Raw genomic sequence first — 57,671 nt, 5'->3', positions numbered from 1 at the left:
CTTTTAAGTTACAATAGATAAGGTTATTTCAATCGTAAAGCGTAGATGAAAAGTCGTAAACAAACAAGTAATTCCAATCATAAATTGTAAATCGTTAAATTGTAAATATGGCACAATGGAACCCACCCGTATCATTCTATTTTAAGATAGAGTTTAGTAAAGCCTCCGGTGTTTTTGATATGGCCTTTAAAGAAATCTCCGGTCTTTCGGAATCTATGGAGGTAGAGGAAGTGGAAGAAGGGGGAGAATCCCGGTTCAAGCATCAGCTTCCCAAACGGAGGAAACATGGGAACCTGGTTTGTAAGCGTGCGTTGTACTCGCTGAAAGAAAGCCCATTAGCCCGTTGGGTAAGAGATGTACTGGAAGGTGATTTTACAAAACCGATTGAAACCGCCAGCGCATTTGTTTCGCTTTTGGATCATAAGGGAGACAAGATCGCCGGGTGGTATCTGACAAATCTATATCCGGTGAAATGGGAATTGGAGAAGTTTGATTCCAAAAAAAATGAACTGGCTATTGAGAGTATTGAATTTGCTTTTAATACGATTGAACGAAAATTATAAATCCCCATGGCTATAGTCGTTAAAGAAATAATAGTAAAAACCACAGTGGAAAAAAGCGTTAAGCAAGTTCCTGTGGATGAAAATCTGATACGTCGGATAAAAGAGCAGGTGAAAGTAGAACTACAGGATGAAGAGTCCTGGCCTCGTGATGCTAAACGAGGTAAAAACAGGTGATAGCGTATGGGTGCGTTAGAGAAATTAACTATCATAGGTTATGAGGATGGCGAATGTACTATACCGACGAACAAGAAGTTTACCGCCATGATTAACCCTACGACATACGGAAGAAAACAGTCTGTAAGTTATCATAATGTAGAAGACATGAACGGAGTGAACGCTCCGACCTATCAAGGCTATAATGACGGAACGCTGAATCTGAAATTTGTGCTGGATACTACAGGTGTAGTGCCACGAACAGGAGGAAAGAACCTGCAAGGCATGATCAAACAACTTGAAGCTACAGTATACAAATATGTTGGGAAAGCTCATGAAACGCCTTATGTAAAAGTAACCTGGGGGGTATTGGACTTTCGGGGAAGGGTGAAGGACCTTGAAGTGGAATATAAACTGTTTTCACCTGCAGGAATGCCCTTACGTGCGGAGGTTACGCTCAATATCATAGCCTATAAAACTCCAAAAACCCAGAAGCGAGAGGAGAATAGTAATTCACCGGATTTATCGCACATTATAACCGTAAAGGCAGGAGATACGCTTCCCTGGCTATGCAAAGAAGTGTATAATAGTGCAGCCTACTGCATGGAGGTAGCCCGGATTAATGGATTGACCGGAATCAGAGATATAGCACCCGGTACCCGTTTGCTCTTCCCTCCATTGGCTAATGCATAATTTGAAATTATGAATTAACTATGCAGAACCATAATCGCAATCATAATTAGAAATTTTAAATTCAAAATTAATAAAGATGGCAGATAGTCCTAACACGAATACCGGAAAAGTAGTAACATTCGCGGTATTTAGTAATGGAAAGAAAGTATCTGATTTGCTTAAGTTCAAGTCGATAATAGTTCATCATGAAGTGAACCGGATAGGTAGTGCTATACTAAAGATCTTTGCAGGCGATATGCCGAAGGCTGATATACCTGAAAGTGCATCGGATGACTTCAAGCCCGGGCAGGAAATTAAAATAGAACTAGGATATGAAAGTCAGAATAAACAGGTATTTCAGGGGATAGTTGTTGCCCATAAAGTACAGATTTCGAAAACAGCCGATTCCTCTCCACTACTCATTGTTGAATGTAGAAATACCGCTATTCGTGCCACTGTTGGGCGGAAGAACCGGTTGTTCGAAAAGAAGACAGATAAACAAGCCATAACAACCGTGCTAAGTGAAGCCGGATTGTCGCCCACAGTAGGAGATACCCCGACAACGCATACCCAGCTTCTACAATATTACAGTACGGACTGGGACTTTGCATTGTCGCGTGCAGATGCTTGTGGATTGGTTGTTATTACCGATGGAAGCAAAGTAACAGTTAAAGCTCCTGAGATTTCGGCTAGCCCTGCTATGAAAATAAGCTATGGTACTGACCTGATATCATTTGATGGTGAACTTTATGCAGAAGATCAGTTTACTTCCGTAGAGAGTATTGGTTGGGACTCCACACAACAGAAAGTAGTGGTTGCAAGCTCTTCTCCGGCATCATTGAACCAGCAGGGTAACATGAGTGTATCGCAAATGTCCGATTCCGTCGGTACAGATAAGATTATTCTCCAGACGGATGCCTATTCGGATAGCGGTATGCTGAAATCGTGGGCAGATGCAACTTTATTGAAAGCCGGACTTGCACGCTATAAAGGAACATTCTCTTTCCGCGGCGATGCTAAAGCTGTAGCCGGCTGTATTATAGAACTGGCGGGACTGGGTACTCGCTTTAACGGAAAAGCATATGCGGGTTCGGTTACCCATACAATGAAAGAAGGTGTGTGGGTAACGGAAGTAGGGATGGGAATCTCTCCCATGCATATCACCCAACAGCCGGATGTGGTTGCACCTGCTGCTTCGGGCTTCCTGCCTGGTATCGAAGGATTACACATTGGCGTGGTTTCCAAACTGACAGAAGACCCTGATTCATTGGGACGTATTCAGGTGAAGATTCCTCTGTTAAATATTAGCAAGGATACGGTGTGGGCACGGTTAATACAATTCACTGCATCGAATAAAACGGGTGGTTTCTTTATGCCTTCCGTGGGCGATGAAGTGATCTTGGGGTTCCTGAATAATGATCCGAATCAGGCAATTATCCTAGGCAGCTTGTATAGTAGCAAACGTATGCCTCCATACACTTTAGATGATAATAACTATAAACGTGCCATTGTTACCCCTGAGAAATTAACCGTAGAATTGGATGATGAGAAGAAGATTATCACCATCACTACACCCGGAGAAAACTCTATCGTAATCAGTGACGATGGTAAAGGTATTACCCTGAAAGATCAGAATAACAATAAATTAGTCCTGAATGATAGTGGTATCAAACTGGAATCCGCAAAAGATATTGTGCTTACCGCCAAAGGTAACATTACCCTCGACGCAACGAGCAAAGCAACTATCAAAGCCAAACAAGATGTTGCCGTAGAAGGGTTGAACGTAAACCTCAAAGCTCAGATGGGAGCCTCGGTAAAAGGCAGTGCCACTGCTGAACTCTCTGCCTCCGGACAAACCACCGTTAAAGGTGCCATGGTTATGATTAATTGAGAATTGTAAATAGTAAATTGACTAATAGTAAATTGAATTTATGCCTCCAGCAGCAAGATTAACAGATATGCATACGTGTCCGATGCAGACACCGGCTTTTCCTTCCCCAATACCTCATGTAGGTGGGCCGATTGTGGGACCGGGTGCACCGACCGTACTAATAGGTAAAATGCCTGCCGCCGTAATGGGCGACAGTTGTGTTTGTGTAGGACCACTGGACTCAATCGTAAAGGGTTCTTCCACTGTTATGATCTGTGGAAAACCTGCCGCCCGGATGGGCGATACAACAGCGCACGGCGGATCAATCGTATTAGGGTGTCCAACGGTAATGATCGGAGGATAGTTCTTATGGATAAGGATAAAACATTTCTAGGGCAAGGCTGGGCTTTCCCTCCGGAATTCAATGGCGGGATTACCCCAACGGAAATGGTTTCGGCAGAGGAAGATATCCGGCAAAGCCTATATATCCTGTTATCCACCCGTACCGGCGAACGGATTATGCGTCCGGAATTTGGCTGTAATATCTATGAACTGGTATTCCATAATATGGATCTGACAGCCCGGACACAACTTATTGAAACCATTCGGAAAGCTGTGTTGTATTTTGAGCCACGAATTACTCTCGACGATGTATTGCTTGACACCAGTGAAGAACCAAACGGTATTTTACAGATTACGCTTGAATATACGATTCGGATGACCAATACGCGAAGTAATATGGTATATCCTTATTATTATGAAGAACATTTCTGAATATGATGGATTGAGCCGGGGAAAACGGTTGGAGAAAGCTTCTACTGTTATTCCGTTGCAAGTACTGGAAGATGATTTTCCGGTATTACTGGCTCGTATTCTTCATCGGTCAGATGAGTTTGCTTCTTATTACTGTTATCAACCGTTGGTTATTCTGTCGGAGATAGAGAATTTCAGCCTTTCAACATCTGAAGACACCTTCCATCACTTAAAGAACAAGCAACAAAAGGTAGGCTATGTTTGTAAACTGATTGTGCGTATAGAAGACTGGAGGAAGCGTTTGGAGTATGCATGTATAAACACCTCATCGCTTGTCATACTGAAAGACCTGAACGGACAGATACGCAACAACATTGCTCCTTTTTTTCCATTATTCCAGTCCCAGTATAATCCGGAATTGCCGGAAGGAGTAGGGAAGATATGGTATACAGGGAAAAAGAAAACATTATCGGATACAACGTCGCATGGACTGATGAGGCGGTTTTTCTCCCTGCTTCTTGCCTCAATAAAAATGATGCAGAGAAACAGTCAATTGTATCGGGAGGAAATTTGTTCATCCGGAATGATGGACCCCTCGCTTGCTGTAATTACGGCGTTTCTCAGAAATTATAAAATGATTGCCGGAAAGTTCAATGAGCATTGGCGGCAACTTCCTTATTTGTATTTGCAGGAGATACTGAAAGCAGTTCCTCGTCCAATGGTTCTGGGCACCGCATGGCTCTTTTTGGATAAGAATCCGGCTGTTGCAAATACCTTGATTCCTGCTGGAACCTACTTTCCTTCTGTTGATCAGCATGTAACTACGGGGTATAAACTTTTTTCGGATACATTTCTGTCTGATATGAAGGTGGAAATGCTGGATATGATTGTTTTGGAACGGAATAGAGAGCGTCATCCTGAAAATGTATTGAACTATGTTACCGCTTTGTCGCGAATTGATATAAAGTCTAACTTGTGTACCCCTGTCGCAGTTGGCTTTCAGATACAATCCAATGTTCTATTATTACGCGAAGGTGTCCGACGGGTTTCTATTACCTGCAAATTGACATCGAACGCTTATGATGAATTTAAGTTGTTGATTAACAGAGTTTCTTCTGCTGTTGATAACAGTGGAGATACCATAAGTGCAGCTGAGTCACTCTCTAAAATTCTACATGATTCCTTTTCACTGGAAGCTACTGTATCCTCCTGTTGGGGGGAGATTGAGAGTTTTCGCATACGTTTTTTGGATGAAGAGCGTTCTTTTCTCTTTCAATTCCATCTGGATGAAGATTTTCCGGCTTTGGAACCTCTTCATGGAGAAGAAAAGGTTACCATTCGATTATTGGTAAATAATACTGCCTGGTTATTTCCTTATTCGTGGGCCAGTAAGATCAGCTTTGAGTCTGTACACATTAAAGCTGAGGTACAGGGAGTACAGGATATTCGGCTTTACAATGAACTTGGTGAAGTGGATGCTAAACAGTCTTTTACCCCTTTCGGAGTAGAAGGCAAAAAAGGTAGCTGGTTGGTTTTCGGTAGTTATGAGATGGCGTGTAAGAGCATCACCCGCATTAATTTTTCTTTTAACTGGTTGCAGCTTCCCGCAGATCAGGGAGGATTGCATGCATATTATAGAACATATAATAAGAAAGGGGCAGACGAGATATCGAACCAGTCGTTCTGTGTACGGACGGAGTTCTTGCAGAATGACCGATGGAAACCAACCTCACCCGATAACACATATTATATGTTCCGGACTCAGAACATGCAGAATGGCAAACCCGAATTTGACGGACCATTAATAAATCAGGCTTCTATAGCGTTTGATGCTCCGGGAGTGCTTCCCTTGCGGTTATCCGATCCGGATAACTTCCGGTTTAAAATGGTTCATTCCGGGTTTTATCGTCTGGTATTTGATTCTCCCGAAATGGGATTTGGCAGTTCGCTTTACCGTCAACTCTTTGCCGATGTGATGATGCTCAATTCCCGCTCACGTAAAGAACGTCCTTTGCCCAATCCGCCTATTGCTCCGTTGATGGATGTTCCGTCGTTGAGTTATGTGGCCGAGGAGGAATGCTTCTTTACCATCGGGCAGTCTTGTCCCATAACGTTTTCCTATATCAATCCTTTATCGACAGAAGCGGATACGACTCCCAATACCACCCGCCCGCTTCCTTTATTGCAAGGACCTGTTGATGAGGGGAATTTTATTATTGCTTTTTCGGGTGCCGAGGGACAAAACATCATTCGAATGTATGTGGAAATGGAGCTGTTGCAGCGTGAAATAGACCACGACCATCTTCCGGTAACCGACTGGTATTTCAAAACAGAAAGCAAGTGGGTGCAGTTTCCTCCTGGCGGGGTGTTGCGTGATGATACCGGACATTTAATGCATAGCGGTGGAGTTGAATTGCAGCTTCCTCATCCTGTAGGGGAGGAAATGCTGGATGATGACGGGCTTTTCCGTATTTGTGTTTCTATACATCAAAATCTGGAGAACTGTTCGTCCGTGCGTAATATATATGTAAATGTAGCAGAAGCGGAAGTAACGCCTTTGCCCGGCGAGGAAACAATTATTCCTGCCATAGCTGCTGTCCGGCAGATTACCCCCGTACAAAATGCAGTTGCTACCGAAAGTCGCGTAGATATGAAAGCGCGGATCAGTGAACGGATGTCCCACCGTAACCGGGCATTACTACCGGAAGATTATGAGCAAATGGTGTTACAGGCATTCCCGGAAATAATCAAAGTGAAATGTGTTCCAGGGATAGATGCTAAAGAGCAGGGGCGTAGTGGCGTAGTAACCCTGGCTTTGGTTTGTGATACTCCTAATGAGCGGTTGCCATTGTGCGAAGACCGCTTGCTTTGTAAAGTCGAGGACTTCCTGCAATGTTACACATCGCCTTTTGTGATTGTTGATGCTATTAATCCCGTATACGAAGAAGTTACCGCTTTTTGTGGCATAACCATTCAGCCCGGATATTCGGCCGGGGTTGTTATCGCCGATATTCATCAAAGTATTGATGATTGTATTGCACCGTGGTTTGATAAGCATCAGGCGCCGGTATTTGGCTACTCTTTCTCCATGCGCGATTTATATAGCCAGATTCGAAAAAGCAAATACGTGGAGAAGCTTCACGGAATAAAGCTGGCTCATTTAACCAAAGATATTTATGGTGCAAACTACCTGAACCGGGAAATGCCGGAAAAGGTAGAAGAAATAACCATCAGTCCGTCTGCACCATGGGCTATACTGGTGCCTGCTGTACGGCAATATATCATTATATGTACAGAGAGTGAATGGCGTGAAAATACAGAGTATGGCGATCTTGAAGTGGGAAACACATTTGTAATCGGATAGTTTATTTGAATAAATAATTGATCAATATGGCAAAAACGAATCGAAAAACCCTGAAAGAATACTTTGGTAAGGGAAAGAAGCCCAGCAGTGAACAGTTTGCTGATCTGGTTGATTCAATGTTGAATATCGTTGACGACGGATTCGGCAAATCGCCCGAAAAAGGATTGCTGCTTTCTCCTTTGAACGAAGAGGGTGCTGTAATGGAAATACGCCGTAACATTCTGGGAGAAGATGCGTCGTGGATTTTCGGATTGGGAAAAGAAGAAGAACTCCATATTTACCGTGAGTCCAGAGATGTTCCTTATCTCACGCTTTACAAGGATGGTCGAGTGGTACTAGGAAATACCGATAATCCGGTGAGTGTGAAGGTCAACGGTACAGTACAGGCACATAGTTTCATTGGCGGATATATGCACGGAAAAATCCCTGCCGATGGTTTCTGGCATCCTATCGGTGAAATGGAATATGGCTGCCGTTCCTATCATATTGCAGCCGCCTGCGGACTGAAGAATACCGGAAAGTATGCTATTGCCAATGTAACGGCAATGCACTGTTTCGGGCAACGACGTCGTATACGAGGCAGTAATTCGTGGTTTGGAAACCGGTTTAACCGGATTCAATTTCGTTGGCATGTAGAAGGATTAAATTGTGGATTACAGATACGTACACGTTCCAATTATGGCAATGATGTTTGGATACACTACCGTATAAACACATTATTTGATATAGACTTTGTGACCAGATAAAGCCCGAATGAAAAAGCACATAACCATACCCCGGAAAGAGCCGTCGCAAGACCTATATACCCAATTACAGGAAGCGGCACTGAATGCAGTGCAACGCTATTCCGGTAATTTGTGGACGGACTATAACGAGCATGACCCCGGTGTGACGGTTATGGATGTGTTGAACTATACCTTACTCGAAACAGATTACCGTTTACAGTTTGACCTACAGGATTACCTGACTCCGGCGAAAGGAAAATGGCTACCTTCAGGCAATGCATTATTCTCGCCGTTGGAGATTTTCCCGGTGAATCCCGTAACGGAAGTTGATTACCGTAAACTGTTTGTTTCTTCTATAGATGATCTGAAAAATGTGTGGGTGGTACTCGACAAGAAAAAAGGCATTTACAATTTTATTGTTGACGCCCATCCGGACACCCTGCCATATCGTAGGAAAGAGATATTCGATGAAGTGCATGCGCTTTATTCCACCCACCGTAATTTATGCGAGGATATGGGTGGTATCCGCTTTTTGGAATACGACCAGGTCTTGTTGCATGCCGATATTGAGTTGGATGAGAAAACCAATGTCAATGCCATAATGGCTCGCATCTACCTTGAAACCCAGGAATTCCTGAACGCAGGAATGAGATTTAAACGTGTGGACGATCTGTTGAATGCCGGTAAAACACTGGATGAGATACTGGATGGCCCTTTACAAAGAAAAATGATCATTGACGATGAATCAATCATAGAGCGAAAAATGGAGTTTGATCTGTTCGTGCTGCATGGTCGTTTAAGGGAATTGCCGGGTATCCTTCGCGTAAACTCATTGGCTTTGGAGTGGAAAGGAGAACTTATCACTAGTACCCTGCGAGTAGAATCGCCCTTTCAGACCTTTGCGGTGTTTTATTCGCCGATGGAAGGAGAGCAAACTGTAATCCTGCGTAAGAAAGGAAAGAACGTTTTTGCCATTCCTGAGCGGGTGAACAGGATCTTATCCAATCTGCGCACCGAATTGTATGGGCATCAAAACATGGACACAGCCCAGGATTTGCTTGGAAATGACTTGCCGGGAACTTACCGGAATATATATTCTCATTTGCCGGTATGGAATGATCTGCCCGCTTGCTATAAAGGAGCAACACAACTGAAGGAGTATCTGGATGTATTTGATAAATTCATGATGGGAGTTCTAACCGAATTGGAGGAGTTACCCATATGGATGCGCACAGAAGCTCAACGCTTGTCGAATAAGAAAGAAATCTGGATGGATATGCTTGATTCACTTTATGACGTTGAAAGTAATCCTGAATATTTAAAGGAAAGCGAGGCAACTCAGGAGAATCGGATACGTCGTGCCACTTTTCTTGAGATGATTCCCAGATGGGGATACGAGCGTGGACGGGCAAGGGATTTGAGAGATTTTTCTCCTGAAAGTCTTTCAGGGGTGGAAGTTTACATGAAAGGGTTATTCAATTCGGATAAGTATGGGCTGAATATTGCGTTGATCGAACATCGTTTATTTTGTTTGGATGCAGATAGTTTACTAGGTGAAGCTTTCAACGCATCTGCCGTGCTTTCTGTAAATGATAACTATTTGACGGATAGTGAATTCAGGCATTGTTGTGAACAGGTACTTCGATCGCGTGTACCGGCACATATCCAGTTGCAGATTTATTGGCAGGACAAGCAGCGACTAAAGCTGTTTGATACGGATTATGCTTTCTGGAAGTACGCCCTGTCTACTACCGAAAAGGTCGGATTAAAAGAATTAACAGAACGATTAAAATACCGGTTGGCAGATGATAACTATTGGTACAGTAAAGTTTGATTTCCGGATGGATAATGAAGAGTTTCCCCAGCAGCTTTATGCACGTTGGGATAAATTCTTTGAGACTTCTTTCGAGGCTATTGTGGAAGAAGTTATGGCAAGTTATGACCATTCTAATGAGGTCTTGACTATTGATAGTTTGCCCATTGATCTTGGTACATTGCTTGAAGAGGAGTTTGATGAGCATTTTCCAATACGGCTCCGTGAAGCATTACATCAGTATTTTCAGGAATTGGCGTTAGCGGATAGCAGTGACACTCCTTTGAACGGTGTACAACGCATTTCTCTGGAGAAAAGCCTGTTGGATATTCTTTGTTTTTTCCTGATGCACGGATATTTGCCTGCCTATGCAGATAGTGAATGGAATGATATGGATAAACTGTTGCAGCTCGTCCTTCAAACTGCCCCAGACGGCTTAAGGGAGTTTTTGGAAAGCTATGCGCATTATGATTTTCTGTATAAGCGGTTGGTGTTTCAGTTTAGTGATGAACAGCTGGATGCTATTGTCGAAAAAGTGCATCCGTCGGAGGCTAAGTTTATTCATCTCTATACCCGTATTCAGATTCGTTCTTATAAGCTGAACCAGAATCCGGAGATTACATTTACCGACTATCGCAATGCTGTTTGGATACTGGTACTGGCGTATCTGTTCCATGAAAGCGGAAGCCGGTTTAGCCGGAAGCAACTAATTCTTCATACGCTCCGCGGATTATCGGCCAGGTTTAATCTGTCTTTTGTTGAACTGACCCGCATGCTTTCGGACAGACTGGACGAACTGGAAAAGAATACAATTAATCTGCCGGAGTTGTGGGCTATCCTGAAAGAGATAAGAAAGGATATTCATGGTGAACTCATGCAGTTGGATGGTAATTACCTGAAATATGCTTATCGGGAGATAACGGATGCTTTGCGAATGGTGAAAAAGGAGGATAATGCTTATTTATTAACTCCGGAAAATCTGGCGATTATCCTGTCTGATCCTGATTTGTGCAGGACATTATTAAAGCAACTCCGTGAGTCTGAGATTTATCGCCTGGTAGAGTGTGTTATTCCCCAGGAAAGTGAATTTGTTATTTCGTATGCCAAGTTACTCGATAAACACGAAGAGCGTGGGTATTTTACAGGGAAGGTAGGAGGAGAATTCCGGCTTATTAAATGGGAATTTATATTTGCTGTGATTTATCGTGCGCCTTTATCGTACTTTAATAGAACCAATTTTATACTGGGGGTTACACAGCGATTGGCTTCTCATTATAATCTGTCGGTAATTGAGGTTATACGCTTTTTGTTATCTGCAACGGAATTGCATGATATGTTTGTGTCAATGAATATTCTGCCGATATTGACTGGGTTGTCTGCATGGGTGGGTGACCAAAAAGCCAATCTTGTAGGGGCGGTTCGCGAACCGCCCAATGCACAGAATACACAGGAAATCATTTTTGGGCGGTTCGCGAACCGCCCCTACAGTAAATTATCAACTCTCAAGGGAGAAGAGAAATTGAACACATTGCTTGCTGTATTCGGTAGTGGCATGCTGCCACCATCCATCCCCGAGCAAGAAATTTATAAAATCATACAACACATCATCCCTACAGAAAGCGAGTTCATCATTTCTTATGCCCAACTATTAGATAAACATTCCGAAAAAGGAATGCTTGAAGGAAAAGCAGGCGGAGACTTCCGGATGCTAAAATGGAAATTCATCTTTTCCTGTTTACCGATTGGTGGTGCCGGTGGCGGTACGTTCTTCCATCGTAAATACTTCATTTACGATGTAATCAAGCAATTGGCAGCCCATTTTAACCAGAGTGTCGTTGATTTGCTAAGGTACTTCTACAAGGAATTTGCATCAAGCTCTCCATCTTCTCCTTATATGGAGTTGGCAAAGGTGCTAAATGAGTTATACCAGGAAACACTTTTATCTTTATCTAATGTTTCAACAATTGGAGCAATGAATAAAGAAACGGCAGAGGAGTGGATTCTATACTTATTTGGTACACATACTTCAGGTTCGCCACTCGGAAGACCTGGCAGCGGCACCTTGCCACACTTGCTGCACTTGTCGCCGCAGTGGTTGGTTTATTTATTGGATGAATATAACGACCTGTTCCGCACATTGTGGAAATCGGGTAAACTAGACGAATCTTTAATTTTTTCCATCCTTCAGCGTAGTGAAAAGTTGCAGCGCCTTTGGATACGCCGTATAGGCGATGCCCGTTTGTTGGAAGTTTACCAAATGTGGATGAAACGCTATCAGCAAATCAAAAGTCAATTATCTGGGTTTGCGTTCTTGCAAACTGTCAGTTTTTATTTATCTTTATGGATCACGCAACTTACAGCCCGGCGATATGCTGCCTGGTCTGCGGATGAAATTGAACGTTTCTTGATGGAAAGGGCGCGTAACAGTGTTCCCAGTGGTATAGTGGCAGTTTTTGATGTAATAAATAATAATCCCGATTATATTAATATTAAACTAATAACAAGAGCTATGAGTACAACTGATTTGAAAGAAATTAAAGAACCTGTTCATGTTGAAAACGCAGGAGTGGTATTGATGTATCCGTATTTAAGTATGTTGTTCAGGAGACTGGGAATGACCCCCTCAAATCCCTATGTATTAGCTGATAAAGAAGCACAGTTAAGAGCTATCTTCCTTTTGCAATATATAGTATATGGCGATGACAAAACCAAATTCAAGGAAGAAGAGCTGTTCCTGAACAAGATCATAGTGAATTGGGAGGGTGGACCTCTGCCCGCAGAGTATAAGTTGGAAGAAAGTGATAAAAAGTTAGTCAATGACATGTTGGAAGCAGCAAAGAATAGCTGGCAAAAAATGAGGGGAACGGCAGTTATGACTTTCCGGATAGCTTTTTTGCAACGTCCGGGACTGATCAAACCATCGGATGATGAGCACATTGTTAATCTTGATGTGGAGGAGAAGCCTTATGACCTGTTATTTGAAAGCCTGCCGTGGTCAATTGCTTATTCACGGATATTTAATTCGGAGAAACGGTTTAAAATCAAATGGAAAAACTTATGAACGCAGAAAGAACTCACAAAGAAGATTCCGGCTCACGCGTAGCGCAGCAGCGTAGTGCCGCGCTACAGATGCAGGACAATCGCGAAACGGCAGCTTTACAGTCTGGTTTGGTTGGTGCTATTCAACGTGCCGAAGACGAGGAAGAGCTTTTGCAGGGTAAATTTGAGGAAGGGAACCATACCGGAATGCCGGATGATGTGAAAACGCAGATGGAAGATTCCTTTAGTACGGATTTCTCGAGTGTGCGTATTCATGCCGACTCGGCCCGTGCACCCGAAGTTGGTGCTTTAGCTTACACACAGGGCACGGACATTCATTTCGCTCCGGGGCAGTTTAAACCCGAAACATCTGCCGGGCAACAGCTCCTGGGGCATGAGTTGACACATGTGATTCAGCAAGCCGAAGGACGCGTATCGCCTACAACAGAAGTCGGTGGAATGCCGGTGAATGACGATGTGAGCCTGGAAACCGAAGCGGATGTTATGGGGATGAAGGCTGCACGGTAATAGTTTGTGTTATGAAAGAATATATAAGCCACGGATTACACAGGATTGCACGGATTAAGATAGCATTAAATCCGTGTTGTTAAATCCGTGCAATCCAGTGTAATCCGTGGCTAAAGAAAAATATGGAGAAACGAGTTCAATGGTTCAATGAAGTATTGACGGTAGCTATACAAATCTATTTCAGGCAGGAGTGTAGCTACACCTCAATCTATGAGATTCCTGTTCCTGAGACGGAATGGCTTGACAGGCTACCTCAGCAACCCTCATTTGATGAGGCTGTGGTGTTAATGCTTGCGCTCATGCCACACCTGTCGCCCCAGGTGCTGGATATCTTCTTTGTTCATAACAAGAATTTCGATCGTCCTTATACCGAGTTTGGCGGATGGAAAGGGATGTCGCATGGTGGTTTCCTGCCAACCGGAGAAACTGCGGCTTTTATTCTGGCGGGCGATCATATCGAAAAACGTAAGGAGGTAATTCGTATGTTTCAGGCCGATCATTGGTTTTATATTCATAATGTGTTGCGGCTGGAAGGACACAGTGATGGCGAGCCTTTTCTGAGTGCCCAGCTCAGGGTATCCGAAGAAGTGCTTCATCGCTTATTATTAGACAGAGAGTATAAACCGGACTACAGCATCGGTTTTCCCGCAAAGCGAATCACCAGTCCGTTGGATTGGGAAGATATGGTATTGGATTATCAGACTGCGCGGCAACTGGAAGAGATCAACAACTGGATTAACCACCATGCCACCATTATGGAAGAATGGGGGTTGAAGCGTATCCTGAAGGCTGGTTACCGGGCGCTGTTTTATGGACCTCCGGGTACAGGGAAAACATTGGCCGCCACTTTGTTGGGTAAGCGGAATGAGATGGACGTGTACCGGATAGACCTTTCGATGGTAGTATCCAAGTATATTGGTGAGACGGAAAAGAATCTGGCACGCGTATTCGATCTGGCAGAGAATCGCAACTGGATACTCTTTTTTGATGAGGCCGATGCCCTGTTTGGCAAACGAACATCGACTCAGACATCGAACGACCGGCATGCCAATCAGGAAGTAGCCTACCTGTTGCAGCGCATTGAGGATTTTCCAGGCACGGTTATCCTGGCAACCAATTTGCGCTCTAATATTGATGAGGCTTTTTCCCGGCGTTTTCAATCTCTGGTTTATTTCGCTATGCCAAGTGAAGACATTCGCCGCGAACTTTGGGAAATGATGTTGCCCACAAATTGGGGAATAGAAAACCGGAATGAACTGATCGATAAAATTGCATCATACGAACTGGCTGGCGGAGCCATGACCAACGTTATCCGTAGTTGTGCTTTGCAAATGGTATCGGGCAGTAACCTTGACGAACGAATGATTGTAGCAGCTATAAAAGAAGAACTTTTAAAAAACCAATCTTCATGAAAGTTTTGAAACGCAGATTAACGCAGATTGGCGCAGATTATAATCTGTTTAAAACGATAATAGTTCTGCTTTTAGTCTTTACTGCGTGCATGGAAGTTTGGGCATTCCAATCCGGGAGCTTGGAATCCTTCGTAGCGGCACGTTACCGCTATCGCCCGTATCACTATCAGACACCGCAGGCATGGAACCGTATCCGTCTGGAAGTGGCCGATCCGGGTAAGGTAGTGTGGCCTTTGGTGGAACAGGAGCCAAGGTTTATGTACCTTACCGGCTATTGGAAGGGGCTTATTCCTTCTCCTGTACCGGGAAATACATATTTGTTTAAGGGACTGGAAGATGTGGGCGGCATCTACGAACTACTGGTTCGTCCCGATGCACATGGCTATATCGTTTATCCCATTTGGCTGGAAGAGCAAATCAAACTATCTAAGGATAAGAACTTCGAAAAGTACATTATCTCCAAGGGATTTATGAATACGCTGGTTACCGACCTGATCTACGATGTGGAAGAACACCTTGACTATATTGTCTACAACCCCGATTCTGTTCCCGAAAAAGCTACTCCCCCCGAGGTGTATGGCAATGACTATACCAGGTGGGCGTTGAGTGAGGATAATTACAATATGTATAACCTGAAAAACTACTACTGCTATTTCGATAACCGTTCCGATTCTGTACGTTATAAAGTAAAATATACCACCCAGGTAACTAAAGCTTTTGATACGGAGGTAGACCAACTTTCCGCGCGGTTGGCTAGTGCCGATCCACTCTATACCATCATTCCATATTGGATGACTGATGTTTACCTGGCTTTACCCAAAGAAAAGACGGCGCGCATGAAGCGTTTCGGCTACCTGGCCTATGTCATTAATCCGCTGAGTGGCGGGGTGGAACTGACCAATAACTGGTCGTCTCTCAATGTTATGGATTTTGCTCCTTATGTGCAGATGAACTATGACCTTGTGGCGTATTGCGGCGATTCCCATTCTACCAATACCTTCCTTTCCAATACCGATGCCCATTTGCAGTTTATCTATTCGGTGTTCGAACCTGCTACAGGAATGATCAACCGGAACGGGTTTGACCATAAACCTTCGGGACTGAATGTGTATATACCGGAGTTCGACTTTAAAGAAAAGCGGGGACTGACCCAGTTTATCAAATCACTAAGTCTGGTAATGGACAGTCTGGTTGTAGATAGTGGCAAGAAGTATGCTAAACTCGATTTATCAGTTACCCTTCCATACCAATCGGCTACCGGGGAGTCTAACTTTATTTCCGGCTTACAATGTTTTGTCGATACCGTTTATTTTGCCGATTTTGATGAATACGGATTGGCCTCAAAAATACGATATAGCGATGGATCGATAGATACCAGTTCGGTAATCTCCCGCTTCGTGAACCCTTTTTACTTGTTTAGAATACCTTACAAGACAATACATCCCGGAGAAAATGATACCGACCTCCTTGAACTCGCTTCCTGCGATTACGATACAGGCATGTGGGGGTTGTTCTTCTTTATAGATATCTTGCTTATCCTGTCGCTTTTAACTTTTGTTTTTTTAAGATATACTTCACCTTTAGTCTATCGGTATACAGAACTTTATCCAACAGGCGTTACCCTCTGTATGATTACTCTTGTTATGGAAATCTGCATATTCTTTTTCTTTACAATAGAAGCCCTTTCCCCTCAGGTCATTTTCTTCGATCTTCAGGTAAGTAGCCGCACCTATCTTTTTCTGATTGCACTACCCATTCTCCCGATCTTTCTCTATTTTCTGTTCAGGTATTTGTATAAGGAACAACCAATACCTTAAACGCTGTATTGAGCGTTCGTGGCTACCGGCAAAAACAACCGTTAGGATATTCCATTTTGAGTGCAGGTTTAGTGCATCAGCGGTAGAGTTTTACTCAAAAGACAGTTTCTTGGTTTTGCTGACACCCGGGTGTCAGACCCCTTCACACCCGGGTGTCGGACGGATTGACACCCGGGTGTCAAGGGCATTCACACCCGGGTGTGAAAAAACGGAAGAAAGCTTTGTTTTTACAAAGTCCTCACTCTTTTCGGAATAAGACCAACGGATTTACGAATTTGCTCCTGTCTTTTCAGGGTAAGATATGAAGTTTTACTTCCATGTTTCACTCAAAATTTAAATTTAGTAACTCATAATTCGTATATTTTTCGTACGTTTGTACACTAAAATATAAAAGGGTATTGAATGAATATATCTGTCGTTTTTGACTTTCTTAAAAAACTGGCTGCGAACAATAACCGAGAGTGGTTTAATGAACATCGTGACGAGTATGAAAGAGCACGTGCGGAATTTGAAAAACTGGTTGCAGCCATCATCGAACGTATATCGGTTTTTGACGAAAGCATCCGTGGCGTACAAGTGAAAGATTGTACATATCGTATTTATCGGGATACCCGTTTTTCGCCCGATAAAACCCCTTATAAAACACATATGGGGGCATACATCAATGCCAAAGGAAAGAAATCAGACCATTGCGGATACTATGTACACATACAACCCGCCGGTTGTTTGCTTGCCGGAGGTAGCTATTGTCCGTCTCCTAAACTGTTAAAGGCATTGCGACAGGCGGTGTACGATAATATCGAGGAGTTTGTATCTATCGTTGAAGACCCGGAGTTTAAAAAATACTTCCCCCGTATAGGGTATAATTTTGTGAAAACCGCTCCCAAAGGATTCCCAAAAGATTTTGAATATATCGAATACCTGAAGTGCAAAGAATATTGTTGCGACTATGCCGTTGCCGATAACTTCTTTACCTCACCCGATATGCTTAACCGGGTTGAAGACGCCTTCCGTCAGTTGAAGCGCTTTTCGGATTTTACCAATTATACCATTGACGAATTTGAAGAAGATTAATATACTAACAAAAAATATAGAATTATGGTAGTAGATACACTAGAGAATTTAGGGAATTACGCGTCATTGAATCCCCTGTTCGCTCAAGCTATTGAATTTCTGAAGTCGACCAACCTGAACGCACTCGAAGTAGGTAAAACCGAACTGAAAGGTAGCGACCTGGTAGTGAATGTACAACAAACCGCTCCAAAAACCAAGGAACAAGCTAAACTGGAAACCCATAATGTATTTATTGATATTCAAATTCCACTTTCGGGTACGGAAGTAATGGGCTATACAGCAGCTAAAGATTGCAAACCGGCCGATGCTCCATATAACGCGGAAAAGGATATTACCTTCTTTGAAGGACTGGCCGATGATTATATCACCATAAAACCAGGAATGTTTGCCATTTTCTTCCCTCAGGACGGACACGCTCCGGGCATCACTCCAACAGGAGTAAAGAAAATCGTTGTGAAAATTAAAGCCTAAACAAAAACAACTATATATGGATAAAACTCTTAATCTGATCAAAAATGATTCCTGGTTAGAGCCTTTTAGCGAAGCCATTACTGGCCGTCACCAACATGCGCTGGACAAAATCGCCGAACTGACCGGTAACGGCCGGAATACCGTTGCCGATTTTGCTTCCGGACACCTTTATTTCGGACTGCATCGTACAGCTTCCGGATGGACTTTCAGAGAATGGGCACCGAACGCTACACAGATTTACCTGGTAGGTACATTCAATAACTGGGAAGAGAAAAAAGAGTATGCAATGCAGCGCCAGGAAAATGGCAATTGGGAAATTAACCTTCCCGATGTTGCCATCAGTCATGGCGATTTATATAAACTGGTTGTTCATTGGGACGGTGGACAGGGCGAGCGTATTCCGGCATGGGCCACCCGTGTGATACAGGATGAGAATACCAAGATTTTCAGTGCACAAGTGTGGGCACCCGAAAAACCTTACCAGTTCGGCAAGACACCTTTCAAACCCAATACCGATCCGCTGCTTATCTACGAGTGCCATATCGGCATGGCGCAGAATGGCGAGAAAGTGGGAACATACAACGAATTCCGCGAAAAGATTCTTCCCCGTATAGCCAAAGCCGGATACAACTGCATCCAGATTATGGCTATCCAGGAACATCCGTACTACGGTAGTTTTGGTTACCATGTATCGAGCTTCTTCGCCGCATCTTCACGTTTCGGTACACCCGATGAACTGAAAGAACTGATCGATACGGCACATGGCCTGGGCATTGCTGTTATCATGGACATCGTTCACTCGCATGCCGTAAAAAACGAAGTAGAAGGATTAGGCAATTTTGCCGGCGATCCGAACCAATATTTCTATCCGGGCGGTCGTCGTGAGCATCCGGCATGGGACTCATTACTGTTCGATTATGGCAAGAACGAAGTATTGCACTTCCTGTTGTCCAACTGCAAATACTGGCTCGAAGAATATAAATTCGACGGATTCCGTTTCGATGGCGTAACCTCTATGCTGTATTATAGCCACGGACTGGGAGAGGCGTTTATGGGCTATGGAGATTACTATAATGGCCATCAGGATGATAACGCGATCTGCTATCTGACGCTGGCCAACGAAGTCATCCACCAGGTAAACCCGAATGCCATATCCATTGCCGAGGAGGTATCCGGTATGCCCGGTCTGGCTGCCAAATTCGAAGACGGCGGCTACGGATTTGACTATCGTATGGCAATGAACATCCCCGATTACTGGATCAAAACAATTAAGGAAAAGATAGACGAAGACTGGAAACCTTCCAGCATGTTCTGGGAAGTAACCAACCGTCGCACCGACGAGAAAACAATTTCTTATGCCGAAAGCCATGACCAGGCATTGGTAGGAGATAAGACCATTATCTTCCGTTTGATCGATGCCGATATGTACTGGCATATGCAGAAAGGTGATGAAAACTACGTCGTTAACCGTGGAATAGCCCTGCATAAGATGATTCGTTTGCTCACGGCTTCTACCATCAATGGTGGTTACCTTAACTTTATGGGTAATGAGTTCGGCCATCCCGAATGGATTGATTTCCCTCGCGAAGGAAACGGTTGGTCATATAAATATGCCCGTCGCCAATGGGATTTGGTAGATAATAAGAAACTGACATTCCATTATCTGGCAGACTTCGATGCAGAGATGCTCAAAACCATTAAAAGTGTAAAAGCCATCGAGAAAACCCCTGTACAGGAAATCTGGCATAACGACGGTGATCAGATTCTGGCTTACCAGCGTGATGAACTGATCTTTGTGTTCAATTTCAACCCAATGAAATCATTCACCGATTATGGCTTCCTGGTTGCACCGGGTACATATGAGGTGGTATTGAACACGGATAACGTAGCCTATGGTGGCAACGGTTTCGCAGACGATAGCGTAAAACACTTTACCGTATCCGATCCACTATACGCCGGAGAAAAGAAAGAATGGCTAAAACTCTACATTCCGGCACGTACGGCTGTAGTGCTTAGAAAAACCGAATAAGCGGCAAGGCGGCTCTTAAATAAAATTCCCCATCGACACTATTGTGCGGATGGGGAATTCTTTTTTAACCTTAACCTTATCTCTCTCTAAATTAATGCTTAAACTAGCGCTCTTATTATTGAAACATTATTATGCTGTTGTATCTTTAGCCCCGGCGGAGACTCTGTTGCTGAAACGTTTTTCATACAACAGAGTCATTGGATTCTACTTTTAATTAATAGGCGTAAAGTAGAAGAGCCGAGCGTGCTAATTTATCTCTATTATGTATACCAATACGTTAAATTAAGTAATCATTGAGTAGGATAAAGTGACTAAATATCTATATTTGGTCAGTTTTTCTATTTTGGTAAAATCTTAAAAACGCAAGCTAATGAAATTTACTTTACCCTGCATTATCCTTTTTGTACTTCTCTTTATTCAATGTGACGGTAAGTCTAAAATGAATACACAAAAGGATGCTGATATGCAATCTGAAAGTACGGATGCTGGTTTTGTGCACATAACCGGTTTCATCCAAAATAGAAGTAAATACCCTGACACAAAGGAAATGCGGTTAGAACTCTCTGACATATCGGGGGAACCTTTTAGAATATCGACCCCAATCGATGAAAACGGGAAGTTCCATTTTAAGTTTGAACTCAACCAGGCTCAGGACATTCGCTTGCAACCGTATCTGGATTTTCTGTATGTTTACCCCAATGATAGTTTACATGTTGAACTGGATTTTGAGGATTTAACAAAAGTGCAATTGTCGGGAAATAAAGCGGCGGAAATTAACGGTGAATTTAAGGACTATTTTGAGCATACCTTTTATCGGAGCGGCGATTATGGCATTGGCACAAATAATGAAAGTAATCTTTCTATGAATGAAATACGAAGGATGCTTGATGATAAAAAGGGTGTATACTACCAGAAACGAAATGAATTTCTGCAAAAAACGCAAAGGCATGAAGATGTATTGTACTTAACTGAAGCTATGATAGAACTGGATTATTATTCCACTTTGATTAGGGTAGTTTTACAAAGAAGTCGTTCCGGGAAGGAGGTGGGTGACCTGATAGTCCTGAAAGATGAAATAGATAAGAAAAATACAAAATATTTCTCTAAGGAATTATATTCGGACTCTCATTTTGATTTTGTTGGAATGGCTTTTGTCTTAAATCTGTTGATAACTCCACCGGATGAGAACTTTTCTATATCATCTTGTTTGCAAAAGGTACATTTCCCTAACGATACGATTAAGAATTTCACTCTTGCACGTTATGCAAGCATTGCTCTGAGGACGAAAGAATTACCTATTTTTGAAGAACTTTATCCTCAAATAGATCATTTATACCTCAACTCCAGATTAGTGAAGGAGCATCAGAACTTATTGGAAAAGATAAATAATATGGAAATAATGTCAGCTGCTATAACAGGTGGAGTCACTGATATGCAAGCAGATATATCGTCTAAGGAAAATTTGTTGTCGGAAATAATAGCCAGGAATAAAGGAAAAGTTCAGGTTATAGACATATGGGCTACGTCGTGCCCGCCTTGTATTGCAGAATTCCCTCGTTATAAGGAGCTGATTGACAATGACAAATATAAAGATGTGGCTTTTTCTTTCATTTGTGCCGGCGGCGACGAACAGGAAAGTTATAAGATCTTGCAAAAGTATCAACTCTCCGAAATACCGAATCATTGTTGTACTAAAGAGGAGTTCCGATCCCTGTCAAAAACCTTTTCCGGCATCAGTTACCCTTATGGTATTTTGGTCAATAAGAAAGGCGTTATTGTTGACTATGGATCGCATGTACGCGCAACATTGATTGAAAAGAAGTTAGATTTATTATTGAAAGGGGATAAATTAATAGAGTAGTAGGTGTGTCATAAGTTAATGGTTAGATAAATCAATCCTTTTTCTACTTATGACACACCCCCTCAGAATTATAATTTTATCTTCAATACCTTACCGCTATATTCGCCCAGACTAACCTCTGTAGCCTTGTATGGCAACAAACTGATAGTCTCTTTCTTTCCTGTAATCAAATCAACGGCTTTATAGGTTTCCATTTGTGGTATTTGAAGGAAATCAAACGCATGAGATGGAATATTGACTGCTACATCTACACTGATATTATCAAAGTTGACAATGATAAACAGCAGTTCATTTTGATGCTTACGCAAGAAAACATATTGCTTATGCTCATTGAACTTCCAGCCGTTTTCGTTGGCATACATCAGGTCGAAGAACTGCCCTTGTGTAATCGCTGCCTCGGTACTACAAATATTTAAAACTCTTTGATAGATGGTATACAAGTGTTTTTGTTTTTCCGTAAGCATTTTACCATCAAAGGTGCCATTGTTGCGCCATTTGCGGATGCTGTCTACACTCCAGTAATCAAAAATCGTAGTGCGTCCGTCGCGTCCGCTGAATCCTTCTGTGTCCATGCCCGGTTCGCCAAACTCCTGTCCAAAGTAAATCATCATCGGGTTGGTGTTCATACAGGCAGAAACAATCAGCCCGGGAATACCTTTGATTGCATTTCCGGCAAAGAAATCGGATGCAATGCGTTGCTCGTCATGATTTTCAAGGAAATTCAGCATTTGTTTTTCTATCCCGCCAAGGCTTTGCCAACTACGGGTAATGGATTTAGCTGAATCATAACCACAGATCACATTACGCAAGGTGTCATAAAGACCAACCTTATCATATAAATAATCAAACTTCCCACGGAGCAAGTAATTGCGGTATTCGGCAGGATTATATACTTCGGCAATAAAAAGAATATCAGGATATTGTTCCTTAACCTGAGGTATAGCCCATTCCCAGAATTCTACAGGAACCATCTCGGCCATATCACAGCGGAAACCATCGATTTTCTTTGAAGCCCAGAATAACAGAATATCCAGCATCTTGTTCCAGGTGTCAGGAACAGGAGAGAAGTGTGCCTGTTCACCATTGAAATAGTCTACACCATAGTTTAATTTGACCGTTTCGTACCAGTCGTTGATCGTGGGTTGGGCATCAAAACGGTTATTACCTGTAGCTTTGGCCGGACACTCGTAGTAGGGTTCAGGCATACCGGCTTTCATGTCAAACTGGCCATGGAACTCTGTATCGGGGATATAATAGAAGTTATTGTATGGACTGAAAGCCTGATTGGTGTCATCGTTACCTCCCAACTGGCTGCTACCATCGGGTTGTACATCCGAATGATATTGGCGGGCAACATGGTTAGGTACAAAGTCGATAAGAACTTTCATTCCACTCCGGTGTGTACGCGTAACGAGGTTTTCAAACTCTTTCACCCGATTGGATACGTCATTGGCCAGATCAGGGTCAACATCATAATAATCTTTAATCGCATATGGTGAACCTGCTTTTCCTTTTACCACGGCAGGGTGGTCGGGAGCTATATTGTAACGGCGGTAATCGGTTTGTGTGGCATGTTCTATGATGCCTGTATACCAGATGTGGGTAGTGCCTAGCTTCTTTATCTCTTCTAATGCTTTCATTGTGAAATCGGACATTTTTCCACATCCGTTTTCCTGAAACGTTCCATTGTTAATGCAATGGCTGTTGTTGTTGCCGAAAAGTCGTGTAAAGACCTGATAGATGATGATTTTATTGTTCATTCTATTTATGTTTTTTGAAACGCGGATTAACGCAGATTTACACAGATTCTTTAATCTTTATTATTATATCTGTGTAAATCTGCGTTTCATTATAATGATATAACTTTTTCTTCATAACTACTTTTGTAAGCCGCTTCAATAATGCGAATTACATTGGAAACATAACACGCATCGGTGGTTAAAGGTTTACCTAAACGTAGATGTTCGTAAACATTTTGATAAAAAGCATTATAGTCCCCTGGTAGACTGGGATACTTGCCATAAAGCGGTTCACCGTTTACTTCAGTGTTAAGTAGTCCCCAGTTTTGTTCGTCCTCTTCACCCCAGTTGGGTTCATCGGGCATCTTACCACTAATCAGGTTTTCCTCTTGAATATCCAGTCCATGTTTAACGTAAGAACCCAGTGTACCATGCAATACAAAACGGGGTTCCGGTTCGCGCATCAGGTAGCTGGCTTTCAGAGTAATACGTAATTCGGGGTTGAGTTCCGGACGAAGTAGATTGATCTGGAAATAATCGTCTACATGACCACCGGTACGCAGGGTCGCAATATTGGCATATACAGCCTCGGGTATTCCAAAAAGTTGAATGGCCTGATCAATGAGATGGGAACCAAGATTATAAGTCATGCCTCCACCGGCGGTTCCGGTTTCTTTCCAAGTATCCGGTTTGATAAAATTGCGATAGCGGGCAAAGGTAGATTCAAATTCTACCAGACGGCCAAGTAATCCTTTATTAATAATCTCTTTTACAGTAAGAAAATCGGCATCCCATCTGCGGTTTTGATATACGCTAAGCATCAAACCTTTGGTTTTAGCCAGCGTGATAAGTTCTTCTGCCTGAGCGGTATCCGTAGTAAATGGCTTCTCAACAATAACATGTTTTCCTGCTTCAAGCGCCATCTTAGCATACTCATAATGCGTGCTGTCCGGCGTATTAACTATGACCAGTTCAATATCCTTATCTGCCAACAGTTCGGGCAGACTGCGTACAATCGTAGCATCAGGATACCTTTCTTTAGATAGTTCTTTACTGCGCTCTACAATACTGCAAAGTTGGAAATGTGGATTAGTATAGATAAAAGGAGCATGAAATACCTGCCCTGACATACCATACGAAGCGATTCCGGTTTTTATTGTTTCCATACACATTGTTTTTCTTCTTTAAGGCGAGCCAGGGTTTCGTTTGCCGTATTATACCCTTGCTCGAAAATTTCTTCGGCTTTCTCTAATTCATGATTACTGTATCCATGCAGGTTGTAAGGCTCAATCAGCAGATCACAACTTTCACGTTGAGGAAATGTATTGGCACGAAACATAAAGTTATAGGCACGCATGGCGATATTTACAATATTCATTTTATATTCACTGGCCACCAACGGGCTTACGTTAATAGCTACCACCTTTTCACATTCCCGGCGCAATGTGGAAACCGGCAGGTTCATGAAAACCCCACCATCCACATAATGTATTTTATCTATACAGATAGGTGCAAACATAACAGGCATACAGCAAGAAGCTGCAATACGTATTGCTAGTTCACCTTTGCGGAAGTGTACACTTTTGCCATGGTCAAGATCTGTTGCAGTGATAATGAGGGGCGTTTTGAGATCTTCGATATTCTTGGTTTTCAAGTTGCTTTTTAAAAAATCAATAAACTCGCAAAGATCGAATAATCCTTGTTTCGGGATAACAAGTTTGGTGAGATCTTGAAACTTATGTCCGGCAAAATAATCTAATACCCGGTATGGCTCATTACCATCCGCACAAAAAGCTCCAACTAATGCTCCGGCACTCACACCCGAAATAATGTCCGGAGTGATATCATGTTCTTTTAATGCTTGCATAACCCCAAGATGGGCAAACCCCTTGATAAAACCACCACTGAGGGCGAAACCTATATTCCTCGGCTTTTCCGACTGTATATTTTCACTCATATCTCTAAATTTTGCTACGAAATTAATAAATAATTCTTCATGGTTTTATTAACTTTGTTGTTTTTCATTGGAAATATGTAGAATTATGAAGTCAGATATAGAAATAGCCCGCAGTATAGAGCTGAAGAAGATCAAACAGGTGGCCGTTTGTGCCGGGATTCCCCGTGAAGAAGTAGAGAATTATGGAAGATATATTGCCAAAATTCCCGTGAAACTGATCAATGAAGAAAAAGTTGAAAAAAGTAACCTGATATTGGTGACTGCAATTACGCCAACGAAAGCAGGAATCGGAAAGACAACCGTGTCTATCGGTTTGACCTTAGGGTTAAATAAAATAGGTAAGAATGCCATAGTGGCACTACGTGAGCCTTCGTTAGGACCATGTTTCGGTATGAAAGGTGGGGCTGCCGGTGGTGGATATGCACAGGTATTACCGATGGATAAGATTAACTTGCACTTCACAGGAGACTTCCATGCCATAACTTCGGCACATAATATGATTTCGGCCTTGTTGGATAATTATCTGTATCAGAATAAAGCTAATGGATTTGGCTTGAAAGATATTTTGTGGCGTAGAGTGTTGGACGTAAACGACCGATCGTTGCGTAGTATCGTTACAGGCCTGGGGCCTAAAACGAATGGTATTACTCAGCAAGCAGGGTTTGATATAACGACAGCATCGGAGATTATGGCTATCCTTTGTCTGGCAAGTAGCCAGGAAGATTTGCGCAGAAGGATAGAGAATGTTCTGCTGGGCTTTACTTATGATGATAAGCCGTTTACAGTGAAAGATCTGGGAGTGGCAGGAGCAATTGCCATATTATTGAAAGATTCCATTAATCCTAATCTGGTACAGACCACAGAAAATACCCCGGCCTTTGTGCATGGCGGTCCGTTTGCTAATATAGCACATGGATGTAATTCTATTCTGGCAACCAGAATGGCAATGACTTATGGAGATTATGTGGTAACAGAAGCTGGCTTTGGAGCAGATTTAGGGGCTGAAAAGTTCTATAATATCAAATGTAGAAAAGCTGGGCTACAACCACGGTTGACTGTGATCGTTGCTACTTTACAAGGGTTGAAAATGCATGGACATGTAAGTGTAGAACATATCAGGGAACCCAATAAGGAAGGTGTTTTGGAAGGTTTAAAGAATCTGGATAAACATGTTCGCAATCTACGTTCTTTTGGTCAATCTGTAGTTGTGGCATTTAATAAATATGCTTCGGATACAGATGAAGAAATAGAATTGGTACGTCAACACTGTGCTAAAAATGGAGTTGGTTTTGCTGTGAATAATGCATTTACTGATGGAGGTGAAGGTGCGGTAGGATTGGCCGAGCTAGTTGTGAAAACCATTGAAGAGCAACCATCGGCAGCATTGCAGTTTACATACAACGAAGCTGATACAGTGTGTGAGAAGATCGAGAAAGTTGCCCGGAAACTCTATGGTGCTAATGAGGTGACGTATAGTCCTGAGGCTCGTAAGTCTATTCAAATGATTGATAAAATGGGTATTTCTCATTTTCCGATCTGTATAGCTAAAACACAATATTCATTTTCCGGAAATCCGAAGCTATATGGAGTAGCTGAGAATTTTGAATTACATATCCGTGATATTGTGATTAACAATGGAGCCGAAATGATTGTAGCAGTAGTGGGTGAAATGCTTCGCATGCCGGGACTGCCCAAAGAGCCACAAGCACTACATATTGATATTGTGAATGGAGAGATAGAAGGGCTTAGTTAAACTTAAACTCATAATTTAAAAACTATAATTATGCGATATCCATTTGTATTTGTAACCATTATCGGTCTTTTACTCTCGTTCCTTTCTTCTTGCTCGTCTTCCAAAGAAAAGATGTTTGCAGAAGAGGCAGAAGAACAAAATCGCTTATGTCCAATGATGATTGACAATTATACACGCGCTGATAGTATCCGGTATACTACTACTGATAATACTTTTCATTATTATTATACTCTTATCGGTGATGCTGATAATATAGAAGTTGCTAATCAAAAACGGCAAGAACTTCAGGAACAACTGCCTATAGAAGTTAAAAAAGCTACCGGATTGACCATCCACCGCAACCACCATGTTACAATGAAATATGTCTATTTTTCGGGTAGTAATGGCAATGAGCTTTTCCGGGTAGTTATCACGCCAGATATGTATTAAAATAATTTACTTATGAAAATAATAACGTATAACGTAAACGGGTTGCGGGCTGCCATAACCAAAGGGTTGCCTCAATGGTTGGCACAGGAAAATCCTGATGTATTATGTGTGCAAGAAACGAAGTTGCAACCCGATCAATGTCCCATGGAAGTCTTTGAAGCGCTGGGGTATAAAACTTATTTGTATTCGGCGCAGAAGAAAGGATATAGTGGAGTAGCGCTTTTGGTGAAGAAAGAACCCGACCATGTGGAATATGGAATGGGAATAAATCTTTATGATAATGAAGGACGTTTTATCCGTGCCGATTATGGGGACTTATCTATTGTGAGTGTTTATCACCCTTCAGGAACAAGCGGAGATGAACGGCAAGCCTTTAAAATGGAATGGCTGGAGGCCTTTCAGAAATATGTCATTGAATTGCAGAAAACGCGTAAGAAACTGATTCTTTGTGGCGATTACAATATTTGTCATGAGCCGATTGATATCCATGATCCGATACGGAACGCCACCAACAGCGGATTCTTGCCGGAAGAACGCGAATGGATGACTGGTTTTCTGGCAGAAGGTTTCATTGATACGTTCAGATATCTATATCCGTTAAAGCAGGAATACACTTGGTGGAGCTACCGGTTTAATTCACGGGCGAAGAACAAAGGATGGCGGATTGATTACTGTATGGTCAGTGAGTCGGTTAAACCGCAGATTAAAGATGCCTATATCCTGAATGATGCGGTACACTCCGATCATTGCCCCATGGTGCTGGAACTTATATAATAGTTATACTTAACTTACGACTATCGCCACCGTCACGAAACTCGCATAGGTAGATACCCTGCCAGGTACCGAGGTTAAGACGGTGGTTCTTTATAGGTATAGTAACAGATGATCCGAGAAGGGAGGATTTAATATGTGCGCTCATATCGTCGGGACCTTCCAGGGTATGCACAAAATAAGATGCACCATCAGGCACAAGCCGGTTGAAGAATGAATTAAAGTCTTTCCGTACATCAGGATCGGCATTCTCGTTAATTGTAAGCGCAGCACTGGTATGTTTAATGAAAACAACCAATAAACCGTTCTCTGGTAGTTCCGGTAGGTTGGATATGATGTTCCGGGTGATGATATGAAATCCCCGGGGATAGTGTGGTAATTGAATGTCAAAGGTGGTTGCCATAAGTGTAATAATATATAATAAATAAAATACAAATATAAGGAAAGTCGAAGACAGAACTGCAAATTCATTTGCAAGTTATGTTAAGGTGCATCCTATATTATTTAAAGTTACGGAAAATAGAAAAAAAGGTAGATGTTGACTATGGTTTTTATGCAAATTTAAGAAGCTTTACAATGACGCCTTATAATGTAGACAAACCGTATATATATCTTTTAAATTTTCTGTAAAACAGAGGGAATTTAGAAATGGAAAACAGAGTACAAAAAGCTATAGAATTATTTAAGAGTGGTTATAACTGTTCGCAGTCGGTAGCAACCGCATTTGCCGATTTATACGGTTTTACAGAAGAACAAGCATTAAGAATGTCAGCCTCATTTGGCGGCGGAATAGGGCGTATGCGTGAGACGTGCGGAGCGGCGTGCGGGTTATTTATTTTGGCAGGATTAGAAACAGGAGCCATTGATGGAAAAGACAAAGAGGCTAAGGCACAGAACTATGCGCTTGTGCAAGAGTTGGCTGCTATATTTAAAGAACGCAACGGAGCACTAATTTGCCGTGAGCTGCTGGAACTTCGTAAAAATACACCGATTTCATCTAATCCGGAAGAGCGAACAGACCAGTATTATGCCAAGCGCCCTTGCTTAAAAATTGTAGAAGAAGCTGCCCGGATTTGGTCTGAATATCTTCAAAAATGATAAAAATGGGTTCAAGCAACACTTTTTATTACAATAAGTCTAAAAAAAAAGAATGGAATGTGTTATATAACATATAAAATGCCTATCTTTGCCGTGAAAATATAATCCGGATTATATTTTATGTGTCCGGTATTGGCATGTTAAACCCAAACTTTAAAGCAAATGTTGAAAGTAAAAGCAGGTGAAATTGCAGGTGAAATCTGGAATGCACTGAATGAAACAAAAGGACTAACAGGTAAGGAAATTAAAAAAGCCGCTAAACTAAAAGCAGACAAAGATCTTTATTTAGGTCTTGGCTGGTTGCTTAGAGAAGATAAAATCTCTACAAGTGAAGTTGAAGGTGATATTTTCGTTACTCTGAACTAAGGAGAACTTACACGACCTATAAAAAAGTGCGTTGATACATTTCGAATGTTATCAACGCATTTTTTTTTATTCCGGCATTTACGTATCTTTGCACACCAAAATTAGAAAATAAACTTGCATGAAAAATATACGCAACTTTTGTATTATTGCTCATATTGACCACGGAAAATCCACATTGGCAGACCGTTTACTGGAATTCACTAAAACCATTCAGGTTACAGGCGGGCAAATGCTCGATGATATGGACCTTGAAAAGGAGAGGGGGATTACCATCAAAAGTCATGCCATACAGATGGAATATACATATAATAATGAGAAGTATATTCTGAATCTGATCGACACCCCGGGGCATGTTGACTTCTCGTATGAGGTATCCCGATCAATAGCTGCGTGTGAAGGAGCATTGCTTATTGTAGATGCTTCGCAGGGAGTGCAGGCACAGACTATTTCTAATCTATATATGGCCATTGACCACGATCTGGAAATTATTCCTATTGTAAATAAGTGCGATATGGCAAGTGCAATGCCTGAAGAAGTGGAAGATGAAATTATAGATCTTCTGGGTTGTAAACGTGAAGAAATTATTCGCGCATCCGGTAAGACAGGGATGGGTGTAGAAGAGATACTCGCTGCTGTTATTGAGCGTGTTCCTCATCCTAAGGGAGACGAAGAAGCACCATTACAGGCATTGATCTTTGACTCGGTATTCAATTCTTTCCGTGGTATCATTGCTTATATCAAGATTACAAACGGCGTGATTCGCACAGGAGATAAGGTGAAGTTTATAAATACCGGTAAAGAGTATGATGCGGATGAGATCGGTGTATTGAAAATGCAGATGCTTCCACGTAAAGAACTTCGTACGGGGGATGTAGGATATATAATCTCGGGAATTAAAACATCACGTGAGGTGAAGGTGGGAGATACGATTACCCACATAGCGCGTCCGGCTGCGAATGCAATCTCCGGTTTTGAAGAAGTGAAACCGATGGTGTTTGCCGGAGTTTACCCGATCGAAGCCGAGGATTATGAAAACCTGCGTTCATCTTTGGAGAAGTTACAGTTGAATGATGCTTCATTGACCTTTCAACCGGAGTCTTCACTGGCTTTAGGTTTCGGGTTCCGTTGTGGCTTTCTCGGACTTTTACACATGGAAATTGTACAGGAACGTCTGGATAGGGAGTTTGATATGAATGTGATCACTACCGTGCCGAACGTATCTTACCAGGTGTATGACAAGCAAGGTACAATGACAGAAGTGCATAACCCCGGTGGAATGCCCGACCTGACTCTGATTGATCATATCGAAGAACCTTATATTAAAGCATCGGTGATTACAGCTACCGATTATATTGGCCCAATCATGACGCTTTGTTTAGGTAAACGTGGTGAGTTATTGAAGCAGGAATATATTTCAGGAAATCGTGTGGAAATTCATTACAGTATGCCTTTAGGGGAGATTGTGATTGACTTCTATGATAAATTGAAAAGTATTTCCAAAGGATATGCCTCGTTCGATTATCACATGGATGGGTTCCGTGCTTCGAAGCTGGTGAAACTGGATATTCTGTTGAATGGAGAGCCTGTGGATGCACTGTCTACATTGACTCATTTCGATAATGCGTATGATTTTGGACGACGGATGTGCGAGAAGCTGAAAGAGCTGATACCAAGGCAACAGTTTGATATTGCTATTCAGGCGGCTATCGGTTCTAAGATCATAGCGCGTGAAACGATAAAAGCAGTACGTAAAGATGTGACCGCCAAATGTTATGGTGGTGATATCAGCCGTAAGCGAAAGCTATTGGAAAAACAGAAAAAAGGAAAGAAGCGTATGAAGCAGATTGGAAATGTGGAGGTGCCGCAGAAAGCTTTCCTTGCTGTATTAAAACTGGATTAACGATATTAGGGTTAAGAAGGGGTGTGACCTCTTTTTAACCCTTTTTTTGTTGGTCGCACACGAAAACCTTTTGATCTTATAATCTTTAAATACTATACCCTATGGCTTTTTTACGAAGAAGGTATTTATCTTTCATGAACATTTTCGCTAGTGTTCTCCTGTTTGTAACCGCCGTTGCTGCTGCTATCCTGGCAAACTCTCCTTTGGCGCCTTACTATCATCAGTTCCTTGCAATGGAAGTTCATCTCCAGATCGGAGATTTCAACCTGTTCTCGCATGGTGGGCATGCCATGACTGTTTTGCAGTTGATTAATGATGGGTTTATGACCATTTTCTTCCTGGCTGTAGGGCTGGAGATTAAGCGTGAATTGTTGGTTGGTGAATTATCCTCGTTCCGAAAAGCAAGTTTGCCGTTTATAGCAGCTTGTGGCGGGATGATTATTCCTGTTATTATGTATACGCTGGTTTGCCCAACAGGATCTCCGGGGGGACATGGACTGGCTATTCCGATGGCTACGGATATTGCGTTTTCGCTTGGGGTACTTAGTTTGTTGGGGCAACGTGTGCCGCTTTGTTTGAAGATTTTCCTTACTGCTTTTGCTGTGGTAGATGATATAGGTGGAATTCTTGTAATTGCCATTTTCTATAGTTCTCATGTTGCTGTATCCTATTTATTGTGGGCTGCATTGGTATTTGTGATTCTGTATTTGCTGGGAATGCGCCGTACGACGAGTAAAGCAGTATTTGTAATTGGTGGTATCATTGCCTGGTATCTGTTTATGCAATCGGGTATTCATAGCACAATTGCCGGAGTGATTCTTGCATTTATGATTCCTGCCCGTCCTCGTTTGAATGCGGGTAAATATGTGGAGCGTATCCGCCGTATTATAAAAACATTCCCGACTATGGCCGAAGATGGAACAGAGATTGTGCTTACTAATCAGCAAATCGCTAAGTTGAAACGTGTGGAAACCGCATCCGACCGTGTAATCAGTACATTACAATCGTTGGAAGATAATCTGCATAATACGGTAAGCTTTGTTGTGTTGCCACTTTTTGCTTTTGCTAATGCCGGAGTAACGTTGGGTGGTGGAAGCGGAGAGATTTTCGGCAGTGTAGCTATCGGAGTTATGTTGGGCTTGGTTGTTGGTAAGTTTATTGGCATATTTAGTTTTACCTGGATGGCCATTAAATCCAAACTGGTACCGATGCCTGTAGGGATGAACTGGAAGAATCTTGCCGGAGTCTCACTGTTAGGAGGTATTGGGTTTACTGTATCATTGTTTATAGCGAATCTTTCATTTGGAGAAACTGATCCGGTTCTATTGAACCAGGCAAAGGTCGGCGTGCTTGGTGGTTCGCTTCTGGCGGGTGTTATTGGTTTCTTCTTGTTATCCAGAGTATTGCCACGTAAGCAATAGCAAATAAAGTAGTATTGATGCACAACAAATCAATATTCATCTCTGTTATAAAGCTATTGGAATTGTAATAAATGAAAGATATGACAGAAAAAGTAAAACTAAACAATGGTGTTGAGATGCCATGGGTGGGACTTGGTGTTTTCAGAATGGATAATGATGATGACACCCAGATTGTAATTGAAAAAGCACTGGCTATGGGGTATCGTCATATTGATACGGCTGCTTATTATGATAATGAAGAAGCGGTGGGCAAAGCGATACAAAGTTCGGGTATTCCACGCAAGGAAGTGTTTATAACAACAAAAGTATGGAATGAAGATCAGCGACAGGGAACTGTCAGACAGGCTTTTGAAGATAGTTTAAGGAAATTGGGTACTGATTATGTAGATCTTTATCTGATTCACTGGCCGGTACCCGGTAAATTTAAAGAAACCTGGAAGATATTTGAAGAAATTTATAATACCGGACGGGCAAAAGCAATTGGTGTAAGCAACTTCAAGAAACATCATTTGGAAGAACTAAAAGATGTAAGTACAATTACTCCGGCGGTAAATCAAATCGAACTACATCCGTATCTTGTTCAACAGGAGGATTTAGATTATTGCAATGAGAATGGTATCCGTGTAGAAGCATGGAGTCCGTTTGCTGCTAATAAATTCAATTTATTTAATGAAAAAATAATTATTGATATAGCCGAAAAGCACGAAAAATCGCCAGCTCAGATTATTTTACGTTGGGATCATCAACGTGGAGTAGTTGTCATTCCAAAGTCATCAAATGAAAAACGATTGGCAGAGAATATTGATATATTTGATTTTAAACTATCGGATGAGGAGATCGCACAGATTAGCGCACTGAATAGAAATAAACGTGTAGGTTCAGATCCCGATCATTTCGACTTTTAGCATTATAGAGAGCCACTATCCCCACCGCATGGAAACATGGGTGCAGCGCCTCGCTGCCCTCGCTGCCCTCTCTGCCTAGTCGGCCATTTCTTTGAGGTGCTTGAAATGTTCGATGATTCCCTTGTAGTTGCGATCGCTGCAAGGGTCGAACTTGTTCCATAGATCATTCATGATGACGGCTCCTCCGAATCCAAAGTCTTTTACTTCGAGTATGTTTTCGGGGGTGATTCCTCCGAAGGCCATCACTTCGGTATCTATAATTCCATTCTTAGCGGCTTCGCGTATTTCTTCGGCGGTAAAGTTGAATAGTTTTCCCCCATGCGGATCATGTTCGTACATGGCTTTCAGGAAAACATAGTCGTAGAAATGCTTTTTCCTGGCCACTTCTTCGAGGGTGCGGCATGAACAGCTGATGTGTCCTGCATAATCGTGCGGCTCTCGCGGATTGCGGGAATTAAGATGAATACCCATGAGTTTGAACTCTTCCTTCAGGTAAAAATGTTCATGGGTAACGATCCGTTTATGATATTTCTCGGGGATCAGTGTTAGCAACCTCTCTGAATACATGGCAGAGGTTTCAGGCTTTCTGAGATGTAGTATATCCAGTCCTTCTTCAAAGAGGACTGTAATGATTTTATCCTCTTCCACAAAAAAAGTGGGACTAGTGATTACAATGAGCTTCATACCTTAACCTATTATATAAGCAAAGTTAACAAAATAGTGCTTCGAGCCTCTACGTTTATTGTGAAAATTTGTTAGTTAAGCCTTTTGAGAACGTTTCTTATACAGCTTTTTACGCCGGGCGAGTAATATTCGGGTTCCGCGTTCTCCAGATATAGTTTTAATTCCGGAAGAAGCTCCGGCTCAAGAAGGCATAGTTTGTAAGACATCTTGATGCAAAGTGCTTGTGTAGCTATGGCCTGGTTTAAATCCAGCATATTGTTAAAGCAGAAATCAAGAAAGTCAACAGGAAGTGGTTCGGGAGCCGGAAGCTCCAATAGAATGGAAAGTAAGATCCGTCGCGTGCCACTATGTTTGTTATTCATTACGATAGCGATCAACTCTTTTTGTTTGCCTTCCAGAAAATCCGGATATTTTTCAAAGATCTTTTCGCATGCCCAAGCTGCTCGCCAGGAAACTTTCTCTTGCGGGTCTTTGATTAGTTTGTAAACGATATCAAAGTCTTCCGGATAAACGCTGACAGAATCAACAATTTTATGTAAGGAAAGCCTATATATGGGTTGAGCCAGATACTCTTTGTAATTTGTAATTCTTTCCATTTGATTTTTACTTTAGATGGCAAATTAAATAAAAAGTAATGAACATCGTTCAACTTCTAGTCATAATTCATTTATCTCTTACTTGACACAAGAATATCTTTTATTCATAATATCGACCAGATGTACGACTAGTCAGTGACCAGTTGTACATCTGGTCACTGACTAGTCGTACATCTGGTCGATGGCATCTCTTATTGAAAATAAAAAATCTCCTAATGATAATCCGATTATCATTAGGAGATGAGCAATGTATCTCTTATAATCCTGAGTAGAGATCAGTATGAGAGCGTATATACTACTTATTTATAACGCTTTTCTACTTCTTCCCAGTTGATAATTTTCCAAAGGGCTTCAACATGGTCTGCGCGACGGTTTTGGTAATCCAGATAATAGGAGTGTTCCCATACGTCGAATCCCAACAGAGGGTTAAGTCCCGCACGAACAGGATTGCTACCATTTGTTTCTTTCGTAATATGTAGCTTACCGGTTTTATCGGCTGATAGCCAAGCCCAACCCGAACCGAACAATCCTACAGATGCTTCATTGAATTTCTTTTTGAAGTCTGCAAAGCTACCGAAGTCACGTTTGATCGCTTCTGCAAGCTTACCTGTTGGCTCAGCACTTTTCTGGTTAGGAGTGAACTGAGTAAAGTAAAGCGCATGATTCAATACCTGTCCGGCGTTGTTAAATACTGCGCCGTCGGGTGCTTTTGCTACAATTTCTTCAACTGTTTTACCTTCATATTCGGTGCCTGGAACAAGATTGTTCAGGTTATTTACATAAGTCTGTAAGTGCTTTCCGTAATGGAATTGAATAGTCTGCTGACTAATAACTGGTTCCAATGCATTGTCTGCATAAGGAAGTTTTGGCATTTCGTAAGTCATAACTGTCATTATTAAAGATATTAATATTGTATTCATAATATTCGGGATTGAAATTATTATTTCGATATAAAGATAACAGTCTCTACCCTGAAAATGTTCTGTTCTGAACGAAATTTCTTCTATCTTTGCATAGATATTATCAATCGGAAACTTAATTCAATAGACATAAAATAGCATGTCAACAGACTATATCAAAGAACTTAACGACAGCCAGTGCGCGGCGGTGGTGTATAACGATGGTCCGTCACTTGTCATTGCAGGTGCGGGATCTGGCAAAACGCGTGTACTGACTTATAAGATAGCCTATCTTTTGGAGCATGGATACGAGCCTTGGAATATCCTGGCCCTGACTTTCACCAATAAAGCAGCCCGGGAGATGAAAGAACGTATAGGTAAAAAAGTGGGAGAGCAGCGTGCGCGCCGGTTATGGATGGGAACATTCCACTCTATTTTCTCCAGAATATTACGTGCCGAGGCGGCTTCGCTGGGATTCACTTCACAGTTTACCATATACGATACATCGGATTCTAAAAGCCTGATCCGTTCCATCATAAAAGAGATGGGATTGGATGAAAAGATGTATAAACCGGGAAACGTGCAAGCTCGTATATCCAACGCAAAGAATCACCTGGTTTCACCATCTGCCTATGCTGCCAATAAAGAGGCTTATGAAAGTGATAATGCAGCTAAAATGCCTGCTGTACGCGATATTTATAGTCGCTACTGGGATCGTTGCCGGCAATCGGGTGCTATGGATTTTGATGACCTGTTGTTCTATACCTTCATTCTATTCCGCGATTTTCCGGAGATACTGGAAAAGTATCGTACACAATTCCGTTACATTTTAGTAGATGAGTATCAGGACACAAACTATGCACAACACATGATTGTATTGCAGTTGAGCAAGGAGAGCCAGATGCTTTGTGTAGTGGGAGATGACGCCCAGAGTATCTATTCTTTTAGAGGTGCAAATATTGACAATATACTTAACTTTTCTACGCTTTATCCGAAAACGAAAATATTTAAACTGGAACAAAATTACCGTTCCACTAAAACCATTGTAAGTGCTGCAAACAGCTTGATAGAGAAGAATGAAAGGCAGATAAGAAAGGCTGTTTTCTCGGAAAAAGAGAGGGGAGAGGCTATCGGAGTGTTTCAGGCATACTCGGATGTGGAAGAAGCGGAGATTGTAGTGAACAAAATAACTGAAATGCGGCGTAGAAAGGATTATGAGTATGCCGACTTTGCAATTTTGTATCGTACGAATGCTCAAAGCCGTGTTTTTGAAGAGGCTCTGCGCAAGCGCTCTGTTCCATATAAAATCTATGGTGGTCTTTCTTTTTACCAACGAAAGGAAATTAAAGATGCCATTGCCTATTTCCGGTTGCTTGTGAACCCCGATGATGAAGAGGCTTTCAAGCGAATTATCAATTATCCGGCACGTGGAATCGGTGATACGACTTTGGGGAAAATAATTGACGCAGCGGTAAGCAACAACGTCAGCTTATGGCAGGCAATGTGTGAGCCTTCTACCTTTGGTTTGGAACTGAATAAGAATACATTGGCGAAGTTGCAGAAGTTCCGGGAATTGATAGAAGAGTTCATCGAAATGCAATATGAAAAGAATGCATATGAGATAGGAACGGAAATCATTCGCAAGTCGGGCATTATGAATGAGATCAGTCAGGATAATACCCCGGAGAACCTGAGTCGCAAAGAAAATATAGAAGAATTGGTTAATGGTATGCATGAATACTGCTCGGAACGGATGGAAGAAGGAAATACAAACATTTCCTTGAGTGACTTCCTGTCGGAAGTATCTTTGTTGACCGATCAGGATTCGGATAAAGAAGGTGATGATAAGAAAGTGACTTTGATGACTGTCCACTCGGCCAAAGGGCTGGAATTTCCAAATGTTTTTGTTGTTGGCTTGGAAGAAAATCTTTTCCCGAGTGGAATGTCGGGTTATTCTCCGCAGGCAATGGAAGAAGAGCGCAGGCTTTTTTATGTCGCTATTACCCGCGCAGAAGATCATTGCTTTTTATCTTATGCCAAATCCCGTTTCCGATATGGCAAAATGGAATTCAGTAGTCCAAGCCGTTTTCTGAGAGATATTGATACCTGTTATTTATCCTTGCCCGAAGAAGCCGGAATCAGTAACAGAGTGGATGAAAGAGCCAGTCGTTTCCGGAACGAGCAACGTGAAAGGCAAGTTGCTTCTCCTCCTGCTTCGATTCCTCCTAAACGTGAAGCGGAAAATGCACCTTCCTCAACCGCTCCCCGCACTTTGAAACGTGTAGGGGCTTTGCCACCCACCCGGTCGTCTGCACCATTAACAGATTTGCAGGTCGGACAAACGATTGAACATGAGCGATTTGGAATTGGCGAAGTGATTAACATTGAAGGAACAGGCGATAATATGAAGGCTACTATTCATTTCCGTAATGCCGGAGATAAACAGTTGTTGTTGCGTTTTGCCCGTTTTAAAATATTGAATTAGTAGTCAGTAGCTAGTAGTCAGTAGTTAGGTCTTATCTTTTCCTTGTGGTATGGCTCTTTAACCTTACTACTAACTACTTACTACTAGCTCCTGATAAAATCTTAAAACCTCAAATATGGTAGATTTTTCTCAGTTTCCTTCTCCTTGTTATATCATGGAAGAAGATCTTTTAAGAAAGAATTTAGACCTCATCCGGAATGTGAAAGAGCAAGCCGGAGTGGAAATAATTCTTGCTTTTAAATCATTTGCCATGTGGCGTTCGTTTCCTATATTCCGGGATTATATTGAACATTCTACTGCCAGTTCGGTATATGAAGCCCGTTTGGCTTTAGAAGAGTTCGGCAGTAAAGCACATACCTATTCGCCCGCTTATACTGAAGATGATTTTCCCGAAATTATGCGCTGTAGTAGCCATATCACATTTAATTCCCTGTTGCAGTTTCACCGGTTTTATTCAATGACGGTTAAAGAAGGAATTTCTTGTGGTATCCGGATTAACCCGGAATACTCGGAAGTGGAAACCGAACTATATAATCCCTGCGCCCCTGGTACTCGCTTTGGGCTAACAGCCGATCTTTTGCCGGATACTTTACCGGTAGGCATTGACGGCTTTCATTGTCATTGCCATTGCGAATCTTCTTCCTTTGAATTGGAGCATACACTGCAACATATTGAAGAGAAATTCTCCCGATGGTTTTCACAAATCAAATGGCTGAACCTGGGTGGCGGACACTTGATGACCAGAAAAGATTACGATACGAATCATCTGATTGCACTTCTGAAAGGGCTGAAATCCCGTTACCCCCATCTTCAGATCATTTTAGAGCCTGGCTCTGCTTTCACATGGCAAACCGGAGTTTTGACTTCGGAAGTCGTGGATATTGTAGAAAGTCGCGGTATTAAAACCGCCATCCTGAATGTCAGCTTTACCTGTCACATGCCCGACTGTCTGGAAATGCCTTATCAACCGACTGTTAGAGGCGCTGAAATGGGAGATTCCGGACCGTATATATATCGTTTGGGTGGAAACTCTTGCTTGAGCGGTGATTATATGGGTAACTGGAGTTTCGATCATGAATTACAAATTGGCGAGCGAATTGTTTTTGAAGATATGATTCATTATACTATGGTGAAAACAAATATGTTCAACGGTATTCACCATCCGGCTATTGCTTTGTGGACCTCAGATGTTAAGGCTATAATTTACAAGCAATTCCAGTATGAAGATTATCGGGATAGAATGAGTTGAGCTTTGGAAGTTTAAATCTTATGGCGAAAAAAGTAAATAGATTATTTGCAAGTTTAGAGATTTTCAATACCTTTGCATCCGCAATCGCGAAAGTAGCTCAGTTGGTAGAGCATAACCTTGCCAAGGTTAGGGTCGCGGGTTCGAATCCCGTCTTTCGCTCTAGCGGCCCAGGTGGCGGAATGGTAGACGCGCTCGTTTCAGGTGCGAGTGTTGAGAGACGTGCAAGTTCGAGTCTTGTTCTGGGCACACCCTAAAAGTGATCATTGAGAGAATGGAGAGATGGCGGAATTGGTAGACGCGCTACTTTGAGGGGGTAGTGACAGTTATGTCGTGTGAGTTCGAGTCTCATTCTCTTCACAGAAAATAGAAAAATGCGAAAGTAGCTCAGTTGGTAGAGCATAACCTTGCCAAGGTTAGGGTCGCGGGTTCGAATCCCGTCTTTCGCTCTGATAAGGCTTCCTTTTTGGGAAGCTTTTTTAGTTTAACCACAGCTTTGTTTTTTTTTACAACCTCAATTTGTGGGATCCGCATGAAATTCGCTCAATGAGAGAAAGCATTCTTAATCATTATGCATTGGGTGAAAAGGTTATCAATAAACGTGGACGGATGGGCAAGATTCTCGATATACCTTATTTCGGGCGCCTGGATTTCAGAGAAAAAGGGCAGGAAAGTTCCGTCCTGCCAGTCTACATAGGAATACATACCTTTTATGATCCCAAGAACAAAGTAAATCTGATTTATGATTGGCGTGCACCTATTTCAGGAATGTTCTATGATAGCGAGCTGGGCGCTGCATCTTATCAATCTCCCACAGGTGAAATAATAGGAGAAATACTGCTCAGGCGTCAATATCGCATCCGGAATGGGAGGATGGAATTTATGATTGAAAGCTCTCTGGCAGTTCATGACGAAATCCTCCAGAAGGAGCTTAGTGTGAATGCAGATGATAAGATGAGAAATATTGTTGCTACCATCCAGCGGGAGCAAAATAAGATTATCCGCAATGAAGATGCACATGTACTGATTATACAAGGAGTAGCCGGTTCGGGTAAAACATCTATTGCATTGCATCGCATAGCCTATTTATTATATGCGATGAAGGGTGATCTCACATCCAAAGACATATTGATAATCTCACCAAATAAAGTTTTTGCTGATTATATATCCAACGTATTACCTGAACTTGGAGAAGAAAATGTTCCTGAAACGACTATGGATCAGATTCTTTCGGAAGTATTAGAAAACAAATACAAATACCAGACTTTCTTTGAGCAGGTGGCGGAGTTACTAGATAAACCTGCTTCCGGATTTATTGAACGGATACAGTATAAAGCATCGTTTGATTTTGTTTCACAACTGGACCGGTTTATTTTGCATATCGAGAACAATTATTTTAAGGCTGTAGATGTCAGACTAACAAAGTATGTCACCATCCCCGCAGGCTTTATTGATGAACAATTTCGTCGTTTCAACCGATATCCAATGCGTATGCGCTTTGAAATAATGACGGATTATATCCTTGAGATGATGGGAATAAAGTATCAGATAACTGTTGCCAGAGCTGAACGCAATGCATTGAGAAATGAAATTAAAAAAATGTTCGCTGCCAATAATGACTTGCAGGTTTATAAAGAGTTCTTTGAGTGGGCTGGAAGACCTGATATGTTTAAGATGCGCAAAAACCGGATTCTTGAGTATGCTGACCTGGCCCCTTTAGCATATCTTCATATAGCTTTAGATGGGAAGAAGGGGCAAACTTGTGTAAAGCATCTTCTGATTGACGAGATGCAGGATTATTCTCCGGTTCAATATAAAGTAATTCAAAAACTATATTCTTGCCGTAAAACAATTCTTGGCGATGCAGGTCAATCTGTTAACCCTTATGGCTCTTCAAATGCAGATTTAATTCAAAAATCCTTTGTAACAGGGCAGATTATGAAATTGTGTAAAAGCTATCGTTCAACTTATGAAATTACAGATTTTGCACAGAAAATTCGAATGAGTAAAGATCTCGAACCTGTTGCAAGGCATGGCGAGCAACCCAGATTAATAAACTATAAAAGTAGAGAAAAAGAAATCTATGGTATAATTGATTTGGTTGCTGCCTTTAAAGCAACTGAAAGTCGTTCTCTTGGAATAATTTGCAAAACCGAGCAACAGGCAAAAGAGTTGGCCGAATGTTTAAAAGGCGTGATAGAAGATATTTATTTCCTGTCGAGTAGTAGCTCGGCTTTTGTGAATGGAATTGTTGTTACCTCTGCTCATGTGGCAAAAGGATTAGAGTTTGATGAGGTGATAATTCCTCAGGTGAATAGCGAAAACTATTCTTCTGAAATAGATAGAGGAATGCTTTATATTGCCGTAACAAGAGCAATGCATAAGCTAACCTTGACTTATAGTGGAGGACTAAATAAATTGATTTTGTAACTAATAGTGTTACAGTGACTTATCAAATAATTGAGTTTTTTTTCTTATTTTTTTTAGTTTTTGATGCAGTATAATAGATAAATCAGAGTTTATATTGTTGTACGTACACTTATTACAGGCATGATGCATTATTGCCGGCAGCAGCATTGTGCTATACAGTTAATCACATTAAATTAAAAAAAAGTAAAATGAAAACAATCCTTAATTTGAAAAAATCAATCTTTTTTATTGCTGCCTTAACTACAGTTGTTTCGTTCACTTCATGTAGCGATGATGACGATCCTAAAACTCCTGCCGTAACTGATGTATATGGCTCTTATAAGGGTAAAATGTCTGTTACTTCTACAGTATTAAATCGTGTTGCTAAAAGTGAAGCTCCGGCTGGGATTGACGTAACCGCTACTGTGAATAATGATACAATTCGTTTCGAGAATTTCCCGGTTGAAAACATTATTGCAGCTATAGAAGGTGAAGACAATGCGGCTGATATTGTTGAATCAATGGATGAAGTGAACTTCAAGGTTGGGTATAAAGGTCAATTAAATCAGGTGCAAGATAGTATTGGCATGGTTCTTGATCCTAAACCAATGGAGTTTACTTATAAAGTAACCGAGGAAGAAGTTGAGGTGGAAAAGAATGTGAAGGTAACTATTTCTGTTCCTGAAAATGAAAAATCAGCTTATTCCGATAAGATTTTGAAGTTCAACCTGGAGGCAAAAGAAATAAAGGTGAATGATGAACCAGTTGATTCTTATAGCCCTCTTTATTATAACTTCTACCTAAATAAACAATAACCTAAACCGATTAATCTTACTTGAGTATATTTAAGATTTGTAACTATGTTTTGAATTGACGGTGGTCATAGATGGCTTTCTTCTGTTTGTTTGCTTGTGTCTCAAAATTGGCTATTGCTATAACTGACCACTTGTTCTTTCATGAAAGTGCTTCCGGAAGGGAAGCACTTTTTCTTTTCAATCTATCTTTCATATTAAGGTTTAATGTCCTCATACTCAATAGTGTGAAACGTGTTTCTTTTCATGTTTATATGATGAAAAATATTTATTCATTCTTATTGCTCCGGAAGATTTAAAGGTGCTCTGTTTTAGAAAACTATTTCTCGCCTGCTTTTTATAAAAGTTTTCTAAAACTTTTTTTAATGATCTGGTTATTAGCTATTTTACAAAAATTAACGCCAGTAAAGTTTTCCAAAAGTATAATCGTATAGAATATAAACGTAACTTTGTAGAAGAATAACAGAGCAATGAACCCATGATACAAACAGTTATAAAGAGAGACGGTCGTGTAGTAGGTTTTAATGAGGATAAAATCGCTACCGCCATTCGTAAAGCTATGCTACACACAGAGAGGGGTGAAGATAGACAATTAGTAAGCCAGATAACGGATCATATATCTTTCAAAGGAAAATCACAGATGACTGTAGAAGCAATTCAGGATGCTGTGGAGGTTGCTTTGATGGAAAGTAGCCGTAAAGATGTTGCAAAAAAATACATTGCATACCGTAATCAGCGCAGTATTGCCCGTAAGGCAAAAACGCGCGATATGTTTTTGGAGATTATCGATATAAAATCCAATGATATAACACGTGAGAATGCAAATATGAATGCAGATACTCCGGCGGGTATGATGATGAAGTTTTCTAGTGAAACCACCAAGCCGTTTGTGGATGACTATCTATTAAGTGATGAAGTAAAAGATGCTATTGCTGCTAATTATCTCCATATCCACGATAAAGATTACTATCCAACAAAGAGTCTAACCTGTGTGCAACATCCGCTGGATCGTATTTTGCAACATGGATTTTCTGCGGGGCATGGTGAATCCCGCCCGGCTAAACGTATTGAAACGGCCAGTATTCTTGGGTGTATTTCTTTAGAAACAGCCCAGAATGAGATGCATGGCGGTCAATCAATTCCTGCATTTGACTTTTATCTGGCTCCTTATGTTCGTGCCAGCTTTATTGAGGAAATGAAAACACTGGAAAAGCTGAATGGTAAAGACTATGCGCATTTATACGAAGTAGAAATAGATGATTACCTGGCACTGTCTCTTGATGATCTGGAAGGTGAAAAGCGTATTGTTCAACATGCTATAAACCAGACTGTATCCCGTGTACATCAGGCCATGGAAGCGTTTATCCATAACATGAATACCATCCATTCGCGTGGTGGAAACCAGGTTGTATTTAGTTCTATTAATTATGGAACGGATACTTCGGCCGAGGGACGTTGCATTATGCGCGAAATCATGAGAAGTACTTATCGGGGGGTAGGAAATGGTGAAACTGCTATTTTCCCTATTCAGATATGGAAAAAGAAACGTGGGGTAAATTATCTGCCCGAAGATCGTAATTACGACCTTTACCAGATGGCCGCAAAAGTTTCTGCTCGCCGGTTCTTTCCTAATTTCCTGAATCTGGATGCCACATTTAACCAAAGCGAAGAGTGGGATGCAAATGATCCGAGAAGATACGAACATGAAGTGGCAACCATGGGGTGCCGCACCCGTGTATATGAAAACCGGTTCGGACCTAAAACTTCTATCGGACGAGGAAACATCTCTTTTTCGACCATAAATATTGTAGGTCTGGCACTTGAGTGCATGAAAGTAGAGAAGAAAGAAGAACGTATTGCTTTGTTCTTTTCCAAGCTGGATAACATGCTTGACCTTGCTGCCAAACAGTTGCATGAGCGTTTTGAGTTTCAGAAAACAGCATTTGCTAAACAATTTCCTCTGTTAATGACGGCCCTTTGGGTAGGTGCAGAGAAGCTGGGACCAACGGATACTATCAGTTCAGTTATCAATCAGGGTACTCTCGGAATTGGATACATTGGTTTAGCTGAATGTTTAGTTGCTCTTTTGGGTAAACATCATGGTGAAGATGCAGAAGCACAGGAATTTGGATTGAAGATTGTTACCTATATGCGTGATCGTGTAAATCAGTTCAGTGAGTCATATCAGCATAATTATAGCGTTCTGGCTACTCCTGCCGAAGGCTTATCCGGTAAGTTTACTGCCCGTGACAGACGTAAATACGGTTCGTTGCCTGGAATAACTAATCGTGATTATTATACTAATTCAAACCATATCCCGGTATATTATAAATGTAGTGCCCGTCATAAAGCAGAAATAGAAGCACCTTATCACGATCTGACCCGTGGCGGACATATCTTTTATGTAGAAATAGATGGCGACGCGACACATAATCCGGATGCTATACTGCAAGTGGTGGATATGATGGATAAATACAATATCGGCTACGGGTCGGTAAATCATAACCGTACCCGCTGTTTGGACTGCGGATATGAAAATGCAGTAGCCAACCAGGAAGTGTGTCCTCATTGCGGAAGCGATCATTTGGATAAATTGCAACGTATTACCGGTTATCTTGTAGGTACAACCAATCGTTGGAATAGTGCAAAACTGGCTGAGTTGAATGATCGCGTTATTCATCAATAGCCATGACGCTTTCTATCTTAGATGTAATTGAAGATACAACGGTAGATGGCCCTGGTTTTAGAACTGCAATTTATGCAGCCGGATGTTCGCAACGATGTCCGGGATGCCATAATCCTGAATCCTGGGATATTGGCCGGGGAACTTCGGTTTCTACCGATGTGTTACTGAATAAAGTTCTGGCCGACGATTTTGCTAATGTTACCTTTAGTGGTGGCGATCCGCTCTTTCAGCCTGAGGGATTCACCGAATTAGCTAAAGAAATAAAGGAGCGAAGCCGGAAAAGTATATGGTGTTATACCGGTTTTACTTTCGAGTCTATATTGAAAAATAAAAAGCAGGCTGCTTTGCTGCCTTATATTGACGTGCTTGTTGATGGAAGATTTGAAGAGTCTTTACGTAATGAAGCACTACTTTTCCGGGGGAGTAAAAATCAGCGCTTGATTGATGTACAGTCATCTTTGCGAGAAAATAAAATAGTAATTTATCAATATAATCCTTTCCCATTATAATGGGAAAGGATTTTTTGTTAATGGCTTTTGTGGTAAAACAGATGGATTGCAAAAGAAAAAATATTTATCTTCGTAGGGTGAATAGCTTAACACTATTGGAGATTGCTGAAATAATGGAGGTTTAATTATGAATAAAATGAAAGAGGAGATCGAAACACCGAGAGGGAATAGTGAATGGATGATTACTGTAGCTAGAAGACAGCAACGAACAATAGAGGAAGCTGAAAGGATCTTAGAAGATGTGCTTCAGATGGGAATTTCATCTGTTGACATTGAATACAGGGAGGAGATATGTTATGATATAGAAGGATTGGACGGTTATTATTCTCCTGGTATTTTAAGAGACTTCAGACATTTCTTTTCTCTACTTTATTATGCAAACAATCCTAAAATGTACCCCAACCTTGTGGCTCATGTGAGCTACTTGTTGGTTGTGGTGGGGCAGATCAAGGAATTTCTTAAACTACGTATTGAGGGTGCTGAGCTTGATATAACTTCGATGGTGGAAAGCCATATCGGTTTTTGGTGGAAGAATATAAACCTTCTGGAATATAAAATGTATGAAAAGGGTGCCGAAATCATTCAGTTATCGTTTAATAGTACGAAAGATACTGAGAAAATGACATTTACAGACAAAGGCTATTGGTTTAATTTAAAAACTGGAAAGATTCATTATGTATGCAAGATTCGTCCTGCCAAAGTTGTACGATTTATAAAGGGTAATGATACGGAACCGGAGGTGGTGAAACCGAAACTCATGTTTGTTTACCCGGGAGAAATAAATAGTAGAATACGTTGGAAAGAAGCAAAAAAAAGAAAAGTAAAATCTAGTGATATAAAAACTCTATTAGGAAATGCTGAAACAGATTATGCGGTTGTAGTAAATAGAATGAAAGAAAGTTTCAAAGACCCTTTGGCCGAACCGACTCCTGCTGTATTGATTAAGCTACATAAGGCGTTCATTAATGGTGGTCATCTTGTTTTGGAAGATGGACAAGGTGGTTTGTTGACTGTTATGGATTTACCGGAAGATAATGCTCCGACATCGGAATTGTTGCGTGCCATATTGCCGGCAAATCCCGAAGGGTATGCATTGCTGGTAGAGGTTAATGAAGATATTCAATCGAATTTATTTTCTGTGAAACCATTATCTATTATCACTTCCAATAGAATTATTCGCCTTTTGTATTGATAAAAAATATCAAGATTATGGATGCTAAATTACTATACGAATTAAAGCTCGAACTGGACCGTATATATATAAATGGTATACGGCTTGCCAGAAACAATCCGCGTATAACCAGAATGCTTCCTTTACTGGAAAAACACACAGAAGAAGATGCAGCATATCATAACTTGGTTGTACACCTCAAGGCGTTGATACAGCCTGGGGTATCGGGATATGTAGAACTTCTATCTAGAATATATGCTTCTCTGAAGTACTTATTGCGTTTGCATGGAGAGGCTATTGTTGCCGGTGAGGAGAAAATAGAACAGGTGCCTGTATTTAATATGAGTGATATAGGTGTTTCGCAACATTCATTTCTGGAACTAAAGCCTTTGATAGATGCACTGACAGGAGTTGGGAAAGAACGATTGGAGGTTATCCGGAAAGCCCGCGAGCAAAAGCTGTTTGATGATTTCAGGGTCTATCCATATTTAAACCGGGCTTTGGCGGATAATGAGATGGAGGTTGTAGAGCTTGCAGAGGATATCATCAGGCATGATTTGGGAGATAAGATGCTCTCATTTCTGCTGAATGATTTCGAATGTAATGATAAGGATGATAATCTGAGGCGCTTGACACTGCTTTGCGAACTGCAATACGACGGACTGGATGAGCTTTTGGGCGAAATAATGGAAAGTAATGCAATTTCATTACAGATAACGATTGTTCAATATATTTCGAAGGATGTAGCCTATGAAGACCGGATTATAGAGTTAGCCGAAAGCTCCCAGAAGCTATTCAAAGAAATGGCATATTCCGGACTAGCCAGCTTGAAAACAGAGAAGGGTGAAAAGAAATTGTATGAACTTTATATTAAGGCTCTTAAGAAAAAGAACAGAGGCGATATTGAATTGTTAGTAAAAGCTTTGTCACAGACAGGACTTCAATATACTTTCAATGATGTTTTGGGGCAGGTAAAAGATCTATTCAATCATATACTTATTGCTAACAAGAAGGCAGAAGCTGATCATTTCAGTAACCTTCGATTGGGTATTTCTATTCTGAAGGTAAAGGGGCGATTGGATATCTTTGACTTTTTCTCTGAAATTCTACTCCATGAAGGTTATAATGAAATAATTAAGAAGAAAAAAAATGCATTAGCTAAGCCGGCAAGCGCACTCTCATGTGCTATTATTGATGCTATTCAGGAATTGGATACGGAACAAGCTGTGGCGTTTTATGAGAAGATTGTTCATAACATGGTTGAATCTGAATGGAAACAGCCGTTCTATAAAACATATCTGAACGCTTGTGTGCAAAGGGGAGATTCTGAGGCCCAGATTTATGAGAACTTTGTATCTCATTATCAGAATAAGAACATTAATATAGAAGATGTGGCTACGCTTTGCGTTATCGATGAATCCGGAAGCGCGTCGGCTTCTGTTGATAATAGATGGGTAGAACGATTGTATGAAACATTAGAGCGAATTGATGAAGAAGAAAATATAGAAGTATTGCTACAGGTTTTGAATGCCTTGGAGCCTGTTCCATCCGAAAGATATAACCGGGAATTGGTTAGGGCAGGAGAGAAGACCAGAAAATACTTGCTGGAAATTACTTCTATGATAATGAAACGTGATATTGCCGATAAATATGAAGTGGTATATTCGCTGGTGAAACATTGTCATGACCAGGGTCCCTCGGGGAGTAATGCACTTCGCCAATTGCCCCGTGCTACGTATTGGAATGAATTTCCGAAAGAATATGCCGCAAAGTTCCGTGAGCTCAAAAATGCTCCCCGGGCAATATATTCGAAGATAGTAGAATAATATAATTAAAAACCCCAAGGCTTATAACCTTGGGGTGAATATATACGCCGCCTCGCCGCTATTTTAGTATATCTAATGCTTTAAAGCATTTCACCAGTTTCTCAATAGCAAAGTCAATCTGGTCTATGGTATGTGTGGCCATTAATGAGAAACGGATTAATGTATCTTCGGGTGAACATGCCGGCGGTATCACGGGGTTTACGAATACGCCTTCGTCAAACAACATGCGGGTAACCATAAATGTTTTCTCCATATCTCTTACATACAGTGGAATGATAGGTGTAGAGGTATGTCCGATTTCAAATCCTATTTCGCGGAAGTTCTTTAATGCATAATTTGTATTATCCCAAAGGCGTTGGATGCGTTCAGGGTCAGTTTTCATAATTTGCAAAGCCGCTTTTGCAGCAGCAGTAGCAGCAGGAGTGTTACTTGCGCTGAATATATATGGACGTGAATTATGACGCAGATAGTTGATGATCGATTCATCGCCGGCAATAAAACCTCCGATGGAAGCCAATGATTTGCTGAATGTACCCATGATAAGGTCTACGTCGTCGGTAAGGCCGAAATGGTTACATGTACCGCGTCCCTGATGTCCGAGTACGCCTAAACCATGTGCTTCGTCTACCATAATGGAGCCATTGTACTTTTTGGCCAAACGAACAATCTCGGGTAGGTTGCTGATGTCTCCCTCCATGCTGAATACACCGTCAACAACAATTAGTTTCACCGATTCGGGTTTGCATTTTTGCAGTTCCTTCTCGAGCGATTCCATATCATTGTGTTTGAACTTTAGTGCTTTGGAGAAAGAGAGGCGACGGCCTTCAACGATAGAGGCATGGTCCAGTTCGTCGCATATAATATAATCTTCACGTCCGGTGACGCAGGATACCACACCAAGGTTTACCTGAAAGCCTGTAGAATAGATTATCGCATCTTGTTTGCCTACAAATTCAGCCAGTTCTTTTTCCAATTCCAGGTGAAGGTCTAACGTTCCGTTCAGGAATCTTGATCCGGCGCAGCCTGTTCCGTATTTGCGGGTGGCTTCAATAGCGGCTTCAATAACTTTAGGGTGGTTGGTAAGACCAAGGTATGAGTTAGATCCAAACATCAACACCTTCTTCCCGCTCATCATCACTTCGGTATGCTGTTCACTCTCAATACAACGAAAGTAAGGATATACGCCTTGTGCTTTCACCCTTTGGGGAAGGTCGTACTTGGCTAGTTTGTCTTGTAATAATCCCATGAATTGTAGTTTAATAAATTCAGTGCAGTATCATGTTCTGCAAAATCGGGGTCAAAGATAATAAAATAACTAGTTAGATGTTCAATATTCCTATATAAAAAGTTGCCTTTTCGTTTTTACCTGACAAGTAGATAGAAGAATTGAGAGATTTATATTATTTTTGTCTGTTTAGAAATGAATGCATATACTAATTTTATGAGCGAAGAAAAGAAAAAAATAATATTTATAATAAATCCGATTTCGGGGACACAAAACAAGGATTCTATTATACACCAGATAGAGGAGGTTATAGATAAATCTAAGATATCCTGGGAGATAAGATATACGGAAAATGCGGGTCATGCGGTTGAGATTGCGGCAGATGCTGTAAAGGAGGGGGTTGATATCGTTGTTGCCGTAGGGGGAGATGGTACGGTCAATGAAGTGGGCCGTTCGTTGGTAGATACGGAGACGGCTATGGCTATTCTGCCGTTTGGGTCGGGCAATGGTTTTGCGCGGCATCTTCAGGTGCCGATGGATACCCGGAAAGCGCTCGAACTGATCAATGAAGGCTTCATAGAGCAGGTTGATTATGGTAAGATCAACGGTATTCCTTTTTTCTGTACTTGTGGGGTTGGTTTTGATGCATTCGTCAGTCTGAAATTTGCCGAAGCGGGCAAGCGGGGGATGCTGACTTATCTCGAAAAAACATTGCAGGAAAGTCTGAATTATGAGCCGGAAACTTACGAACTGGAAACTAAAGACGGAACTGTAAAACATAAAGCTTTTTTGATTGCTTGCGGCAATGCTTCGCAGTATGGGAACAATGCTTATATTGCTCCGCAGGCAATGATTACGGATGGTTTGCTGGATATTACGATTCTTGAGCCTTTTACGGTTCTGGATGTCCCGTCGCTGGCATTTCAGTTGTTCAATAAAACGATAGACCAGAATAGCCGTATAAAAACATTCAAATGCAAGGATCTTCATATCCACCGCGAGGCTTCGGGGGTTGTTCATTTCGATGGCGATCCGATGATTACGGGCGAGGATATTCATATTGAGGTTATCAACAAGGGATTGCATGTGGTGGCGCCCAGAGAGAAGCAAAAAGAAAGTGTGCTGACGAGGGCTACCGACTATCTCAGCGTGTTGAAAATGATCAATGAAGAAATTGTTGGGGATATTGCCCAGAAGAATAAAATGATCATGAACAAAAACAAGGAATTGATCAAGAAACTAACGAAGAAAGAATGATATTCAAGAAAATATCATGTAAATTTGTGCCGATTCAGAGATAAACAATATGATATACTAAATATTAAGAATAATGATGCCGTACGGTATTCTTAATTCTTAATTCTTAATTCTTAATTAATATATGTATAGAACGCATACGTGTGGAGAGCTTCGTATCTCCGATGTAAACGTGCAGGTTACGCTTGCCGGATGGGTGCAACGTTCCCGCAAAATGGGAGGAATGACTTTTATTGACCTGCGCGACCGCTACGGTATTACTCAGCTGGTTTTTAATGAAGAGGTAAATGCTGCTTTGTGCGAAGAGGCCAACAAGTTGGGGCGCGAATACGTCGTTCAGGTAGTGGGAGTGGTAAACGAACGGTTTAATAAAAACTCGAATATACCCACCGGTGATGTTGAGATCATCGTTTCGGAGCTTAAAGTGTTGAATGCATCTGTTACTCCTCCGTTTACGATTGAAGATAATACGGATGGTGGAGATGATATCCGCATGAAATACCGTTATCTCGACTTGCGTCGTAACCCGGTTCGTGCCAACCTGGAGCTTCGTCATAAAATGACGATCGAGGTGCGTAGTTATCTGGACAAATTAGGGTTTCTGGAAGTAGAAACACCTGTATTGGTTGGCTCTACTCCCGAAGGTGCGCGCGACTTTGTGGTGCCTTCGCGTATGAATCCGGGACAGTTCTATGCGCTTCCACAGTCGCCTCAAACGTTGAAGCAGTTGCTGATGGTGTCGGGATTTGACCGCTATTTCCAGATCGTAAAGTGTTTCCGTGACGAGGATTTACGTGCCGACCGCCAGCCGGAGTTTACACAGATTGACTGTGAAATGAGCTTTGTAGACCAGGAAGATGTATTGAGTACTTTCGAAGGTATGTCGAAGCATCTCTTCAAGTCGATTCTGGGGGTTGAGATTCAAGATGCTTTCGCACGCATGTCATGGCATGACGCAATGAAATATTATGGTAGTGATAAACCGGATACCCGCTTCGGAATGAAGTTTGTAGAGTTGATGGATATCATGAAAGGACACGGATTCCCGGTGTTCGATAGCGCTGCTTATGTGGGCGGTATTTGTGCAGAGGGGGCGGCTACGTATACCCGTAAGCAGTTGGATGCACTGACTGACTTTGTAAAACGTCCGCAGATTGGTGCAAAAGGTATGGTTTATGCTCGTGTAGAAGAGGATGGAACTGTAAAATCGAGTGTCGACAAGTTCTACTCGCAGGAAGTGTTGCAGCAAATGAGAGCGGCTTTCGGTGCAAAACCAGGCGATTTGATCTTGATTCTATCGGGCGAAGATGTAATGAAGACCCGTAAACAATTGAACGAACTTCGTCTGGAAGTGGGCAGTCAGTTGGGCTTGCGCGATAAAACGAAGTTCTCTTGCCTGTGGGTGGTAGATTTCCCATTGTTTGAATGGGATGAAGAGCAGCGTCGTTTCATGGCTATGCACCATCCGTTTACTTCTCCTAAACCGGAAGATATTCATTTGCTGGATTCTGACCCGGGAGCCGTTCGCGCCAATGCTTACGATATGGTAATCAATGGTGTAGAAGTGGGAGGGGGCTCTATCCGTATATTCGATAGCGCGCTACAAGGCAAGATGTTCGAGTTGCTGGGATTTACTCCCGAGCGTGCACAGGAACAATTTGGTTTCCTGATGAATGCTTTCAAATATGGTGCACCTCCACATGGCGGATTGGCTTATGGTCTTGACCGTTTTGTATCTCTATTCGCCGGACTGGATTCTATCCGCGACTGTATTGCATTTCCTAAAAATAACTCAGGTCGTGATGTGATGCTTGATGCTCCTGCTGCATTGGAGCAATCGCAGTTGGATGAGTTGAATCTGATCGTGAATGTGCCAAACTCTGGTGCGGAATAAATGAATTAGGCATTTATCTTATCATATGGGTGTGTCCCAGAAGTAGAGAGGCTGAATTTGAAGGAGACTTAGAATTCAGCCTCTTTATCAAAATGACAATTTGATATTCTATCACTCCCCAAATCGCAAACTCGGTACTTGCTGCGGAAAGGAAAGAAAAAACGGCAAAAGAACCGCATTTGGTAATTTCAAAACGGACGGAATTTGACGCTTTTGCAAAACAAACCGATGTAATATCTCAAAAATAAAAACAAAATAACATAATAATGAAGGATAAGGCGGCAAATGCACATGCCGAATCACTTCTCGAAAATCGCTCAACCAGAGAATGAGAACCTATAAAAAGAATCACTCTAAACACTTGAGCCGCGTGCTGTCGACAGTCTAGCGCTCAAATCTCTACACTTGAGCCGCGTGCTATTTATACTTGAGCCGCGCGTTGTCAACAACACGCGGCTCAAGTGTAGACAACCGAACGCTAAAATGCTTCCAAACATCCATAATACACTGCAAAAACAAGCTCAAACCTAGTTTTTAACATCTCATTGAGCGATTTCGAGAAACACGTGCGTAAGAAGAACTGGGAAAATGCTATCTTTTTGAATATCGTTTCTGCAATTTATCAAGAAAATTGCTTATTCGGCCAAGATGCCTTTAATCCGCTCGTATTCTCCATCCGTCTTTTCCGGTTGTACGCCGAGCAAATGTGCTAATAGAGGATAAATATCTACATTGACGAAACTGTTAGAAGAAGTATATCCCTGTTTAAAATCCGGTCCATACGCGCGGAACATCACCTGCATATCGGGCGATTGTGGAAAATACCCATGCGCACCTTTAGATGTTTTAGCTTTATAAGCGAACTGCCAACCAAGTTCGGGGGCTACAACAATATCGCCAATGCGATCGCTCGTGCCGTAGTTCAACTCATCCGGAATATCTTCCTTCTTCCATACATGTATATGCTCTACATCCTTCAAGGCATTATATACAGAATCTCTATATCCTTCTTTGGTAAAGATTGAAGTCGGAGTTGTACCATCTACCAATTCGCACCAATCCGGATTGATATATAATGTAGCATCCACAAAACGCTCCGGGCTTATATCCGTCATGCCATGATCGGAGGTTACGATGAGGTTTACCCGGTCCGCATAAGGAAGAGCGGCAATTTGTGCACTCAACACTCCCATCAAACTATCTACACGATGAACCACCCTTCCTGTTTCTTCACTCTTTGGACCAAAGTTATGGCCCGCCATGTCCGGCTCCTCGATGTAAAGCATAATAAGATCCGGTCTTTCCGCCTCAGCCCTGTTCAGCCATGCCATTGCAGTATCTATTCGTTGCGCAAAGGTAAGGCGGGGAACATCATCCCATACCTTATAATATGTAGGATAGGTATCTTTAATTGCAATATCCGAGCCTACCCAATACAAGACGCCCGCTTTCCGACCTTGTTTCCGGGCAGTAATCCATATCGGCTCCCCCAGATAATACGCCGGATTGTATCGGGTGGTCGAATCACTCATCGTATACCGCTTTTGTGTTTTAGGGTTCCAGAATGAATTATTGATAATGCCATTATGATCGGGAACCAATCCCGTTGCAAGCGTATAATGATTTGGAAAAGTAGAAGCAGGAAAAGAAGGGAGCATCGTGGCGCTTACTCCTCTTTCCGCCATTTTGTCCAGGTTCGGAGTGTCATAAAAAGTAGGATAATCCCAACGAAAGCCATCTAAAGAAACAATAACCGTATAATGCTTTCTCTCCGGTTTGGTACACGATGCGATCAGTAGGACAAGAAGCCCTAATAATACAACTTGTTTTTTCATATTGCGAGTTTTAAATATCCAGCCCCATGATATAATCATTCATATAATATCCATTACCTATATGGAAATCGCCTTCGCGCAGTTTACGCATACCCATTCGTTCGTAAAATTGTAGCGCTTTATTCTGGCGGTTTACATTCAACTCCATCAGGCAAGGAGAAGGATGAATCTCTTTTATATAACGGATGGCCGCCTGAAACAGAAAAATCCCTATCCCATGACCTTGAAACTCGGGAAGCACATATATCTTCTGAAGATGGAAGAGATCAGTATCCTGCTGTTCTACAGACACATATCCGCAAGGCTCTTCATCTTTATATGCAACGAAGTAAACATGATGGTCTACTTCCATTTGCTTGCGGATACTCTGTGGAGCATACATCCACTCAAGCATATAATCCAGTTGCTCCTTAGAAAGAAGTTCACTGTATGTGGCTGGGAAAACAATCATCGCCATATCGTGAATTAGCCCACAATCTTCTGTTGTGGCTCTGCGTAAATCTAGCATATTGACCTTTTATTTAAAGAAGCTAAGGTAAGGAATATTTCTTTTTCTCTTAGAATAAAGCACGAAGAGAAAGTTATCTTATGGTTAATATATCTAAATTAAAAGTACTATGTATTGCATAGTACTAAAGCAATGCATATATTTGTGCCATACAAACTAGTTCTTTCAATTGTAAATAGTCTAATAGTAAATATGAAATATGTAGATAATGTAAAGTCGCAGATGCGCAAAGGAATGCTGGAATACTGCATCCTGCTGTTATTGCACAAAGAACAGGCGTATGCTTCGGATATCATTCACAAATTAAAGGAAGCACGCCTTATCGTTGTAGAAGGAACACTATATCCATTGCTGACCCGCTTGAAGAATGAAGACCTTCTGAGTTATGAATGGATTGAATCTACCCAGGGACCTCCACGTAAATATTATAAGCTAACCGAAAAAGGAGAGGAATCTTTAGGAGAACTTGAAGTTTCATGGACAGAATTAAATGAAACAGTGAATCATATAGCCAATAAATAAACTAAATTACATAGATAAAATGAAAAAAACATTGACTGTTAATCTCGGAGGAACCGTCTTTCACATAGATGAAGATGCTTACCGCCTGTTAGATGAATATCTGTGCAACCTGAAGCTCCATTTTCGTAAGCAAGAAGGGGCCGAAGAGATAATAAATGATATAGAAACCCGCATTTCCGAATTGTTTTCAGAGAAAATCGGATTAAACTCACAGGTAATAACCATTGCCCATGTTGAAGAAGTAATAGAACGTATGGGAAAACCCGAGGAATTTGAGGATGAACAAGACAATTCGGCGTATACTGATGCACCGGGTGCTGAAACGAAACATACTTCTTATAAGGAGCCGGGAAAAACAGCCAAGCGTTTGTATCGCAATCCCGATGATAAAATATTAGGAGGGGTAATTGGCGGTTTGGCAGCCTATTTCGGCTGGGATGCCACGCTACTCCGTTTGGTCGTCCTGATCATATTGATTTGTGGAGTGGGCACTTTAATCCCCGTTTATATTGTTTTGTGGCTGGTGATTCCGGAAGCCCAAACAGCAGCCGAAAAACTTAGTATGCGCGGCGAGGAAGTCACTATGGAGAACATCGGCAAGACCGTCACAGATGGATTCGAGAA

46 protein-coding genes, 4 tRNA genes and 1 pseudogene (1 of these 51 only partly in view) are annotated in these 57,671 nt (G+C 41.7%); 41 read left to right on the top strand and 10 right to left on the bottom strand.

Features of this window, described 5'->3' with window-relative positions; translation table 11 throughout:
- The first annotated feature begins 107 nt into the window (after positions 1 to 107).
- The 17 genes from D0T87_RS13225 (at position 108) to D0T87_RS13145 (ending at position 22,144) form a co-directional block, all read left to right on the top strand.
- Positions 108 to 563 (top strand): phage tail protein, encoded by a 456-nt coding sequence (locus D0T87_RS13225; RefSeq protein ID WP_163175611.1) that lies wholly within the window; start codon positions 108 to 110, stop codon positions 561 to 563.
- A 6-nt stretch (positions 564 to 569) separates the two neighbouring features.
- Entirely contained in the window at positions 570 to 737 is a 168-nt protein-coding gene (locus D0T87_RS13220) for a hypothetical protein (protein ID WP_163175610.1), read from the top strand.
- Positions 738 to 743: 6 nt separating this feature from the next.
- Positions 744 to 1,409 carry a hypothetical protein gene (locus D0T87_RS13215; protein ID WP_163175609.1) on the top strand — a complete coding sequence of 222 codons (666 nt, stop codon included), beginning with the start codon at positions 744 to 746 and terminating at the stop codon, positions 1,407 to 1,409.
- Between the two features lie 76 nt (positions 1,410 to 1,485).
- Entirely contained in the window at positions 1,486 to 3,279 is a 1,794-nt protein-coding gene (gene vgrG, locus D0T87_RS13210) for a type VI secretion system tip protein VgrG (protein WP_163175608.1), read from the top strand.
- Positions 3,280 to 3,319: 40 nt separating this feature from the next.
- Positions 3,320 to 3,622 carry a PAAR domain-containing protein gene (locus D0T87_RS13205; protein ID WP_163175607.1) on the top strand — a complete coding sequence of 101 codons (303 nt, stop codon included), beginning with the start codon at positions 3,320 to 3,322 and terminating at the stop codon, positions 3,620 to 3,622.
- 5 nt (positions 3,623 to 3,627) lie between these two features.
- Positions 3,628 to 4,032, top strand: coding sequence for a GPW/gp25 family protein (locus tag D0T87_RS13200; RefSeq protein WP_163175606.1), 405 nt, complete (start codon positions 3,628 to 3,630; stop codon positions 4,030 to 4,032).
- Complete coding sequence (locus D0T87_RS13195; RefSeq protein ID WP_163175605.1) at positions 4,016 to 7,375, top strand: hypothetical protein; 3,360 nt, start codon at positions 4,016 to 4,018, stop codon at positions 7,373 to 7,375. The genes D0T87_RS13200 and D0T87_RS13195 overlap by 17 nt, the downstream gene beginning before the upstream one ends.
- 26 nt (positions 7,376 to 7,401) lie before the next feature.
- Positions 7,402 to 8,121 carry a hypothetical protein gene (locus D0T87_RS13190; RefSeq protein WP_163175604.1) on the top strand — a complete coding sequence of 240 codons (720 nt, stop codon included), beginning with the start codon at positions 7,402 to 7,404 and terminating at the stop codon, positions 8,119 to 8,121.
- Positions 8,122 to 8,128: 7 nt separating this feature from the next.
- Entirely contained in the window at positions 8,129 to 9,934 is a 1,806-nt protein-coding gene (locus D0T87_RS13185) for a hypothetical protein (protein ID WP_163175603.1), read from the top strand.
- Positions 9,906 to 12,974, top strand: coding sequence for a contractile injection system tape measure protein (locus D0T87_RS13180; protein ID WP_163175602.1), 3,069 nt, complete (start codon positions 9,906 to 9,908; stop codon positions 12,972 to 12,974). The genes D0T87_RS13185 and D0T87_RS13180 overlap by 29 nt, the downstream gene beginning before the upstream one ends.
- Positions 12,971 to 13,480: a DUF4157 domain-containing protein gene (locus tag D0T87_RS13175; RefSeq protein ID WP_163175601.1), complete on the top strand. Its 510-nt coding sequence runs from the start codon at positions 12,971 to 12,973 to the stop codon at positions 13,478 to 13,480. The genes D0T87_RS13180 and D0T87_RS13175 overlap by 4 nt, the downstream gene beginning before the upstream one ends.
- Before the next feature lie 122 nt (positions 13,481 to 13,602).
- Positions 13,603 to 14,892, top strand: coding sequence for an ATP-binding protein (locus D0T87_RS13170; protein WP_163175600.1), 1,290 nt, complete (start codon positions 13,603 to 13,605; stop codon positions 14,890 to 14,892).
- Positions 14,889 to 16,709, top strand: a complete 1,821-nt coding sequence (locus D0T87_RS13165; protein WP_163175599.1) for a hypothetical protein — start codon at positions 14,889 to 14,891, stop codon at positions 16,707 to 16,709. The genes D0T87_RS13170 and D0T87_RS13165 overlap by 4 nt, the downstream gene beginning before the upstream one ends.
- 402 nt (positions 16,710 to 17,111) lie before the next feature.
- A complete protein-coding gene (locus D0T87_RS13160) occupies positions 17,112 to 17,783 on the top strand; it encodes a DUF2461 domain-containing protein (RefSeq protein WP_163175598.1) in 672 nt (223 codons plus the stop codon).
- 24 nt (positions 17,784 to 17,807) lie between these two features.
- The gene (locus D0T87_RS13155) at positions 17,808 to 18,254 is read left to right on the top strand and encodes a YhcH/YjgK/YiaL family protein (RefSeq protein ID WP_163175597.1); all 447 of its coding nucleotides are present in this window, start codon (positions 17,808 to 17,810) and stop codon (positions 18,252 to 18,254) included.
- Between the two features lie 16 nt (positions 18,255 to 18,270).
- Complete coding sequence (locus tag D0T87_RS13150) at positions 18,271 to 20,283, top strand: alpha amylase C-terminal domain-containing protein (protein ID WP_163175596.1); 2,013 nt, start codon at positions 18,271 to 18,273, stop codon at positions 20,281 to 20,283.
- A gap of 370 nt (positions 20,284 to 20,653) precedes the next feature.
- Positions 20,654 to 22,144: a TlpA family protein disulfide reductase gene (locus D0T87_RS13145; RefSeq protein WP_163175595.1), complete on the top strand. Its 1,491-nt coding sequence runs from the start codon at positions 20,654 to 20,656 to the stop codon at positions 22,142 to 22,144.
- A gap of 68 nt (positions 22,145 to 22,212) precedes the next feature.
- Here D0T87_RS13145 and D0T87_RS13140 read toward each other — a convergent pair whose 3' ends face one another.
- From D0T87_RS13140 to D0T87_RS13130, 3 genes are all read right to left on the bottom strand, one after another.
- Complete coding sequence (locus tag D0T87_RS13140; protein ID WP_163175594.1) at positions 22,213 to 23,904, bottom strand: alpha-amylase family protein; 1,692 nt, start codon at positions 23,902 to 23,904, stop codon at positions 22,213 to 22,215.
- An 89-nt stretch (positions 23,905 to 23,993) separates the two neighbouring features.
- Complete coding sequence (locus tag D0T87_RS13135; RefSeq protein ID WP_163175593.1) at positions 23,994 to 25,049, bottom strand: Gfo/Idh/MocA family oxidoreductase; 1,056 nt, start codon at positions 25,047 to 25,049, stop codon at positions 23,994 to 23,996.
- Positions 25,037 to 25,840 carry a patatin-like phospholipase family protein gene (locus tag D0T87_RS13130; RefSeq protein ID WP_163175592.1) on the bottom strand — a complete coding sequence of 268 codons (804 nt, stop codon included), beginning with the start codon at positions 25,838 to 25,840 and terminating at the stop codon, positions 25,037 to 25,039. Before D0T87_RS13130 ends, D0T87_RS13135 begins: the two co-directional genes overlap by 13 nt.
- A gap of 85 nt (positions 25,841 to 25,925) precedes the next feature.
- On the opposite strand from D0T87_RS13130, the gene D0T87_RS13125 reads away from it, so the two are divergent.
- The 3 genes from D0T87_RS13125 to D0T87_RS13115 are packed head-to-tail and all read left to right on the top strand — an operon-like array spanning position 25,926 to position 28,796.
- On the top strand, positions 25,926 to 27,593 hold the full coding sequence (locus tag D0T87_RS13125) for a formate--tetrahydrofolate ligase (protein WP_163175591.1): 1,668 nt from the start codon (positions 25,926 to 25,928) through the stop codon (positions 27,591 to 27,593).
- Positions 27,594 to 27,623: 30 nt separating this feature from the next.
- Positions 27,624 to 28,022 (top strand): hypothetical protein, encoded by a 399-nt coding sequence (locus D0T87_RS13120; protein WP_163175590.1) that lies wholly within the window; start codon positions 27,624 to 27,626, stop codon positions 28,020 to 28,022.
- Between the two features lie 12 nt (positions 28,023 to 28,034).
- Positions 28,035 to 28,796: an exodeoxyribonuclease III gene (locus tag D0T87_RS13115; RefSeq protein ID WP_163175589.1), complete on the top strand. Its 762-nt coding sequence runs from the start codon at positions 28,035 to 28,037 to the stop codon at positions 28,794 to 28,796.
- Here the strand turns inward: D0T87_RS13115 and D0T87_RS13110 are convergent.
- Positions 28,789 to 29,196 (bottom strand): secondary thiamine-phosphate synthase enzyme YjbQ, encoded by a 408-nt coding sequence (locus D0T87_RS13110; RefSeq protein WP_163175588.1) that lies wholly within the window; start codon positions 29,194 to 29,196, stop codon positions 28,789 to 28,791. The two genes, D0T87_RS13115 and D0T87_RS13110, sit on opposite strands and share 8 nt — an antisense overlap.
- Before the next feature lie 245 nt (positions 29,197 to 29,441).
- On the opposite strand from D0T87_RS13110, the gene D0T87_RS13105 reads away from it, so the two are divergent.
- From D0T87_RS13105 to D0T87_RS13085, 5 genes are all read left to right on the top strand, one after another.
- On the top strand, positions 29,442 to 29,891 hold the full coding sequence (locus tag D0T87_RS13105; protein ID WP_163175587.1) for a C-GCAxxG-C-C family protein: 450 nt from the start codon (positions 29,442 to 29,444) through the stop codon (positions 29,889 to 29,891).
- A gap of 162 nt (positions 29,892 to 30,053) precedes the next feature.
- Positions 30,054 to 30,257, top strand: a complete 204-nt coding sequence (locus tag D0T87_RS13100) for a winged helix-turn-helix domain-containing protein (RefSeq protein ID WP_163175586.1) — start codon at positions 30,054 to 30,056, stop codon at positions 30,255 to 30,257.
- Between the two features lie 118 nt (positions 30,258 to 30,375).
- Positions 30,376 to 32,157, top strand: coding sequence for a translation elongation factor 4 (gene lepA / locus D0T87_RS13095; protein WP_163175585.1), 1,782 nt, complete (start codon positions 30,376 to 30,378; stop codon positions 32,155 to 32,157).
- Positions 32,158 to 32,258: 101 nt separating this feature from the next.
- Positions 32,259 to 33,578, top strand: coding sequence for a Na+/H+ antiporter NhaA (gene nhaA, locus D0T87_RS13090; protein WP_163175584.1), 1,320 nt, complete (start codon positions 32,259 to 32,261; stop codon positions 33,576 to 33,578).
- 80 nt (positions 33,579 to 33,658) lie between these two features.
- Positions 33,659 to 34,483, top strand: coding sequence for an aldo/keto reductase (locus D0T87_RS13085; protein ID WP_203558684.1), 825 nt, complete (start codon positions 33,659 to 33,661; stop codon positions 34,481 to 34,483).
- Between the two features lie 75 nt (positions 34,484 to 34,558).
- Here the strand turns inward: D0T87_RS13085 and D0T87_RS13080 are convergent, their stop codons facing one another.
- The 3 genes from D0T87_RS13080 to D0T87_RS13070 all read right to left on the bottom strand — a co-directional run bounded on the left by D0T87_RS13080 (position 34,559) and on the right by D0T87_RS13070 (position 36,683).
- Entirely contained in the window at positions 34,559 to 35,167 is a 609-nt protein-coding gene (locus D0T87_RS13080) for a thiamine phosphate synthase (RefSeq protein WP_163175582.1), read from the bottom strand.
- 71 nt (positions 35,168 to 35,238) lie between these two features.
- Complete coding sequence (locus tag D0T87_RS13075) at positions 35,239 to 35,763, bottom strand: hypothetical protein (protein WP_163175581.1); 525 nt, start codon at positions 35,761 to 35,763, stop codon at positions 35,239 to 35,241.
- 299 nt (positions 35,764 to 36,062) lie between these two features.
- Positions 36,063 to 36,683, bottom strand: coding sequence for a superoxide dismutase (locus D0T87_RS13070; protein WP_163175580.1), 621 nt, complete (start codon positions 36,681 to 36,683; stop codon positions 36,063 to 36,065).
- Positions 36,684 to 36,822: 139 nt separating this feature from the next.
- On the opposite strand from D0T87_RS13070, the gene D0T87_RS13065 reads away from it, so the two are divergent.
- From D0T87_RS13065 to D0T87_RS13010, 12 genes and pseudogenes are all read left to right on the top strand, one after another.
- A complete protein-coding gene (locus tag D0T87_RS13065) occupies positions 36,823 to 39,147 on the top strand; it encodes an ATP-dependent helicase (protein ID WP_163175579.1) in 2,325 nt (774 codons plus the stop codon).
- A 115-nt stretch (positions 39,148 to 39,262) separates the two neighbouring features.
- Positions 39,263 to 40,396 carry a carboxynorspermidine decarboxylase gene (gene nspC / locus D0T87_RS13060; protein WP_163175578.1) on the top strand — a complete coding sequence of 378 codons (1,134 nt, stop codon included), beginning with the start codon at positions 39,263 to 39,265 and terminating at the stop codon, positions 40,394 to 40,396.
- An 86-nt stretch (positions 40,397 to 40,482) separates the two neighbouring features.
- Positions 40,483 to 40,555: transfer RNA gene (locus tag D0T87_RS13055), tRNA-Gly, on the top strand.
- A gap of 6 nt (positions 40,556 to 40,561) precedes the next feature.
- Positions 40,562 to 40,642: transfer RNA gene (locus D0T87_RS13050), tRNA-Leu, on the top strand.
- Positions 40,643 to 40,669: 27 nt separating this feature from the next.
- A tRNA-Leu gene (locus D0T87_RS13045) sits at positions 40,670 to 40,753 on the top strand.
- Between the two features lie 16 nt (positions 40,754 to 40,769).
- Positions 40,770 to 40,842 (top strand) — tRNA-Gly (locus D0T87_RS13040).
- 76 nt (positions 40,843 to 40,918) lie between these two features.
- Positions 40,919 to 42,823, top strand: a pseudogene (locus D0T87_RS13035) (UvrD-helicase domain-containing protein); the annotation flags it as partial.
- A gap of 188 nt (positions 42,824 to 43,011) precedes the next feature.
- A complete protein-coding gene (locus D0T87_RS13030; RefSeq protein ID WP_163175576.1) occupies positions 43,012 to 43,617 on the top strand; it encodes a DUF4840 domain-containing protein in 606 nt (201 codons plus the stop codon).
- Positions 43,618 to 44,092: 475 nt separating this feature from the next.
- Positions 44,093 to 46,300 (top strand): anaerobic ribonucleoside triphosphate reductase, encoded by a 2,208-nt coding sequence (locus D0T87_RS13025; RefSeq protein ID WP_163175575.1) that lies wholly within the window; start codon positions 44,093 to 44,095, stop codon positions 46,298 to 46,300.
- Positions 46,301 to 46,302: 2 nt separating this feature from the next.
- Entirely contained in the window at positions 46,303 to 46,809 is a 507-nt protein-coding gene (gene nrdG / locus D0T87_RS13020) for an anaerobic ribonucleoside-triphosphate reductase activating protein (RefSeq protein ID WP_163175574.1), read from the top strand.
- 127 nt (positions 46,810 to 46,936) lie between these two features.
- Positions 46,937 to 48,001 (top strand): hypothetical protein, encoded by a 1,065-nt coding sequence (locus D0T87_RS13015; protein WP_163175573.1) that lies wholly within the window; start codon positions 46,937 to 46,939, stop codon positions 47,999 to 48,001.
- A gap of 17 nt (positions 48,002 to 48,018) precedes the next feature.
- Positions 48,019 to 49,806: a hypothetical protein gene (locus D0T87_RS13010; protein WP_163175572.1), complete on the top strand. Its 1,788-nt coding sequence runs from the start codon at positions 48,019 to 48,021 to the stop codon at positions 49,804 to 49,806.
- 58 nt (positions 49,807 to 49,864) lie between these two features.
- Here the strand turns inward: D0T87_RS13010 and D0T87_RS13005 are convergent, their stop codons facing one another.
- Entirely contained in the window at positions 49,865 to 51,052 is a 1,188-nt protein-coding gene (locus D0T87_RS13005; RefSeq protein ID WP_163175571.1) for an aminotransferase class I/II-fold pyridoxal phosphate-dependent enzyme, read from the bottom strand.
- A gap of 195 nt (positions 51,053 to 51,247) precedes the next feature.
- Between D0T87_RS13005 and D0T87_RS13000 the strand changes: the two genes are divergently transcribed.
- Positions 51,248 to 52,288, top strand: a complete 1,041-nt coding sequence (locus tag D0T87_RS13000) for a diacylglycerol kinase family protein (RefSeq protein ID WP_163175570.1) — start codon at positions 51,248 to 51,250, stop codon at positions 52,286 to 52,288.
- Between the two features lie 124 nt (positions 52,289 to 52,412).
- Positions 52,413 to 54,182, top strand: a complete 1,770-nt coding sequence (gene aspS / locus D0T87_RS12995; RefSeq protein WP_163175569.1) for an aspartate--tRNA ligase — start codon at positions 52,413 to 52,415, stop codon at positions 54,180 to 54,182.
- Positions 54,183 to 54,817: 635 nt separating this feature from the next.
- Here aspS and D0T87_RS12990 read toward each other — a convergent pair.
- Both D0T87_RS12990 and D0T87_RS12985 read right to left on the bottom strand, forming a co-directional pair.
- The gene (locus D0T87_RS12990; protein WP_163175568.1) at positions 54,818 to 56,017 is read right to left on the bottom strand and encodes an ectonucleotide pyrophosphatase/phosphodiesterase; all 1,200 of its coding nucleotides are present in this window, start codon (positions 56,015 to 56,017) and stop codon (positions 54,818 to 54,820) included.
- Positions 56,018 to 56,027: 10 nt separating this feature from the next.
- Entirely contained in the window at positions 56,028 to 56,525 is a 498-nt protein-coding gene (locus D0T87_RS12985) for a GNAT family N-acetyltransferase (RefSeq protein ID WP_163175567.1), read from the bottom strand.
- 192 nt (positions 56,526 to 56,717) lie between these two features.
- On the opposite strand from D0T87_RS12985, the gene D0T87_RS12980 reads away from it, so the two are divergent.
- Positions 56,718 to 57,047, top strand: a complete 330-nt coding sequence (locus D0T87_RS12980; RefSeq protein ID WP_163175566.1) for a PadR family transcriptional regulator — start codon at positions 56,718 to 56,720, stop codon at positions 57,045 to 57,047.
- Positions 57,048 to 57,066: 19 nt separating this feature from the next.
- On the top strand, positions 57,067 to 57,671 hold the 5' portion of the coding sequence (locus tag D0T87_RS12975; protein WP_163175565.1) for a PspC domain-containing protein. Its footprint extends 490 nt past the window's final position; the window shows 605 of its 1,095 coding nt (coding positions 1-605); the start codon lies at positions 57,067 to 57,069; its stop codon lies beyond the right edge, outside the window.

The sequence above is a fragment of the Bacteroides sp. 51 genome, assembly GCF_010500965.1.
GTDB lineage: Bacteria > Bacteroidota > Bacteroidia > Bacteroidales > Bacteroidaceae > Bacteroides.
Note: the sequence above shows the minus strand (reverse complement) of the source record. Positions and strands in the feature narration are given on the sequence as shown.

Bases quoted from the DNA above. Each gene is read 5' to 3' on its own strand.
- D0T87_RS13225 (WP_163175611.1), top strand. From the start codon at position 108: ATGGCACAATGGAACCCACCCGTATCATTCTATTTTAAGATAGAGTTT.
- D0T87_RS13220 (WP_163175610.1), top strand. From the start codon at position 570: ATGGCTATAGTCGTTAAAGAAATAATAGTAAAAACCACAGTGGAAAAA.
- D0T87_RS13215 (WP_163175609.1), top strand. From the start codon at position 744: ATGGGTGCGTTAGAGAAATTAACTATCATAGGTTATGAGGATGGCGAA.
- vgrG (WP_163175608.1), top strand. From the start codon at position 1,486: ATGGCAGATAGTCCTAACACGAATACCGGAAAAGTAGTAACATTCGCG.
- D0T87_RS13205 (WP_163175607.1), top strand. From the start codon at position 3,320: ATGCCTCCAGCAGCAAGATTAACAGATATGCATACGTGTCCGATGCAG.
- D0T87_RS13200 (WP_163175606.1), top strand. From the start codon at position 3,628: ATGGATAAGGATAAAACATTTCTAGGGCAAGGCTGGGCTTTCCCTCCG.
- D0T87_RS13195 (WP_163175605.1), top strand. From the start codon at position 4,016: ATGAAGAACATTTCTGAATATGATGGATTGAGCCGGGGAAAACGGTTG.
- D0T87_RS13190 (WP_163175604.1), top strand. From the start codon at position 7,402: ATGGCAAAAACGAATCGAAAAACCCTGAAAGAATACTTTGGTAAGGGA.
- D0T87_RS13185 (WP_163175603.1), top strand. From the start codon at position 8,129: ATGAAAAAGCACATAACCATACCCCGGAAAGAGCCGTCGCAAGACCTA.
- D0T87_RS13180 (WP_163175602.1), top strand. From the start codon at position 9,906: ATGATAACTATTGGTACAGTAAAGTTTGATTTCCGGATGGATAATGAA.
- D0T87_RS13175 (WP_163175601.1), top strand. From the start codon at position 12,971: ATGAACGCAGAAAGAACTCACAAAGAAGATTCCGGCTCACGCGTAGCG.
- D0T87_RS13170 (WP_163175600.1), top strand. From the start codon at position 13,603: ATGGAGAAACGAGTTCAATGGTTCAATGAAGTATTGACGGTAGCTATA.
- D0T87_RS13165 (WP_163175599.1), top strand. From the start codon at position 14,889: ATGAAAGTTTTGAAACGCAGATTAACGCAGATTGGCGCAGATTATAAT.
- D0T87_RS13160 (WP_163175598.1), top strand. From the start codon at position 17,112: ATGAATATATCTGTCGTTTTTGACTTTCTTAAAAAACTGGCTGCGAAC.
- D0T87_RS13155 (WP_163175597.1), top strand. From the start codon at position 17,808: ATGGTAGTAGATACACTAGAGAATTTAGGGAATTACGCGTCATTGAAT.
- D0T87_RS13150 (WP_163175596.1), top strand. From the start codon at position 18,271: ATGGATAAAACTCTTAATCTGATCAAAAATGATTCCTGGTTAGAGCCT.
- D0T87_RS13145 (WP_163175595.1), top strand. From the start codon at position 20,654: ATGAAATTTACTTTACCCTGCATTATCCTTTTTGTACTTCTCTTTATT.
- D0T87_RS13140 (WP_163175594.1), bottom strand. From the start codon at position 23,904: ATGAACAATAAAATCATCATCTATCAGGTCTTTACACGACTTTTCGGC.
- D0T87_RS13135 (WP_163175593.1), bottom strand. From the start codon at position 25,049: ATGGAAACAATAAAAACCGGAATCGCTTCGTATGGTATGTCAGGGCAG.
- D0T87_RS13130 (WP_163175592.1), bottom strand. From the start codon at position 25,840: ATGAGTGAAAATATACAGTCGGAAAAGCCGAGGAATATAGGTTTCGCC.
- D0T87_RS13125 (WP_163175591.1), top strand. From the start codon at position 25,926: ATGAAGTCAGATATAGAAATAGCCCGCAGTATAGAGCTGAAGAAGATC.
- D0T87_RS13120 (WP_163175590.1), top strand. From the start codon at position 27,624: ATGCGATATCCATTTGTATTTGTAACCATTATCGGTCTTTTACTCTCG.
- D0T87_RS13115 (WP_163175589.1), top strand. From the start codon at position 28,035: ATGAAAATAATAACGTATAACGTAAACGGGTTGCGGGCTGCCATAACC.
- D0T87_RS13110 (WP_163175588.1), bottom strand. From the start codon at position 29,196: ATGGCAACCACCTTTGACATTCAATTACCACACTATCCCCGGGGATTT.
- D0T87_RS13105 (WP_163175587.1), top strand. From the start codon at position 29,442: ATGGAAAACAGAGTACAAAAAGCTATAGAATTATTTAAGAGTGGTTAT.
- D0T87_RS13100 (WP_163175586.1), top strand. From the start codon at position 30,054: ATGTTGAAAGTAAAAGCAGGTGAAATTGCAGGTGAAATCTGGAATGCA.
- lepA (WP_163175585.1), top strand. From the start codon at position 30,376: ATGAAAAATATACGCAACTTTTGTATTATTGCTCATATTGACCACGGA.
- nhaA (WP_163175584.1), top strand. From the start codon at position 32,259: ATGGCTTTTTTACGAAGAAGGTATTTATCTTTCATGAACATTTTCGCT.
- D0T87_RS13085 (WP_203558684.1), top strand. From the start codon at position 33,659: ATGACAGAAAAAGTAAAACTAAACAATGGTGTTGAGATGCCATGGGTG.
- D0T87_RS13080 (WP_163175582.1), bottom strand. From the start codon at position 35,167: ATGAAGCTCATTGTAATCACTAGTCCCACTTTTTTTGTGGAAGAGGAT.
- D0T87_RS13075 (WP_163175581.1), bottom strand. From the start codon at position 35,763: ATGGAAAGAATTACAAATTACAAAGAGTATCTGGCTCAACCCATATAT.
- D0T87_RS13070 (WP_163175580.1), bottom strand. From the start codon at position 36,683: ATGAATACAATATTAATATCTTTAATAATGACAGTTATGACTTACGAA.
- D0T87_RS13065 (WP_163175579.1), top strand. From the start codon at position 36,823: ATGTCAACAGACTATATCAAAGAACTTAACGACAGCCAGTGCGCGGCG.
- nspC (WP_163175578.1), top strand. From the start codon at position 39,263: ATGGTAGATTTTTCTCAGTTTCCTTCTCCTTGTTATATCATGGAAGAA.
- D0T87_RS13030 (WP_163175576.1), top strand. From the start codon at position 43,012: ATGAAAACAATCCTTAATTTGAAAAAATCAATCTTTTTTATTGCTGCC.
- D0T87_RS13025 (WP_163175575.1), top strand. From the start codon at position 44,093: ATGATACAAACAGTTATAAAGAGAGACGGTCGTGTAGTAGGTTTTAAT.
- nrdG (WP_163175574.1), top strand. From the start codon at position 46,303: ATGACGCTTTCTATCTTAGATGTAATTGAAGATACAACGGTAGATGGC.
- D0T87_RS13015 (WP_163175573.1), top strand. From the start codon at position 46,937: ATGAATAAAATGAAAGAGGAGATCGAAACACCGAGAGGGAATAGTGAA.
- D0T87_RS13010 (WP_163175572.1), top strand. From the start codon at position 48,019: ATGGATGCTAAATTACTATACGAATTAAAGCTCGAACTGGACCGTATA.
- D0T87_RS13005 (WP_163175571.1), bottom strand. From the start codon at position 51,052: ATGGGATTATTACAAGACAAACTAGCCAAGTACGACCTTCCCCAAAGG.
- D0T87_RS13000 (WP_163175570.1), top strand. From the start codon at position 51,248: ATGAGCGAAGAAAAGAAAAAAATAATATTTATAATAAATCCGATTTCG.
- aspS (WP_163175569.1), top strand. From the start codon at position 52,413: ATGTATAGAACGCATACGTGTGGAGAGCTTCGTATCTCCGATGTAAAC.
- D0T87_RS12990 (WP_163175568.1), bottom strand. From the start codon at position 56,017: ATGAAAAAACAAGTTGTATTATTAGGGCTTCTTGTCCTACTGATCGCA.
- D0T87_RS12985 (WP_163175567.1), bottom strand. From the start codon at position 56,525: ATGCTAGATTTACGCAGAGCCACAACAGAAGATTGTGGGCTAATTCAC.
- D0T87_RS12980 (WP_163175566.1), top strand. From the start codon at position 56,718: ATGAAATATGTAGATAATGTAAAGTCGCAGATGCGCAAAGGAATGCTG.